The sequence below is a fragment of the Brucella thiophenivorans genome (genome assembly GCF_002252445.1).
Classification (GTDB): domain Bacteria; phylum Pseudomonadota; class Alphaproteobacteria; order Rhizobiales; family Rhizobiaceae; genus Brucella; species Brucella thiophenivorans.
This window is the reverse complement of the sequence record NZ_NNRJ01000008.1, coordinates 1-42,171: the sequence shown is the minus strand read 5'-3', so window position 1 is coordinate 42,171 and position 42,171 is coordinate 1. Positions and strand designations below refer to the sequence as shown.

Below are 42,171 nucleotides of genomic sequence, written 5' to 3'. Positions count from 1 at the left end.
CAAAGACTTCGAGAAAACCATCGCTTCTTCCGAAGCCTGGATTTACATCGCAAATATCCGCTTCCTTACGCGGCGTATCGCAAGAGCCTGATATCGTTACATTCATTATGATTCAGGCTCTCAGGTTTTGATAGCTCATTCGATATGATTGAAAAGGCGAAGGCACGTTTGCCACAGGTCGAATTTTTAGTAGCGGATGCAATGCTATATGAGCCGGATGCGGAAACGGATGTTCTGTTTTCCAATGCAGTTTTTCAGTGGTTTGCTGATCCCGTTGCAGAAATGAGGCGTCTCGTATCGCTTCTAAAGCCCGGTGCATTTCTGGCAGTTCAGATGCCTGACAATATTGCGGAGCCATCGCATGTCGCCATGCGCGAGGTGGCCCAAACAGAAGCGTTTAGTGCAAAAATAGGCAGAACGGGAAGAGCAGCGCTGCCGCCTGTTTCTGATTTCTATAATGCTTTTGCGGGTGAGGCGTCGCGTATCGATATTTGGCACACAATTTACAATCATCCGCTCAACGGCGTTGATGCAATTGTTGAATGGGTCAAATCGACTGGTCTGCGTCCGTTTCTTGATCCGCTGGATGAGGCGGAACGAAGCCAATATCTGAGCGCCTATAAGTCGGCAATAGGCCGGCATTATCTTGAAACCAAAGACGGTCGTGTTCTTCTTCGTTTTCCACGCCTTTTCATTGTTTTGCAGAAGTAATCTGAGAGCTTTCTACATATCGACCTTTTCGTCTTCGTCGGCGGTCACAAGCCTTGTTGCGCGCCACTCCGTCAGTTTGGAATTGATTGCATTCATCACAAAGAAACGCGCTGAATCCTTATCGTAACCGTCATCGCGTAGCGCGTCATAGTCTGTGTGCGCATGGCGAACATGGGCCACTGTCGCAAGCCAAACGGCGATGGATGGTGGAAGTGTTTTCATATGCGGCGCAAGAGCCGCCGCACGGATTGGCTCTGAATCTGAATAGGGGACTGCGGGAAGCAAAAGCGTGAGCGATTTTGCAATTGCCTTTTGTCGTACAGTGCTTGCACCCATGGCGGTCATCCTTTTCCGCTGTCAGCAAGATTCGATTTAATCATATCGCGATTATGTTCTGCTTCAAATGGCTTCTCCGTCAGGCTTCTGTTTTGCTGTGTGTGGATTTGTGAAAATCGCTTGCACAACCGCCGTATTTCACATAAACATATCTTTATATCTTTAGAAGCGTATGGAGGTTGCGGATTGCGCTTGCAGCTCGAACAAATGGTGGATGTGCTAAAAGCAGTGGCTGAACCAAGCCGCCTGCGCATCCTTGCGCTTCTTTCCAGAGGCGATCTAACCGTTTCGGACCTCACCACAATTCTGGGCCAATCTCAGCCGCGTGTGTCGCGCCATCTGAAGTTGCTCGGTGAAGCTGATCTGATTGATCGCTATCAGGAAGGTGCATGGGCCTATTTCCGGCTGTCGGATAATGCGCTTTGCGGTGAAGTTGCGCGCAATCTGCTATTGCGGCTTGATAATGCGGATACGTTGCTTGAGCGCGATATGGAGCGGCTGTCGCAGGTCAAATCCAGTCGTCAGGAGAAGGCAGCGGCTTATTTCAGTGCCAATGCTGTTAGCTGGGATGAAATCCGCAAGCTGCATGTTCCCGAAAATGCTGTGGAAATAGCGCTTAAGAATATCGTTGGTGATAAGCCGTTTCAGGCCATGCTTGATGTGGGCACTGGTACGGGCCGCCTGCTGGAGCTGTTCTCGAAGCTTTATGTGCGTGGGCTCGGCATTGATATAAATCGCGACATGCTTTCTGTGGCGCGAGCCAATCTTGATCTCGCATCGGTTGGCAATGCGCAGGTGCGTCAGGGTGATGTTTATGCGCTGCCGGTTGAGCGCGAAAACTTTGATCTGGTGACAATCCATCAGGTGCTGCATTTTCTGGATGATCCGCTGGCTGCGATCCGTGAGGCAGCGCGCGCGTTGCGTCCGGGCGGCCGTTTGCTGATTGTCGATTTTGCTCCGCACCGGCTTGAGTTTCTGCGCGAGGAACACGCGCATTTGCGGCTTGGTTTCAGCGATGAGCAGATGCTTGGCTGGATGAAAGAAGCGGGGCTCGAACCTGCGACAACGACTGAACTGGGGCCGAAGGCTGCAAATGGCGATGATGGACTGACGGTGAAGCTGTGGCTTGCCCGTGACCCACGTCTGCTGATTGCTGACCCTGCACCACAGAATGCAAGCATGACGGAGACAGTCTAATGGGCTTTTACGGTCTTTCACGCCGATCTGACATCGGCCAGACCACACGGGTATCGTTCGAATTCTTCCCTCCAAAGTCGGAAGAAATGGAACAGCGCCTGTGGGAAACGGTCACGCGGTTGGCGCCGCTCAAGCCTGAATTTGTTTCCGTAACATATGGTGCGGGTGGCTCGACGCGCGAGCGCACGATCCGCACAGTTGCGCGCATTCTCAAAGAAACCGACATTCAGCCTGCGGCACATCTCACCTGTGTTGATGCAACGCGGGAAGAAGTCGATCACGTCGCGCAGGAATTTGCAGCACTCGGCGTCAATCGCTTTGTGGCCCTTCGCGGTGATCCGGCAAGCGGGATCGGCGAGAAATATGTGCCGACACAAGGTGGCTATCAGAATGGTGCTGATCTTGTGGGTGGTCTTCGCAAGCTTTCCGATTTCGATATTTCGGTTTCCGCTTACCCGGAAAAGCATCCCGAAAGTCCGGATTTTGCAACAGACATCGATATGCTCAAGCGTAAGGTCGATAATGGTGCAACGCGTGCCATTACGCAATTCTTCTTTGAGAACGATCTTTATGAGCGTTATGTCGAGCGCGTGCGTCGTGCGGGCATTTATATCCCGATCGTTCCGGGCATTCTGCCGGTGCATAATTTCAAGCAGGTTAGCAATTTCTGTGCGCGTTCTGCGACACATATTCCGGCCTGGCTTGCAGAGCGTTTTGATGGGCTGGAAAACGATGCACAGACACATCAGCTTGTTGCAGCGGCGATCGCTGCCGAGCAGGTGATGGATTTGATCGAGCGTGGCGTGCAGGATTTCCATTTTTATACGATGAACCGTGCCGATTTGCCTTATGCCATCTGCCATATGATCGGCATCCGATCTAAAACCGAGGCTTCACTGCAAGTCGCCTGAAACATAAAAAGCCCGGTTTGAAACCGGGCTTCTTTTTTGAAAACGGTATCAGTCTATCCTCAAAAAACCGATACCGTCTAATGGCTCAGGCCATTCCCAATCAGGGAATAACGCCTGCTATCAACGCTGCAACAAATGCGAATGCTGCACAGATCATGAGGACATTCAGAGATCGCGTAAGTCCCATTGGTCTGTCTCCTGTTATGCGCCCGATAAGATCGGACACGCGCTGGTAGAGAAATGGAATCTAAGCTTAAAACGTCTCAAACAAAAGAAGATTTCGTACTGCAATAAGCGGTGATTGAGAAAAAAACCTTCTGTTTACCACCTAAGTCATTGAAATTTTTAACTGTAAAAATTTGTTCACATTTCATGAAAATGCCACGAAAGCGCCAATTTCCGTGACTGTATCGCCGCGTTTTAGCGGATGAAGGCGAGAAAAGCCGACAGAGTCAGTACCGAAAGAACTGTCGAACAGAGGATCACATTGGACGTTATAGCTGCCTCGCGACGGTAATGTTCGGCAAGCATGAAGGGGCCAGTGCCAGCGGGCAGGGCTGCAAGCAATGTTGCGCTTTGTGCAAGATGGGTTGGCAGATTGAACACATAGACCGCAAGCAGCCATGCTGTAAGCGGCATCACGATCAGCTTGACCGATACAAGGAAAGAGATTGCATTGATGCTGTCACGCTCGATTTTGCGTGGTTGTGCCAGAAAAAGTCCAAGTGCCACAAGCGCGCAGGGTGACGCCGCACCGCCAAGCATTTTCAGAAAAGCTTCAGCAGGCGGGGGGATGCTTATGCCCGCGAATGACACGAGCGTTCCCAGTGCGGGTGCAACGAGCAGCGGATTGCGAATGAGTGAGCGTGCGACTTTCCAGGCAAGATGCAGCGGCTTTTTTTCCGTCTGCATGCCGATCTCGATCAAAATGATCGCGAATGCAAAGGTGACGCAGACGGTGATGATGATGGAAATTGTCGTTGCAGCCAGCACGCCTGATCCGAAAGCGATCAGCGAAAGCGGGATGCCCATATAGCCGGTATTGGGATAGGCGGCATTCAGACCATCAAGCGCATTGTCGGCTAAAGGCAGTTTGCCGCGCAGCCGCATAAGGAAGGGCAGGGCAAAGGCCACGGCGCTGCTCAATAGAAAGACGCTGATAAAGCCCGGCTGCCACAAATCGCTTCCATGGGTGTTGGCCATGATGTCGAAAAGCAGCGCTGGCAAGGCCAGATAGACCACAAAACGATTGAGTTCTGCGATTGCATGCGGTCCCAATATCTTCAGCCTGAAAGCACCCCAACCGGAAAAGATGAGGGCGAAAACGGGTATAACGATAATCAGGGTGGAGATCATGGCGCTTAAATGGTTTTTAAAAGTTGAAAGGCGCGGACTGGTCCGCGCCTTCGATTAATTCTGAATTAAAGCCTTTCGAGCAGTTCAGGCGTTGGCCATGAATCCGCAGGCATTCCGAGGCGCAATTGTTCGGTACGAACGGCATCGCGGGTCAGCACGCCGAATACGCCGTCAATCTTGCCCATGTCATATCCACGCGCCTGCAGCTTAGTCTGCAGTTCCTTCATTTGCTCCTGCGTCAGACCCTGATCGGGATTGCCCGGATTGAAGGCAGGCGCGCCAGCGAGGCGGGTGGCGAAATAGGCGGCGGTCGTGGCATAAACGATCGACTTGTTCCATTCGACGAAAATGTCGAAGTTGGAATAAGACAGGAACGCGGGGCCTTTGCGACCGAGTGGCAGCAACAGCGATGCATCACCATCATCGGGACCGAGTGGACCATTGAGGCCCATAACACCTTGCTCAGCCCACCATGAATGGGGCTTGCGGTTGGTGCGGATGGACTCTTCCCAAGGCAGATCCTTGGTGATGCGCACTTCTTCAAGCCATGGCTCGCCGCGCTTCCAGCCGAGTTCGGAAATCATGCGCCCAGCAGTCATCATTGCATCAGGAACGCTGGTTTTCATATCGACTATGCCGTCGCCGTCGCCATCGACGCCGCGCTCCAGATAATCCTTTGGCAGAAGCTGCATCATGCCAATTTCACCAGCCCATGCGCCTGTTGTGGCGGCATCGACGACGCCGGTGTCGAAAAGCTTGAGCAGCGCAATCAGTTGTGGACGAAACAGGTCCGGGCGACGGCAATCATAGGACAGCGTGACAAGCGCATTGAGCGTATCGAAATCGCCCTGAATGGCACCATAATCTGTTTCGAGGCCCCAGAAGGCTGCTAGTACCGGGCCGGGCACACCATAAGTGTCCTCAACTTTTTTGAAAACATCGGCATATTTGATCAGATTGTTCTGACCATTTTTCAGGCGCGCTTCCGAGATGAGGCGCTTGGAAAATTCGGTGAAGGTGAGGTTGAAAACGGTCTGCTTGCGGTCGCGATCAAGAACCTTTTGCTCAAGCGTTGCCTTGTGCAGTTCTGCAAGACCCTTTTCACCAACGCCTGCTTCGCGAGCTTCCTTGGTCAGATTTTCCATCCACTGACCGTAATCGGTTTCGCATTCGGGCCTTGGAAGATTGACGGTACTTTCGGCGCTCGCTGCCGGTGCGGGAGAGCCGGAAGCCTGTGCGCCAGTGAAAGCGGTCGATGCCAGCAAGGCTGTCGCCATGACTGAAACTATAAATTTCATCGGAAAACTCACAATTAAAGGGAAAAAACTTCCCAATTTGTTTTTCAAGCTATTGCCTCATCACGCATCGGAAATGAAGCAAAACTTGGTGTGAGCCTTCAATTGATGAAGAGTTAACGGACCTTGTTGCTTTCCAGCCACTTTTTCCAGGCGGCTTGACTGCCTGCAAACACATTGATGTCTGCATCGCCTTTAATGCCGGGGATGGTTCCTGTTCCGGTATATTGCCAGAATGTCCATGGATGAGGCCCGTATTTCTCTGTTGGATGACCAGCCGTCGAGCGCAACCAGAACGGATAGCCGTGCAGCTGATTGAGATTATTCTCATCGAAGAAGTCGACGGTGGTATAAATGATCGGGCGTTTGCCATAATGCTTTTCGACAGCATCAAGGAAAATCTTCATTTCCTTGCGCACGATTGCTTCATTCGGCCTCAGCTTGCATGAAGGAGAATGCGCATTCCATTCCATATCAAGCACTGGCGGCAAGGCGTTTGGATCACGCGGTACATTCTGGATATACCAGCGGGCCTGCTCGATCGCCGGACGGCAGAAATAATAGAAGTGATAAGCGCTGCGCGGAATGCCCGCCCGTTTTGCGCCGTTCCAGTGTTCGGTAAAGCGCTCGTCAAAACGGTCGCCGCCTTCGGTGGCTTTGATGAAGGCAAATGAAATGCCGCTGGCGCGAACTGCATTCCAGTCAACATCGACCTGATATTTGGAAACATCAGTGCCATGAACTGGATAATGCCACGGGGTGCGGCCCGTCCATTCAAACGGCTTGCGATCGCCGAAACGCGGAGCATTGACGGTACCCGATGGTCGCGCCATCTGCTGCAACTTGGTGTTGGACTTTTTTACATCTGAAAAGTCGTAATCCACTGTCGTACAGGCAGACAGAAGAAAAGCTCCAAGAGCAAGAAAGCAGCGGCTGGCGAGAGCGTTCATACAATAGTCCCGGTGTCGCGAATCAGTCTTAACAAGGGTTACGCGATCCCGTTGTCTGCGTCACCAGTTGAGACGGCAAAACTTTGCTCAAAATTTTTATGGAGTTGCGCGGATAATGGAGATCCATGCAAAGCCGTGATGCAGAACTTTGCATTTCAAACTTGCGCTTTGTTCTTTTGCAAGCCGGTCTGAAACCGTGAAAAGGTCTTCACGTGGCGTGACGTGGAACCAGTTTAGCCATGTGAAGAGCGCTTTCTTAAACCATCGCGGCAGGCGCTTCTGATCACCGAAATCGACAATATGCAGTTCGCCGCCGGGCTTTAAATGCCGGATGCTTTCCGTGATGACTGATTGCCACTGCGGGATCATCGAAACCGCATAGGAAATGAAGATGCGATCAAAACTATTTACGTTGAAAAGTGTAGCGGGATCAAAATGCGTTGCATCTGCCAGTTCAAGTCTGGTGCGGTCCGCAATATTGGCTCGTTTGGCGGCATTGCGAGCCGTATCAAGCATTTCTGCCGATATATCGATGCCGAAAAGCTGCGCATCCTTATAGGTCTCGGCTGTCTTGACCAGATTGCGACCTGTGCCGCAGCCGATCTCAAGAACGCTGCCGCCTTTGGGTACATTCAGGCCCGCAATCATTGGATCGCGGCCGAGAAGATAATATTTGCGCGTGGCATCGTAAAAATGTCGCTGACGCCGATAGACCCGGTCCATCAGGCTGGCATGATCGATACCCGGAACGGTTCTTGGATTAGCGCCCATTCATGCGTCTTTCAGAATATAGAGGTGGAAGCCACCATAGATGGAGGAGCGGTCGCGATCATGTAGTTCGCGGGACTTTTCTTCCTGATAGTCCCAGTGATCAAGGATGGTCTGATCAACGCGGCCCGGTAGCAAGCTTGGCTCTGCCGCCGTGCGGAAGATAACGCGCGCGCCGGGGGCTGCCGTGCGGGTGATTTCGCTCCAGAGCGCATTGAGCTGGGTATCGTTCATCCAATCCTGCGCGTCGAGCAGAATATAACGGTCCACGGATGAGGCCGGTTTCTGGCTTAGAAATTCCGTATAATTTGCATTGCGAACACTCATGCGATCAACGCGGGCGCGCACAGTGTCGAAATTCGTCCGCGACAGATAAGGCGGCAAGGGACCGGTGTCTTCATCATTGCTATAGCCGCGTCCAAAAGCCTGCCACGCGAAATAGTTTTCCGTGAGCGGAAAGGCGCAGGCGAGCTTTTCAAGGCGTGCGCGCAGCACAAAGGCCATGTCGCCGTTTCCCGCTGTTGCAAGCGCATCATATTGTTGCGGTGGAATGCCAAGGCCAAACAGCGAGGATTTGCGCGCCGTGGCCCAGCGCACCATGCGCTTTTCAAACAAAGGGGCGAGGGCCGTGTCGAAATAGCTGCGCTGTTCTTCTATGGAGCGTGCTTTAAGAATGTCGCGCGGATCAATACCGTAAAGGCGGGCGACGCGGTGGCCCATGCCGATAAAGACACCGAGCAAGCCGTGGCGATAGAGATCGCGTGAGAAGATGGAAATGCGCTGCCGACCGCTCCATTGGCGCTTTTCCCAATAGGTGCGGCTTTCGTTGTCCAGATGCGGGCGGATCAAACGCTGATAGGCTGCGAGATTGGCTTTGTCGTCGGCCTTGCCATAAAAGCGGTAGAAGCTCGCATAATCGGGCAGGTGCTTCAAGGCACCAAGTTTCAGTCGGTTGAACGCAACATGGGCGCTGTTCAGATCGACGGCCTCTACGCTGGCGGGATCAGCGATCAGATAAGAAAGCGCATTGCAGCCACCCGATGCAATTGTGACGATGCGATGGCCCGGCTGAATGTTCAGAGCGATCATATCCACTTCCGGGTCTTCCCAGATCTGCGGATAGACCAATCCTTTGAACAGCCACGCGAATAATCTTTCGGACACGCCATCGCGCGAAAGCGGATGGTTTTGCGTGACTGCGCGCTTGAGGATCGTGCCATTGCCATTCTGGTTGGTCATTCCCAATTCCCCGTATTTTTTAAAGCGCATTTTGAAAGGCAAGAAGTGGCTTTCGAAAAAATGTGCCGTTCATGAAAGACGAATCCGCTCTCGCTGCCGAAGTTAAGCACTCTCGGGTGACAGACGCGTGACGCGGGAAATATGGTTACTACTTTGTTATTATTTCGGTTTGTTACCAGCCGTAAGACTAATTGAGAGAACCTTTCCGCAAGCTTGCCGTTTTGTCCTGTGATGTTGGCATCGTCAGAAGCATCGCCGGGGACTTAAGAGCGGTGTGACGATTGTCTTGCGAAGGTGATTGGCCGTTCGAACGGTCAGACACGAGAAACCAGAGAGCGTTGGCTATATCCCCGCAACGCTGACTTATTAGGGAAGGATAGCCATCATGAAGAAGTTTTTAATTGCTTCGGTTGCTGCCGTATCGTTTTTGGGTCTTGCAGCGTGCAGTGACAATTCAAAAGATACGACAAGCACGCCATCCGCGCCTGCAAACACAGATACAACAACGACCACGCCTGCAACACCGGCGCCAGCGCCGGCACCAACAACGCCACCCGCAAACTAATACGCGGTGTGCGTGACGATAACCCGCCGATACGGCTGGATAACGAATGGCGGTCCGATTGTCGGATCGCCATTCGTCCCGTAAGGAGAAAAGTTGATGAATAATCCCGCAGTGATCGTCAATAAAGACAGTATAACTGCGTTTTCCATGTTCAAACGCAGGCTTTCTTCGGTTATGTCTTTCGTTATGAGCCGTAATTTTCTCTTTTTGATTTCCGCTATTGTTCTTGTTGCCCTTGCCGCTTGCGGTAGAGGGGATGAAGAACAGGCCGCAGCACCCGCAGAGCCTGCGCAGACAACTGCTGCCCCTGCGCAAGAGCAGACAGGTCCTGATCTTATAAAGGCGTTGCAGGATAATTCGGGAGTTATGACGCCGGAAGAGCAGAAGGCCGCAATAGAACGCGCACGCGTCAATGCGGAAGCTGCCGCAAAATCAGTTGGCCAGAAAGCCGAGCAGGTTCAGGCTGCGGGTGCGGCGGCGGTTGATGCCGCACAACGGTCGTTTGATGCGCGTCAGGCCGCGCAATAATTATCATTAAAGATCACATATTCTTGTAAAATATTGTTTTTTCGACTTTTGCAGCGGGTTGTTGTTTCCAGTCTTTACGGAATTATATAGAAACGATTCATGTCGATCTGGGTCCGCATCGGTGAATTTGTCACCTCCCTAACGTTTAACGCTATTTCGAGCGTTATTGAAGCTGTGCGAACGGTTTTCGAGGGTGATGCAGACACGCGCAGACGCGTTGCTTTCTCCATCGCAATGATCGCGCTTTCCGCCAAGATGGCAAAAGCCGATGGCGTGGTGACGCAGGACGAGTTTCGCGCCTTCAAGAGCATTTTTTCCGTGCCTGAAGAAGAATATGCCCATGTTGTTAAGCTGTATAATCTCGCGCAGCAGGATGTCGCGGGCTACGAAAGCTATGCGCGTCAGCTTGCCGGACTATGCCGTGAAGGTGACGAGAACTGCCACCTGTTGGAGGATATTCTCGACGGGTTGTTTCATATCGCAACCTCAGATGGCTACGTGCATGAGAAAGAAATGGCTTTCTTGTCGAGCGTGGCCGAAATTTTCGGCTATGACAAAGAGGGCTTTGATCGCATCGCACTCAGGCATGTTAATCGCGGCGAGGGCGATCCCTTTGCCATTCTTGGATTGGTGCGTGGCGTTTCATTTGAGGATGCGCGTAAGCGTTATCGTGCGCTTGTGAAAGAACATCACCCGGATAGGCTTGTTGCCGAAGGTCTTCCACTCGAATTCATCAATATTGCCAATGCGCGCCTTGCTGCGATTAATTCGGCTTGGGCCAGCGTAGAGAAACAACTGGAGGCAGCATGAGCGGTGCAGACGTCACACAGGAAGAAGTCTTAGCCGATCTCGCGCTGGTAAAGCCTGATTATCCGGGCGCATTGCTGGATATATCTCCAAATTTTGGTCCGAGACGCGATGGCAAGACACCGACCTATCTCATTTTGCATTACACGGGGCTAGCCACCGCACAAGAAGCCTTGGACGTGTTGAAATCCCCGGAACGCGAAGTATCGGCGCATTATCTGGTGCACGAGGATGGTCGTGTTGTGCAGATGGTGTCTGAAAAGGCCCGTGCATGGCATGCGGGCAACAGCTTCTGGAAGGGTGAAACCGACATCAATTCGGCCTCGATTGGCATTGAGATTGTCAATCCGGGTAATCTGGAAAACTATCCGCCTTTTGCAGAGCAACAGATCGAATCGGTGATTGATTTGTGCCGCAGTATTTGTGGGCGTTATGAAATCCAGCCTGAAAATGTACTGGCTCATTCGGACATTGCGCCTGAGCGTAAGACCGACCCCGGGCATAGTTTCCCATGGAGAAAACTCCACGAAGCAGGCATCGGCCATTATATTGAGCCAGCGTCTATCCGTGGCGGACGCTTTCTTGCGCGCGGTGAACAGGGGCAGCCGGTCGAGGCTTTACAGTCTATGCTTGCGCTTTATGGTTATAAAATTGAGATTAATGGTGTGTTCGATGAGACGACCGAGACGGTGATTAAGGCGTTTCAGCGGCATTTTCGGACACAAAATGTGGACGGTGTTGCCGACGTATCCACTATAGATACCCTCTACCGGCTTATTTTTTCACTGCAAAATGTTACCGCATAAGGCATGCTCGCTCCTCGGAAGTAGGGAGCGAAATATTTTCATATTTCTGTAATAGATTCATCATGCTAGCGAATTTGCAGCTTTAGGTGGTGGTGATTTTCCATCAATACGCGTATCACGGATTGTGACAGTGTTTATTACAACCTGTAAGACTATTTTACTTCCTCAACCAATCTTCGGCTGCATTTCCCCACCAAATGAACTGCCATTCCCAGCGACGACGGGCAGACAAAAGCCTGTTGAGCTGGATCATAAATCAAATGGCATTGCGATCTTCAGGGTCGGCGATACCGTATAAAAAAGATCCAAGACGGTAGGTTATGAAAGTAAATTTTGTTGTTGTATGCGCCCTCATTGGCGCCATGAGTTCTTTTGGCCTTAATTCTGCGATGAGTGCTCCGGTTAATGAGCCAACCAATCTTGCAGCCCTTCTCAAGGCACGAGCAATGAATAAGGCTGCAGAAGCCAACCAGTCTGAAAAGGCTTCACGTTCCGCTGACGCCACAAAGGCTGAACCAAAACAGAAAGCTCAGAAGGCTTCTGTGATTACCAAGCGTGCTCAACCGACTGCAAAGAGTGCTAAGCGCTCAAAGGCGCGTAATGAGGCTCCAAAGTCAGCACAGAGGAGCGGCAAGCCGTATTCCCAGATCATAAACTCCTATGCAGCGACTTATGGCGTACCCTCGGCGCTTGCACATGCGGTGGTTCGTCATGAAAGCAACTTCCAGCCAGATGTACGTGGTGCGGCTGGCGAAATCGGTCTGATGCAGATCAAGCTTTCGACCGCTCGTGGCCTTGGTTATTCCGGTTCGGCCAAAGGGCTTTATGAGCCTTCAACCAACATCCAGTACGGTATGAAATATCTCGCACAGGCACAGAAGCTTGGTGGCGGCAGCACCTGCGGCACGATCCTCAAATATAATGCCGGTCACGGCGCCAAGCGCATGAATCCAACGTCTGCAAAATATTGTAGCTCGGTGAAGTCCTATATGGCTGGGCTTTAGAGCGCGTTTCGATCTGATTGGATCAGATCGGCGCTCGAAGCATCTGTTTTAACGCGCATCCCGAAAACTGTTTCACACTTTTCTGGATGCGCTCTAAAGTTTTGTGTTGTCGGTCGCGTAGAGTTTTAGACCGATGATGTGAACGAAAAGCCGGTAGCGGTTTCGCTGCCGGCTTTTGCGTTGTGAATAATCTTTTCGAAACACGGTTCCCAGTTTCTTCGATCATGTTATATACGCGCCGTCAGTCGGTCGGGCAGCCGCACTTGTCATATGCTGAAAGGCGGCAGGTGAGGAAAGTCCGGGCTCCATGAAAACACGATGCCGGGTAACGCCCGGCGGGGGCGACCCCAGGGATAGTGCCACAGAAAGTAGACCGCCCCGTCTTCCGTACCGTTTAAGCTGAACGGCAGGGATGACGGGGTAAGGGTGAAAGGGTGGGGTAAGAGCCCACCGCGCCGGTGGCAACACAGGCGGCACGGTAAACCCCATTGGGAGCAAGACCGAATAGGGACGGCGCACCGGTTTGCAAGGATCGGTAATCAGTTTTCGGATCAGCCGTCCGGGTGGGTTGCAAGAGGCGGGTGGCAACATCCGTCCCAGATGAATGGCTGCCACGTTGGACGCAAGTCCGGCCATACAAAACCCGGCTTATAGACCGACTGACATTTTATCTATTTGTTACAACGGGACACCCATGAAGAAATCGTAGATGAGCTTCATGTTCAGCACGACGATAATGCATGCTGTGATTGCTGCAAGAAGTGTCACCCAGCGTGGTGCAACCAGCGCCCCCATCTTTTTCTTTTCTGCGGTAAACATCACCAGCGGTATGATGGCGAAGGGAAGCTGTAAGCTCAGAACGACCTGTGACAGGATGAGCAGTTCGGTTGTGCCTTGTGATCCATACATGATGGTGACGATTGCAGCGGGAACGATTGCGACAAAGCGTGTGATGGCACGGCGCAGCCAGGGCTTGAGCTTAATATCGATGAACCCTTCCATCACGATCTGACCAGCCATGGTCGCAGTGATGGTGGAATTCAATCCGCAGCACAGAAGTGCAATGGCAAAAAGTGTTGGTGCTAATGCAGAACCCAACAGGGGATTGAGCAAAGCATGCGCTTTGTCGAGATCTTCAACGCCAGTATTGCCGGTTGCATGAAAACTTGCAGCGGCGAGGATGAGGATCGACGCATTGACTAGCAATGCAAAGGTCAGGGCAATGGTTGAATCAAGCGTTGCAAACCGGATGGCTTCACGCTTTTCGGGCAGTGTGTGACCGTAGTCGCGGGTCTGGATGATGCCGGAATGCAGATAAAGATTATGTGGCATGACAGTCGCACCGATAATGCCGAGCGCTATATAAAGCATATCCGGGTTGCGAATAATTTCTGTCGTCGGCGCAAAGCCCCGGATTACTTCGCCCCATTTGGGTTCCGCCATTAAAATCTGAATCAGGAAGCAAAGAGCGATGACACCCAAAAGCGTGATAATCAGTGCTTCCACGCGACGAAAACCCTTGTTCTGCAAATAAAGAACCAGAAGCACGTCGGCAGCGGTGATAATGACGCCGATTTCCAGCGGAATACCGAAAAGAAGATTAAGACCAATCGCTGTACCGATGACTTCCGCAAGGTCGGTCGCGCATATGGCGAGTTCTGCCAGCAACCATAAAGGCCAAGCAAGAAAGCGCGGATAAGCATCGCGGCAGGCCTGCGCCAGATCGCGCCCGGTTGCAACGGCAAGTCGCGTGCAGAGCGCCTGCAACAGCACAGCCATGAGATTTGAGATCAGCACGACCAACAACAATGTGTAGCCGAAGCGTGAGCCACCGGCCAGCGATGTCGCCCAGTTGCCGGGGTCCATGTACCCCACTGCAACCAGATAGCCGGGGCCGAAAAAAGCCATTGCGCGGCGGAATTTAGAACCTGATCTGTTAATGCGTATCGAGCGGTGAACATCGGACATCGAAGCTTCGCCGCGGTCACGACGCCAACCTTCAAATGTAACGTCCGCGTGTACGGGAGGAGTATCTCCTCGATCGGCCACTTTAAATGCCATCGAATATGCCTTCAAATGCAATTGCAAACTATTTGCAAATAATATGACTGTGTTCATTTCTCGTCAACGAGAACAGATTGATGTCTTTTCATAAATTTGTGATTGGTCGGAAAAACCATTAACGCGCTCGATTCATTGCCAGCAGGAGATGAAAAGAAGCGGGAAAATTTTGTGTAACGTCTGGTTTTATGAACCGTCAGCGCCGCGCCTGTTGGGAAGTAGGTTGAGGGCGGCGCGTGCGACGCCTTCAGTGACAAAAGCCGCCACGTACCGTCGGGAAATGGTGAAAATAGCCCAGCTCTGCGTCGCAAAACCTCAATGGAGAACGAATCCAGGTTCGGTTTGGCTCCTCAACCTGTGCAGTTTTCATCCGTACAAGCTCCAAAACTAATCCCCCACAGACCTTAAAGGATAACGGTTCATTAAGCTTAATATCCGATAACTGTTTGAACGAATCCGTTGATTTGGCGCTTGTCGTGAATTGGCCGGAATTCATGCAGAAAATATAGGATAGCGGGATTTTTCCCGGGAAAGGATCGGGATGATGGCTAGCCTCGGCAGAGACCAATCTCAAGCCGAAGGGGCTCAGGTCCGTCACGTTCCGGTGCTTATTTCCGAAGTGATCGACGCCCTTAAGCTGGAAAGTGGCAAAGTGATCGTGGATGGCACTTTTGGTGCAGGCGGTTACACGCGATGCATTCTTGAGCAGGGTGCAGATGTGATTGCAATTGACCGTGATCCGACCGCGATTGAGGCCGGACAGGCGCTTGTGAAGCAGTTCGATGGCAGGCTCAATCTGGTCGAAAGTCGGTTTTCAAAGCTTGATGAGGCAGTCGCTCAGGTGTTGGGGGAAGACCGCAAAGTCGACGGCGTTGTGCTCGATATTGGCGTATCGTCGATGCAGATTGATGAAGCAGAGCGTGGCTTTTCTTTCCAGAAAGATGGGCCGCTCGACATGCGCATGTCGAACAAAGGTCCAACCGCTGCCGATGTTGTGAACCGTCTGAAGATGGGCGATCTTGCACGTATTTTTAATTTCTTAGGCGAAGAGCGTCATGCGGGGCGTATTGCGCGCATGATCGAAAAGCGTCGCGAAGCGCAGCCTTTTGCGCGCACGCTTGATCTGGCAAATGCCATTGAAGCGCTGGTTGGTCGTAATCCAAAGGTGCCTATTCATCCAGCAACGCGGGTGTTTCAGGCGCTGCGTATCTATGTAAATGACGAATTGGGTGAGTTGGCGCGGGCATTGCTTGCGGCTGAGCGGGTTGTGAAACCCGGTGGTCGTCTGGTCGTGGTCACCTTCCATTCTCTCGAAGACCGTATGGTCAAGCGCTTCTTTGCTGATCGCGTCGGGGGCAGCGCGGGATCGCGGCATTTGCCGGAAACGCATGTGCGCCATCCAAGCTTTACACCTGCGGTCAAGGGAGCTGTTGGTCCGAGCGCCGAGGAAGAACAACGTAATCCGCGTGCACGCTCTGCAAAATTGCGGGCCGGTATCCGGACTGAAAATCCGCCTCTTGAAGATGATCTTTCGCTTTTCGGGCTGCCAAAGCTGCCTGAAACGCATGAACTGACCCGGAGTTGAACGAGTGCTGCGTACTTTTGAACTCATCATGATAGCGGCGATGCTGGTGGCAGCAACGATCACCTATACCATCAAATATGATGCGGAGAGGCAGATCGCTGTCATTGCAAAACTACAGCGTCAGATCGATTCCGAAAGGGATACGATCACGCTGTTGCGCGCAGACTGGGCTTTGATGCGGCAACCGGGGCGCTTGCAGAGCCTGGTTGGCGTTTACTCGGATGAACTAAAACTTGCCCCGATTGAGGCGGAACAGCTTGCCATGGGTGTGGAAGATATTCCTGAACGTCAGTTGGACGATATACAGAAGCTTATTTCCGGTAGCGATGAACTTGTCGCCAGCGGTGTTCTGGAACCAGATGCAACGACAACTGGAAGCATTAAGAAGAATGGAGCGAGGCACTGATCATGCGGCTGAAGCTCGGATTTTCCAAAAAGAACAAAAAGAATATCGATGACGGCAGTTCGCCGGCTGGCAACGAAAAGCTCGCTGGCAATATGGCATTTGTCGGCTTGCGTAAAAAGCACGGCAACCGTGCACGCAATCGTCTTTGGATGGCTATTGTTTGCTTTGTCGGCATCTATGGCGTGATCGGCGGAAAGCTGGTTTATTTCGGTGTGATCGGTGGCGAAGATGAAGATTCCAACGGTCCCTCGGTGCATCAGCTCGCGTCGCGCCCCGATATTCTCGATCGCAATGGCGAAATTCTTGCAACCGACATCAAAACTGCTTCGCTTTTCGCTGAACCGCGCAAAATTGTTGACCCCGATGAAACAATCGAACTTCTTTCGACCGTCATTCCCGATCTTGACTGGGAAGCAACCTATCGCCGCTTGAAAAGTGGTGCAGGCTTCGTGTGGGTGAAGCGTGGCCTAACCCCGCGCCAACAAAGCCAGATCATGGCGCTTGGCGTGCCGGGTATTGGGTTCCGTACGGAAAAGCGCCGCTTTTATCCAGGTGGTCCAACCGCGTCTCATATTCTCGGTCTCGTCAATGTCGACAATCAGGGCATTGCGGGTATGGAAAAATATATCGACAGTCAGGGTCTGAGCGATCTGCGTGCTGCCGGTATGGCAACGGCGCAGTCGCTTGAGCCGGTTAAGCTCTCCATCGATATTCGCGTTCAGCACATTATGCGCGACGTGCTGGTTAAGGCTGTCGAACGTTATCGCGCAATTGCAGCGGGTGCTGTTGTACTGAATGTGAAGACAGGCGAAGTCATAGCGATGGCTTCTGTGCCGGATTTTGATCCGAACAATCCTGTTCATGCGCTGGATAAGGATCGCCTCAACCGAATGTCGGCCGGCACCTATGAAATGGGCTCAACGATCAAGAGCTTCACGACGGCAATGGCGCTTGATTCCGGAAAGTTCACGCTTCAGTCGAAGATCGACGCATCGCGTCCGTTGGTAATCGGACGTCAGACCATTCGCGACTTTCATGGTAAGGGCCGCGTTCTGACGCTGCCGGAAGTGTTTATTTTCTCGTCCAATATCGGCTCTGGTCATGAGGCCAATGTGGTCGGGATCGAAGGCCATCGCGCATTCTTGAAGAAGATGGGCTTGCTGGATCGTATGCAGACAGAACTGCCTGAAGTGGCGCGTCCTGTCGAGCCGCGTGTTTGGAGAAAAGTTCACTCCATGACCATTTCGTTCGGTCATGGCATGATGACCACACCGCTTCAGACTGCTGTGGGTGCTGCAGCACTTATGAATGGTGGCAAGCTGATCGAACCAACTTTCCTGACACGTACGCAGGCTGAGGCCAATCAGGTTGCCCAGCAGGTCATTCATCCGCAAGTATCAGCCGACATGCGTTATCTTTATCGTCTGAACGCAACCGCGCCCGGCGGTTCAGGCAAGCGTGCAACCGTTCAGGGTTATCGCGTCGGTGGTAAGACAGGGACGGCGGAAAAGGTTGTGCATGGTCGCTATTCCAAAGATGTGCGCTTTAATGCCTTTCTTGCATCCTTTCCGATGGATGATCCGACCTATGTCGTTTTGACCATCATCGATGAACCGAAGCCTGAAGAAGGCAAGTTAACTGCAACAGCCGGTCTGAATGCTGCGCCGATGGTTTCAGAAATTATTCGTCGCTCGGCCACTTTTTTGGGAGTTAAGCCCGATTTTAAACAGGAATTTGCGCCAGCTGAGTCTGAAATCGCTTCTCTTGATTCTGTAAACGACTGAATTGTGCCGTTTTGCTGCGGAAAGCAGGAACTGTACCACTGAACCTGGATTTTGATGACCATGAAGTTGAAGGACATTACACTCTTTAAAGAACTGGCCACCGATGCTGCGGGCGAAGTGGATATTTCAGGTGTGACTTCGGACTCGCGCAAAGTTGAGCGCGGCTTCCTGTTTGCGGCCCTTAAAGGCGTGAAGGCCGACGGTTCCGCCTATGCGATTGATGCAGTCAAGCGCGGCGCAGTTGCCATTATTGCTGGTAAAAATACAGCGCTGGATAATCTGGGCGTGCCAGTCCTGCATGTTGATGATCCGCGCAATGCACTGGCGGTAGCAGCCGCACAGTTTTACGGCAAACAGCCGGAAGTTATGGTTGCGGTTACGGGTACGAGTGGGAAAACTTCCGTTGCTTCGTTTACGCGCCAGATTTGGGCCTATGCTGGCTTTCCTGCCGCAAATATTGGAACCACGGGTGTCTTTTCGCCGACGCGCAGTGATTACAACTCGCTGACGACGCCTGATCCGGTCGAGTTGCATCGCGTTCTGGCCGAGCTTGCTGATGAAGGTGTAACCCATGCTGCGATGGAGGCCTCCTCGCATGGCCTTGATCAACGTCGCCTCGATGGTGTGAAGCTCGCAGCTGCCGCTTTTACCAATCTTGGTCGCGATCATATGGATTATCACTCGACGATTGAGGAATATCTGAACGCCAAAATGCGCCTGTTCGATACGCTTTTGCCGAATGGCGCGCCAGCGATTATTTTTGCGGATGATCAGTTCTCGCCACAGGCAATCGAAGCAGCAAAAGCTGCCGGATGCGATGTGAAAACGGTGGGTCGCAAGGGTGATTTCATCACGATCAAGCGTGTTGAGCATGAACGCTTCCGTCAGCATGTCGAAGTTCGGATCGGTGATGAAATCTTTGAAGTCGAGCTGCCGTTGGCGGGCGACTTTCAGGTCGCCAATGCACTGGTATCAGCAGCTTTGGCGATGGTGACGGGTGTTCCGGCTGCGGCTGCTATGCGTGCGCTGGAGCGTCTTAAGGGTGCACCGGGCCGCCTTGATCTCGTGGGTGCAACCGAAGGCGGTGCGCCTGCCTACGTGGACTATGCGCACAAGCCGGAAGCGCTTGAAAATGTTCTGACTTCTGTTCGCCCATTTACCACAGGCCGCGTTATCGTGGTGTTTGGCTGTGGCGGTGATCGTGACAAGGGCAAGCGCCCGATCATGGGTGAAATCGCGGCACGTCTTGCCGATGTCGCCATTGTCACTGATGACAATCCGCGTTCGGAAGTGCCTGCGCAGATCCGTTCGGAAATTATGGTAGCGGCTCAAGGTGCTGTGGAAATTGGTGATCGTCGCGAGGCAATTTTCACTGCTGTTTCGATGATGATGCCGGGCGACACGCTTGTCGTTGCGGGCAAGGGGCATGAAGAGGGCCAGATCGTCGGCGACATCACGCTGCCGTTCTCGGACCATTCGGAGGTGGCGGCGGCACTGGCTGCCCGCCTTGAAGAGAATAAGTATTGAGGAGCATGAGGGATGAGTGACTGGCTTTGGACATCTGCCGATATGGTGGAGGCCATGGAAGGCCGGCCCTTCGGTACATTGCCTGCGGGGATCACCGGAATTTCCATTGATAGCCGTACGCTCAAAGACGGTGAAGCCTTCTTTGCGATCAAAGGCGATCTGTTTGACGGCCATGATTTTGCAACTGCTGCTATGGCTGCGGGTGCCGGTCTTCTGGTCGTCAATGAATCCCGGCTCCCCGCACTTGGTAATCTTAAAATTCCAATGATCGTGGTCGAGGATGTGCTGGATGCAATGACCAAACTCGGTCTTGCTTCGCGTGAACGCTCGAAGGCTCAGATCATTGCCGTAACAGGTTCTGTTGGAAAGACGACGACCAAGGAAGCGCTGCGCCATGTTTTGGCCGATTGCGGCAAGGTTCATGCCTCGGTTGCTTCATTTAACAATCATTGGGGTGTGCCACTGACGCTCGCGCGTATGCCCGCTGACACAGATTATGGTGTGTTCGAAATCGGCATGAACCATCATGGCGAAATTCGCCCACTGGTAAAGATGGTGCGTCCACATGTTGCGATGATCACGCTGATTGCACCGGCGCACCTTGGTCATTTTGCCAATCTCGAAGAGATTGCAGTGGCAAAAGCCGAGATATTTGAAGGCATTGTGCCCGGCGGCTATGCATTGCTCAATCGCGATGACAAGCGTTTCAAACAGTTGGAAGAACTGGCTGAAAAGGCCGGCGTCGAGCATGTCGTGACCTTCGGAGAAAATGCACAATCCGATTATCGCTTGCGCGAAGTGAAGATGCATCCGACCTGCTCGTGCATGACGGTGAAGATCGGCAGCGAAGAAGCTTTCGTGAAAGTTGGCATGCCGGGCCGTCATATCGTGCAGAACATGCTGGCGGTTCTGGGTGCTGCCCATCTGGTTGGTGCAGACATGGCCAAAGTTTCAATCGCCATGGCAACACTGACCGCTGAAGGTGGACGCGGCGCGCGTCATGTGCTGGAACACCCGGATGGCGGTTCTTTCACGTTGATCGATGAAAGCTACAACGCTAACCCAACATCAATGCGCGCTTCGCTTTCGTTGTTGCAAGCAACCCCGCCCGAAGCGCCGCGCGGTCGCCGCATTGCCATTCTTGGCGACATGCTGGAGCTTGGTCGTCAGTCCGGCAAGCTTCATGCCGATCTTGCACGTCCTATCGTGGATGCAGAAGTGAACGTGCTTTACATCGGTGGACGCGAAATGTCGGTGCTCAAAAACGCCTTGCCGGTTGAAATTCACGTCGAATACAGGCAGAGCACCGAAGAATTGTTGCCGCTGGTGACGAAGGCTGTGCGTCCCGGTGACGTTGTCATGGTGAAGTCATCCAAAGGAATTGGCTTTTCCAAGATCGTCAAGGCGCTTACCAATCAGTTTCCGCCAGTGGTGCCCGCCGAATAGCCGTTTTTGAGGGATTTTTCTCCGCATGTTGATGCTTCTTTCAGTCTTCGCCGATCATGTGACAGCGTTCAACGTGTTCCGCTACATCACGTTCCGCACCGGCGGAGCGATGATCACCTCGGCGTTGATCGTTTTTCTGTTTGGCCCTGCGATCATTAATTCGCTGCGTGCACGACAGGGAAAAGGTCAGCCAATCCGTGCTGATGGCCCTCAGACCCACTTCAAAAAAGCCGGTACGCCCACTATGGGCGGTCTGATGATCATGACCGGCATTCTGGTATCGTGTTTCTTTTGGGCCAATCTTTCCAGCGTCTATGTCTGGGTTGTCTTGATGGTTACCGTCGGTTTTGGCGCTATCGGCTTTTATGACGATTATCTCAAGGTGACGAAACAGTCCGACAAGGGCTTTTCGGGCAAGTCGCGTCTGGCAATCGAGTTTCTGATTGCAGCCGTTGCTGCCTTTATCATCATGCGCGCAGGACAGGAGCCGTTCTCGTCCTCGCTGACATTCCCATTTGTGAAACAGTTTGTTCTGAATCTTGGCTGGTTCTTCATTCCGTTGGCAGCATTCGTGATGGTTGGTGCCGGCAATGCCGTAAACCTGACTGATGGTCTTGATGGTTTGGCGATCGTGCCGGTTATGGTTGCGGCAGCATCCTTTGGCTTCATCGCATACCTTTCGGGTAATGCGATTTTTGCGGATTATCTGCAAATCCACTTTGTTCCGGGTACGGGTGAGCTTGCGGTGGTGCTGGGTGCTGTGATTGGCGCTGGGCTTGGCTTTTTGTGGTTCAATGCGCCGCCTGCTGCAATCTTTATGGGTGACACGGGTTCGCTGGCGCTCGGCGGGATGCTTGGCACTGTGGCTGTTGCGACGAAGCACGAAATCGTGCTTGCGATCATTGGCGGATTGTTCGTGGTCGAAGCGCTGTCGGTCATCATTCAGGTTGGTTCATTCAAGCTTACCGGCAAGCGTGTGTTTTTGATGGCACCTATTCATCACCATTTTGAAAAGAAGGGCTGGACGGAAAGTCAGGTCGTGATCCGGTTCTGGATCGTGGCTATTATCCTCGCCATGATTGGCCTTTCCACATTGAAGCTGAGATAAGGCACGAGAATGATCCCGATCACCGCCCTTAAAGACAAGACTGTTGCCCTCTTCGGATTGGGCGGGTCGGGAATCGCCACTGCCAAAGCCATTGTAGCGGGTGGAGCGAAGATCATTGCCTGGGACGATAATCCTGACAGTGTGGCACGTGCGCAGAGTGCAGGCATCGCGACGGGTGATTTGAGGCAGGCTGACTGGTCACTATTCGCTGCCTTTGTGCTTTCGCCCGGCGTACCGCTGACCCATCCCAAGCCGCACTGGACGGTTGACCTGGCTCACGCTGCTGGTGTCGAGATTATTGGCGACGTCGAACTGTTCGTGCGTGAGCGTAATCATATTGCGCCGGATTGCCCGTTTATTGCCATCACGGGCACCAATGGCAAATCAACGACGACAGCACTGATTGCGCATATTATCAAAGCTTCAGGTCGCGATATGCAGCTTGGTGGCAATATTGGAACGGCTATCCTGACGCTGGAGCCACCAGCGACAAATCGCTATTACGTGGTTGAATGTTCGTCTTACCAGATTGATCTTGCATCTTCGCTTAATCCGACTGCCGGTATCCTGCTGAACCTGACGCCGGACCATCTTGATCGCCACGGTTCGATGGAAAATTATGCGACGATCAAAGAACGACTGGTTACAAAGAGTCATGTCGCTATTGTCGGAAATGACGACCAACATTGCGCGGCAATCGCCGACAAGCTTGAGGCAAATGGCGTAAAGACCATTCGTATCTCCAAGGACAAGCACCTTGAAAACGGTGCTTTTGCCGATGGCCCAAAGCTCTATTCTGCCAATGCAGGCAAGATCGAAGAACTGGCTTCGCTACAAGGTATCGGATCGCTGCGCGGTGCGCATAATGCGCAAAACGCATTGGCCGCAATCTCTGCCTGTCTTGCGGTTGGACTTTCAATTGATGAAATCCGAGCAGGATTGAAAAGTTTTCCCGGTCTTGCGCATCGCATGGAGCAAGTGGGGCATCGGGGCAAGGTTCTCTTCGTCAATGATTCCAAGGCGACGAATGCCGAAGCAACTGCACCTGCATTGTCGTCTTTTGCGAAAAATATTTACTGGATTGCCGGTGGGGTACCAAAGGCTGGCGGCATTGCTGCCCTGTCAGAGTTTTTTCCACGCATCGCCAAAGCCTATCTGATTGGCGAAGCTGCCGCACAATTTGCGGCTACACTTGGTGATGCAGTGCCATTTGAAATTTCCGATACGCTGGTTGTGGCGGTTGAGCATGCTGCCCGCGATGCAGGCAATGATGCAGCAAGCGAGCCGGTTGTGCTGCTTTCGCCTGCCTGTGCAAGCTTTGACCAGTTTCAGAATTTTGAAAAACGTGGCGATGCATTCCGCACCGCCGTTCTCACGCTCCCGGGTATTGAACCAATCGGAGGGAAAAGCTGATGGTAAGTCGCGTTGACCGTGGTGCTGTCGCCAATTGGTGGTGGACAATTGACCGTTACTTTCTGGCCGCATGTCTGGCCCTGATGGGCCTTGGTGTGCTGCTGTCCTTTGCAGCAAGTCCTGCGGTTGCACAGCGCATCGGCCTCGACAGCTTTCATTTTGTTGAGCGTCAGACGTTTTTCATGATCCCTGCTGTGGCGGTGATGATCGGTGTTTCGTTTCTGTCACCGCGCCAGGTCAGGCGTTTTGCGCTGATACTGCTCTGCATTTCGCTGTTTCTAATGGCGGCCGCACTTTTCGTTGGCATTGAAATTAAGGGTGCGCGTCGCTGGGTCAGTCTTGCTGGCATTTCCATTCAGCCGTCTGAATTTATGAAGCCTGCTTTCGTGGTGATTTGCGCATGGCTTTTTTCCGAACGTGAGCGCGGTGGCCATATGCCGGGCTATTTTCTGGCCATGATGTTGTTTTGTGTGAGTGCAGGATTGTTGATGCTGCAACCTGACTTTGGTCAGACAATGCTCACCACAGGTACCTGGGGCGCAATGTTCTTCCTTGCTGGCCTGCCGATGTTCTGGATCCTCTGCCTGGGTGGTATCGCAGTTGTTGGTGCGTTTGGCGCGTACATGACGCTGGACCACGTTGCAGGTCGTGTTGACAGGTTTATGACCGGCGAGGGTGATACGTTTCAGGTAGACATGGGCCGCGAAGCCATTCTGCGCGGCGGCTGGTTTGGCCAGGGTCCGGGTGAAGGCATCGTCAAGCGCAGCATTCCTGATAGTCATACAGATTTTATTTTCTCGGTTGCGGCCGAGGAATACGGCATCATCCTGTGCATGATCATTATGGCGCTGTTTGCATTTATCGTAATCCGCGGCCTGTCGATTGCGCTTCGTGAGCGCGATGCTTTCACGCGCCTTGCTGTGTCGGGCATCGTGATCCTGTTCGGCTTCCAGTCGATCATCAACATGGCGGTTAATCTGCATCTGATGCCTGCAAAGGGTATGACGCTGCCGTTTATTTCTTATGGCGGTTCGTCGCTGGTGGCGATTGCGATTACCATGGGCATTTTGCTGGCGCTGACACGCCGTCGTCCGGAAGCGCGCATGACGCACACGGTCAGTATGGGCGAGCGTATTCCGGTTTTGTGAGGGCAATATGGGCAAAGGCGTAATTGTACTGGCTGCCGGAGGAACCGGTGGCCACTTGTTTCCTGCTGAAGCGCTGGCGCATGAGCTGAAGTCTCGTGGCTGGGATGTGCATCTTGCAACCGATGCGCGTGCGCAACGCTTCGCCGGGGCCTTTGATCAGGACCATGTGCACGTGATCCGGTCAGCCACCATTGCCGGTCGCAATCCGATTGCGCTTGCGCGCACGCTTTGGTCGCTGTGGCAGGGTAATCTGGATAGCCGTAAATTGTTTCGCCGTTTGAAGCCTAAGCTTGTTGCCGGCTTTGGTGGTTATCCGACTTTGCCGCCGCTTTATGCGGCCAGCAATATGGGCGTTCCAACCCTTGTGCATGAGCAGAATGCCGTCATGGGGCGTGCCAATAAGGGCTTGGCCGCACGTGTGAAGGCGATCGCTGGCGGCTTTCTGCCAGCGGCAGGCGGCGCTCACGCTGATAAGATTATCGCGACCGGTAATCCGGTTCGTGCGCCGGTGCTTGCCGCAGCCAAGACATCTTATAAGCCAGCCAAAGAAGGTCAGCGTTTTCGATTACTGGTTTTTGGCGGTAGTCAGGGTGCGCAGTTTTTTTCAAATGCGATCCCAGAAGCAATTGCGCTTTTGCCAGAGGGCGAGCGTGCAAGGCTGTTGATTACGCAGCAAGCCCGCAAAGAGGATGAGGCCGCCGTTCGTGCCGCCTATCAGAAGCTGCGTGTTCCGGCTGATGTTGCGCCGTTCTTCAACGATATGCCCGCGCGTATTGCGGATGCGCATTTTGTGATTTCGCGTTCCGGCGCTTCTACGGTTTCGGAAATCGCAGCGATTGGTCGCCCGGCCATGCTGGTGCCGTTCCCGTATGCGCTTGACCATGATCAGGCGGCGAATGCGCTCGCGCTCGAAAGTGCCGGTGGTTGCGAAGTTGTGCGTCAGTCACAGCTTACGCCGCAGCGGCTTTCGGAGATCATCAGTTCTGCCATAAACGAGCCTGAAAGGCTTGAACAACAGGCAAAAGCTGCAAAAAGCGTTGGTAAGCCAGATGCCGCGCAGTTGCTTGCTGATCTTGCAGAGGCTATTGCAGCAGGACAATCAGTTCAGCAATTCAAAGAAGGAACTCGGCCATGAAAATGCCGCTCAACATCGGGCTTGTCCATTTTATCGGGATCGGCGGCATCGGCATGAGCGGCATTGCGGAAGTGCTGCATAATCTTGGCTACAAGGTGCAGGGTTCGGACCAGTCGGACAGCGCCAATGTACAGCGCCTGCGCGAGAAGGGCATTGAAGTTTTTGTCGGTCACAAGGCTGAAAATCTTGGCGATTCGGAAGTGATTGTCGTTTCGACCGCGATCCGCAAAAACAATCCTGAACTCGTGAGCGCTCGCGAAAAGCTTCTGCCAATCGTCCGCCGCGCTGAAATGCTAGCGGAATTGATGCGCTTCCGTCGTGCTGTCGCTATTGGCGGCACGCATGGCAAGACCACCACCACATCAATGGTGGCAGCATTGCTTGATGCCGGTCATCTTGACCCGACCGTCATCAATGGCGGCATCATCAATGCATATGGCACCAATGCTCGGATGGGTGATGGCGACTGGATGGTCGTTGAAGCGGATGAAAGCGATGGCACATTCCTGAAACTGCCAGCTGATATTGCGGTTGTTACCAATATCGATCCTGAACATCTCGATCATTATGGCAATTTCGACAATGTGCGCGCTGCTTTTGCGCAGTTCGTTGAGAATGTGCCGTTCTACGGTTTTGGCGTGATGTGTCTCGATCACCCGGAAGTACAGGCTCTGGTCAGCCGCATCGAAGACCGCCGCATTGTGACTTATGGTCAGAACCCTCAGGCCGATGTGCGTTTCCTCAATCACCGCATGGAAGGCGCTGTCAGCCTGTTTGACGTGCTGATTCGTTCGCGTAAGGGAGATACAACCGAGATTAAAGATCTGCGTCTGCCGATGCCGGGTCTGCACAATGTTTCCAATGCCACGGCTGCGATAGCGGTTGCGCATGAATTGGGAATTTCTGCCGACGATATTCGTCGGGGACTTGGTGCATTTGGTGGTGTGAAGCGTCGTTTCACCCATACGGGTACTTGGAACGGCGTCGAGATTTTCGACGATTACGGTCATCATCCGGTTGAAATTCGTGCGGTGCTGAAAGCGGCGCGCGAAGCAACCAAAGGTCGTGTTGTCGGTATTGTCCAGCCGCATCGCTATACGCGCCTTCACAGCCTGTTTGATGAATTTGCTGCATGCTTCAACGACGCCGATACGGTTATCGTGACACCGGTTTATACCGCTGGAGAAGACCCGATTGAGGGTGTGGATTCGGAAACACTCGTGTCGCGTATCAAGACGGCTGGTCATCGTGATGCACGTTTTGCAAGTGGGCCTGAAACCTTGGCCCCATTGGTTGCATCCATTGCAGAGCCCGGTGATTTCGTGGTTTGTCTGGGTGCAGGCAACATCACGCAATGGGCTTATGCCTTGCCGAAAGAACTGACTGAGCAGGGTGCGAAGTAATGGAAAGCGGTGAGGCGCTTCTCAAGAAGCTTGATGGCAAGCTGTCGGGCTTGCGTGGCAGGCTGACGCCTGATGCCGGTATGGACAAGATCACATGGTTTCGCGCCGGTGGTCCTGCACAGGTTCTTTTTCAGCCTGCGGATGAGGAAGACCTGTCGGCATTTCTGAAAGCTGTGCCGGAAGAAATTCCGCTTCTGGTTGTAGGTATCGGCTCCAATCTTCTGGTGCGGGACGGCGGTATTCCAGGCTTTGTGGTGCGCTTGTCGGCCAAGGGCTTTGGTGAAGTTGAGCATGTCTCTCAAACGCAGCTGCGGGCAGGGACAGCAACGCCCGACAAGCGTGTGGCATCGGCAGCGCTTGATGCAGGTCTTGCGGGCTTTCATTTCTACCATGGCATTCCCGGCGGTATTGGCGGCGCTCTTCGGATGAATGCTGGTGCTAATGGTGTTGAAACCTGCGAGCGTGTGGTGGAAGTGCGCGCACTTGATCGCAAGGGCGAACTGCATATCCTTTCCAATGCCGATATGGGTTATGCCTATCGTCATTCGTCGGCCTCGGCTGATCTGATTTTCACCTCGGTTCTGTTTGAAGGTGTTCCGGGCGAGCGTGAAGAAATCAAAAAAGCCATGGACGACGTCCAGAATCACCGTGAGACGGTGCAGCCTGTGCGTGAGAAAACCGGTGGTTCGACCTTCAAGAATCCTGAAGGCACATCTGCCTGGAAAGAAATTGACAAAGCAGGCTGTCGCGGTTTGCGTGTCGGTGGCGCACAGATGTCTGAGATGCACTGCAATTTTATGATCAATACGGGTGACGCCACTGGGTATGATCTTGAAACGCTTGGCGAGACAGTTCGCGCTAAAGTTTATGAGAATTCCGGCATTCGCCTTCATTGGGAGATTAAAAGGCTTGGCTTGTTCCAAGAAGGCAAGCAAGTAAAAGAATTCTTATAAAAATTAACATTTTAAGAAGCCCGGATTTCCCACTGAAATCTCGGGCTTTTTTCTGCTTATTGAGTCGTTCGTAAGTTGCTCCCCTTTTGATAGGGGCTTGCCACGGAATCAACTCTCTGATTCTTTATGGTTAACCGTACAGTGATTTGATTCGTCAGGGTTTTCCTGACTTGGGTGTCTGCTGCGTAGTGTAGCCGGGCTATCCTGATTCTATTTTTGATTCGAGCGCAGGGGATGCGCAGAGGGGATGACTAACGTGGCTGGACAGAAGGCTCAAAAGCACGTCGCCGTTTTGATGGGCGGTTTCTCTTCTGAGCGCCCGGTCAGTCTGTCGTCTGGTGCTGCCTGTGCTAAAGCTCTTGAGGAATGCGGTTATCGCGTTACCCGTGTCGATGTTGATCGCAATGTTGCAAGCGTTCTCGCGGAATTGAAGCCTGATGTAGCGTTTAACGCACTGCATGGTCCGTTTGGTGAAGATGGCACAATTCAGGGTATCCTTGAGTATCTCCAGATTCCTTACACGCATTCTGGTGTGCTGGCTTCGGCACTTGCTATGGACAAGGACCGCGCCAAGACTGTTGCGTCTGCTGCGGGTGTAGCAGTTGCTCCTTCGCGCCTCATGAACCGTTTTGATATTGGTTCAGAGCATCCGATGCAGCCGCCTTATGTCGTGAAGCCTGTTCGTGAAGGTTCGAGCTTCGGTGTGGTCATCGTCAAGGAAGATCAGACTCACGCGCCGCAGATCATCGGCTCGAGCGAGTGGAATTATGGTGCCGAAGTTCTGGTCGAAAAATACATCCATGGTCGTGAATTGACCTGTTCGGTGATGGGTGATCGCGCGATGGACGTCTGCGAGATCATCCCGGTGGGTCATCAGTTCTATGATTTTGATTCAAAATACGTGCCTGGCGCATCAACTCACGTATGTCCGGCAAAAATTTTACCAAATATTTACCAAAAAATACAAACAATGGCCCTTACGGCGCATCGGGCAATCGGGTGTCGGGGCGTAAGCAGATCAGACTTCCGTTTCGATGATCGTTTTTCTGAAGAAGGCGAAGTTATCTGGCTGGAAGTGAATACCCAGCCGGGCATGACTCCTACCTCGCTCGTACCTGACATCGCGAAGACGGCAGGTATCTCTTTTGGTGAATTGTTGAGTTGGATGGTGGAGGACGCGTCTTGTTTGCGTTAAACGGCAGATCACATGAATACAGGCGTTCGGGCGCGATGCGGGATGCATCGGGTGCAGCCTTTGTTCTGCCGCGCATCTTGCGCAAGCCTTTCCGCTTTGCTGTTCGTATGTTTCAGGGCAATATCAATGTTCCGCGTTATGCCGGTACGATTGGTATGCTTGGCTTTCTTGGTGCAACCGGCATTTACGGCATGGTGCTCGGCGGTCATTCCGAAAATATGGTCAAGGCGACTGCCTCGACATTTGGTTTTGCAATTGAGGACGTAAAGGTCGTTGGCAACAACGAAACGTCAGATATTGATATTCTTGGTCAGCTTGAGCTGGACGGTGAGACGTCACTCGTAGGCCTGAGTGCTGAAGGTGCGCGTCAGGCTATCGCCAAGTTGCCGTGGGTTGAAAGTGCTGAAGTGCGTAAGGTCTATCCGGGTACGCTTCTGGTTGCGCTTGAAGAGCGCAAAGCCTTTGCTGTTTGGCAAAATGGTCAGGAGCTTTCGCTGATTGATTCGGCAGGAGATACCATCGTTCCATTCCGTCCGGGTCGTTACAACGCTCTCCCGCTTGTTGTGGGTGAGGGTGCGGAAAAGCGGGTAAAAGGCTTTGTAGATGAAGTAGCGGCATATCCGGAGCTCGCTGGCAAGGTGCGCGCTTATATCCGCGTTGCCGACCGTCGCTGGGATATTCTTCTTGAAAATGGCGTTCGCATCATGCTGCCGGAAGATGAGCCGATGAAGGCTCTCGCTCAGGTCGAGCGTCTTGATCGCGAAAAGAACCTTCTGTCACGCGATATTTCAGGTGTCGATCTTCGTCTCAATGATCGCATTACGGTTCAACTGACGCCAAGTGGCATGGAGCAACGCCAGAAGTTTTTGGCGGAGCGTAAAAAAGAATTATCCCGCACGGGGAAGCGCGTATGAGTATGCTTGGCGGAAAAAGTTCACCACAGGGCGGAACTGCAGGGCGCAAAGTGCGCCTTCTCACGGTTCTGGATGTTGGCTCAAGCAAAGTTTCCTGCGTGATTGCGCGGCTGCGCCCGCATGAAAGCGGCGTATTGCTGCCGGGGCGCACGCATCGTATGGAAGTGCTCGGTATCGGCCACCAGCGCTCGCGCGGTGTGAAGTCTGGCGTTATTATTGACCTCGATGCCGCGGAACAGTCGATTCGTCTTGCAGTGGATGCAGCGGAGCGCATGGCGGGTCTGACCGTCGATAGCTTGATCGTTAATATTTCTGCCGGTCGCCTTAAGAGCGAAACCTTCACCGCAAGCGTCAATCTTGGCGGTCATGAAGTTGAGCAGACCGATATTCGCCGCGTGTTGTCTGCCGGTGCCAAGCAGGCTCTTGCCGCCGAACGTCACCTCGTGCATTCGCTGCCTGTCGGCTACACGCTTGATGGCGAACGCGGCATTCGCGATCCGCTTGGTATGCTCGGCGATAGCCTTGGCGTCGATATGCATGTGCTGACGGCTGACGCAGCCCCACTTCGCAATCTTGAGCTTTGCGTCAATCGTTGTCATCTTTCGGTCGAAGCAATTGTTGCGACACCTTATGCAAGCGGGCTTGCAGCTCTCGTTGGTGACGAAGCTGAAATGGGTGCTGCCTGCATCGATATGGGCGGCGGCACAACCACGATTTCCGTCTTCTCCGAAGGCAAGTTTATTCACGCTGATGCAGTTGCAATCGGCGGCAATCACGTCACGATGGACGTGGCACGCGGCTTCTCCACGCGTATGGAAGACGCCGAACGCCTCAAGGTCATGTATGGCTCGGCGCTGCCAAGCGCTGCCGATGACCGCGATCTCATCTCGGTTCCGCCAATTGGCGATGATGAGCGTGATGTACCCAATCAATATCCGCGTTCGGTTTTGACGCGGATCATCCGTGCACGTGTGGAAGAAACGCTGGAACTGGTTCGCGACAGGCTGAACCAGTCGGGCCTCGGGCATATTGTGGGCAAGCGCGTGGTTCTGACCGGTGGCGCGAGCCAGTTGCCGGGCATGCCAGAAGCTGCAAGGCGGATTCTTGCAAGAAATGTACGCATCGGGCGTCCGCTAGGAATAGCGGGATTGCCTGAAGCGGCCAAGGGTGCGGCTTTCTCCGCGACCGTCGGTCTTCTGATTTACCCACAGGTGGCAGGTATTGAAGAACGGTCTGTGAAAGCAGCTTCCTCCGGTCTTATGACCGGTACGGGGGGGCGAATTCAGCGTGTCGGCCGATGGCTGAGAGAGAGTTTTTGAGTAAACATTGAGTAGAGATTTGATTGCGTGATGTGGGCGTAACCATCAGCGTAATAACCAATTAGCACCGCGGCGGCGAAGCGGTGAGAGGCTTAAGAGGAACGAGAACCATGACCATTAATCTGCAAAAGCCGGACATCACCGAGCTGAAGCCTCGCATCACCGTATTTGGTGTGGGCGGCGGCGGCGGCAACGCGGTCAACAACATGATCAATGCCGGTTTGCGCGGTGTGGATTTTGTTGTGGCAAACACCGATGCGCAGGCTTTGACGATGTCGAAGTCGGAGCGCATGATCCAGCTTGGTGCTGCTGTCACCGAGGGTCTGGGCGCAGGTTCGCAGCCTGAAGTTGGCCGTGCGGCCGCTGAAGAGTGCATTGACGAAATCGTCGATCATCTCAATGGCACGCATATGTGCTTCGTCACTGCCGGCATGGGCGGCGGTACTGGTACGGGTGCTGCTCCTGTTGTGGCACGCGCTGCACGCGAACGCGGTATCCTCACCGTTGGCGTCGTTACCAAGCCGTTCCATTTCGAAGGTGCTCGCCGCATGAAGACGGCTGAGCTTGGCATCGAAGAACTGCAGAAGAATGTCGATACGCTTATCGTCATTCCAAACCAGAACCTCTTCCGCATCGCCAATGATAAGACAACCTTCGCTGATGCATTCGCAATGGCTGATCAGGTGCTCTATTCGGGCGTTGCCTGCATCACCGATCTGATGGTCAAGGAAGGCCTCATTAACCTCGACTTTGCTGACGTCCGTTCGGTTATGCGCGAAATGGGCAAGGCGATGATGGGCACGGGCGAAGCTTCGGGCGAAGGCCGTGCGATGGCTGCTGCTGAAGCTGCGATTGCCAACCCGCTGCTTGACGAGACCTCAATGCGCGGTGCGAAGGGTCTCCTGATCTCGATCACCGGTGGTCGTGACATGACCTTGTTTGAAGTGGACGAAGCTGCAACGCGTATCCGTGAAGAAGTTGATCCAGAAGCCAACATTATCCTCGGTGCTACCTTCGACGAAGGCCTCGAAGGTGTTATCCGTGTATCCGTTGTCGCGACCGGCATCGACAAGCAGATCGGAGACGCGGCCCCGGCGCCGCTGGAATTTCGTCAGCCAGTAAAGCCAGCCGCACAGGCTAAGCCTATGGCTCCGCACGGCATTTTGCGCCCTCCAGTTGTCGAACAGCCACGTCAGGCTGAACCAGCTCCACAGGTTGCTCAGTCGATTGAAAGTGAAATGCCTGCTGCAACAGTTGCTCCTGCTGCATCATCTGCACCAGACTTCCGTCCTCAGAGCCGCATTTTCCAAGCACCTGCTGCCGATAGCTTTGAACGCGCACCCGTTGCTCGCCCAGTCGCTCCTCAGCCGCAGATGATCAACAATCAGGCGACCGCACATGCTATGCAGCCGCAGGCTTACCAGCAGCCACAGCAGATGCATGCAGAACCCGCTCGTGAGCCACGTCCTGCACCACGTATGCCAGCCGTTTCTGATTTCCCGCCGGTAGCACAGGCTGAAATCAACGCACGCCGCGTTGCTCCTCAGCCACCAGTTCAGGAAGAACGCGGACCAATGGGCCTGCTTTCCCGCCTGACCCGTGGTCTGTCGCGCCGTGAAGAAGAGCAGCCAGCTGCTCGTCTGGAACCAGCACAGCAGCGTGAGCCAGCGATGCGACAGCCAGATCAGCGCCGTCCGCTTTCACAGGATAGCTCCATCTACGCACCGCGTCGTGGCCAGCTTGACGATCAGGGCCGTCCGCAGCCGCGTGCAGCTTCGGAAGAAGATCAGCTCGAAATCCCGGCCTTCCTGCGCCGTCAGTCGAACTAATCCTCTGATCCTACTTTGAAATCGAAAAAGCCGTGGGTTTATCCCCACGGCTTTTTTGCATTCTCCCACGTGGTTATATTTCGTAAGAAAGCGTGATTTTGTTTGGTCACCATGCATCACTATTTTCAGCGAGTTAGCAGGATAAGGTTCGCATAAAAGCGTGGACCGGTTTTTTTTGTTAATCGCTATTTTCGCCATTTATTTTCGATTATTGGAAATCGGATAAAAGCTGGTGAATTTGCTATGCGCGTTTTTGCAAACTGACTTATTGATATGGAATGGACCTGTTTTGAGCGCTTATCAGAAAACAATTGGTCGCGCGGTTACTCTGTCTGGCGTCGGTGTCCATGGCGGAGCCGCGGCGTCGGTGACGTTTCAACCGGCTGATACAGATGCGGGAATAATCTTCCAGCGCTCAGATCTTGGAATGGCTGCACGTGCTATGCGTGCTCACGTCTCCGAAATCGGCGCAACCGATCTTTGCACGGCACTCGGACCGCAGGAAGCGCGTATCAACACTGTTGAACATTTGATGGCAGCGATTGCGGCGCTTGGCTTGGATAATCTGATTGTAGAAGTCGATGGACCCGAAGTGCCAATTCTGGATGGAACGTCTGCACGTTTTATTGATGCTTTCGATGAAGCGGGAATCGTTGAGCAGGAAACAAAGCGTCGTTTTATTCGCATTCTAAAGACCGTACACTTAGAAGGGGGGGGCTCTTGGGGTGAGTTTCAGCCTTATTCCGGGACGCGCTTTGAAGTCGAGATTGATTTTGAATGCCCGCTGATTGGTCGACAGAAATTTGCTTCTGATATGTCAGAAGAAACTTTCCGCAAAGAACTATCAACCGCGCGCACCTTCGGCTTCATGAAAGATGTAGAGCGCTTATGGGCTGCAGGACTGGCGCTGGGGTCATCGCTTGATAACTCGCTTGTCATTGGTGACGACAATTCCGTTATCAATCCAGGTGGATTGCGCTTTCAGGACGAATTTGTGCGCCACAAGACACTGGATGCGGTTGGTGATTTGGCGCTTGCAGGTTTGCCTTTTATCGGTTGCTTCCGCTCCTATCGTGGTGGGCACCGGTTGAATGCTGAAACCGTGAAGGCCCTTCTGGCTGACAAATCGAATTATGATATTGTCGAAGCGAGCGGTGTGCGCCGCAATGCAGACAGCTCCGATTTTATTGCTGTTCGGCCAAATATTTCAGCGCCTTGGGCGCTTTAAGCCTTATAAGCCACGCTTGAGCATTTATGGCCATAATTGGGCCGTGTTCGCCGGGTCTTCTTCGCTTTGAGTCGGCATATGCGTTGCAAACTGGCAGCCAATCCTCCGCATTTGACGAGGACAAAGCCATTAGTTTTCACGGATATTGCTTTACGTGGTGATAAATCTTTGTTTAACGCATGTCTCTAACCCAAAACTGGTGCCCGCTTTTGGAAGACGTGCTCTAATGATACCAATTTCTGACGATTGATCAGCTAGATGATTGCCGATTTCGCCAGCATGTGGTTTATGAACTGCCAAAACAGCCTCGGCTATGTTTACCTAAGTGCTGACGCTGATGTATTGGAAAGAATGGAGAAAGCCGTGAACACATGTGTTTATGGAACTCCAGACAGAAAAGACGTTGCCAGATGGCCGGAGACCGCATGACGAGTTCGAATTTCCCGGTGAAGACGAAGACCGCGCTGATTGTTGGCGCCCTTGCCGTTTTTGTTCCGCTTGCGGGATGTGCCAGCAAAAATGACGATATTGATCTGACCAAGTACGTTGAGACGATTGATCCGGCGGACAAGACTTACAATGAAGGTCTTGCAAATCTTGATGCAGGTCGCCTCGGCGAAGCTGCCAAGAAGTTTGCTGCGGTTGATCGCCAGCATCCTTACACCGAATGGGCGCGTAAATCGCTCGTCATGGCTGCCTTCACAAATTACCGTCAGGGTAATTATGAAGAAGCTGTCAGCATGGCAAAACGTTACAATACACTTTATCCGACTTCGCCTGAATCGGCTTATGCTTATTACATTATCGGTCTGAGCTATTTCCGTCAGATTCCTGACGTAACCCGCGATCAGGCTGCAAGTCGTCGTGCGATTGCTGCGATGCAGGAAGTGGTTGATCGCTTCCCGAATTCTGAATACACCGACGATGCCAAGACAAAAATCCGCGTTGCTCGCGATCAGCTTGCGGGCAAGGAAATGCAGATTGGCCGCTATTATCTTGAGCGCAAGGAATATCTGGCCGCGATCAAGCGTTTCCGGGGTGTGGTGGAAGAATATTCCAACACCCGTCAGGTTGAAGAAGCACTGGCTCGCCTGGTCGAAGCCTATTATGCGCTGGGTCTGACATCAGAAGCGCAGATGGCAGCATCGGTGCTTGGAAAGAACTTCCCGGATAGCCGTTGGTATAAGGATAGCTACAAGCTCTTGCAGAGCGGTGGTCTTGAGCCGCGTGAAAATGGCGGTTCGTGGCTGGCCAAGGCTTCGGCAATGATCACGGGTGGCGGCGCTTAAGCCGATACCCGCATGCTGTCGCACCTGTCGATCCGCGATATTGTCCTGATTGAACGGCTCGACATCGAGTTCAGAACCGGCTTGTCCGTGCTTACGGGCGAGACCGGCGCTGGTAAATCCATCCTGCTTGATTCGTTGTCGCTGGCGCTTGGTGCGCGCGGCGACGCTTCTCTGGTTCGCCATGGCGCGGATCAGGGGCAGGTGACTGCGGTTTTCGATGTTCCGGGCGGACATCCTGCCCGCAAATTCCTAAGCGAAAACGGTTTTGACGATGACGGCGATGTCATCCTGCGCCGCCTTCAGATGGGCGACGGACGCACACGTGTTTTCATCAATGATCAGGCGGCAAGTGTTGCGCTGCTGCGCGAGCTGGGTAAGCGGCTTGTGGAAATCCACGGTCAGCATGATGACCGTGCGCTGATCGATACCAATCTTCATCGCACATTGCTGGATGCCTTTGGTGGTTTGGATGGTGAAGCTCAAACCGTTCGCGAGCGCTATAAAGCGTGGCGCGATGCCGAGAACGCCTTGTCCAAGCATCGCGCACGTGTTGAGCAGGCCGAGCGCGAAGGCGATTATCTGCGCTCATCGGTCGAAGAACTCACCACGCTCGATCCTCAGTCGGGCGAGGAGGAAGAACTCGCAGAACGTCGCGCGATCATGATGAAGTCGGAAAAGATTGCCGGTGACGTCAACGAAGCGGGCGAGCTTTTGTCGGGCAATGGATCGCCGGTGCCCACCCTTGCAAGTCTTGTGCGTCGTCTTGAGCGTAAAATTCCGGAAGCGCCGCATTTGCTGGAGCCAGTTTGCAAAGCAATCGACGAAGCATTGAATCACTTGGCGCTCGCGCAGGATGGTATCGACAATGCGATGCGCGAAATTGATTTTGATCCACGTGTTTTAGAACAGACCGAGGAGCGGCTGTTTGCTCTGCGGGCTGCTGCGCGTAAATATTCGGTTGCTGTTGAGGGCTTGCCCGCCTTGCGCGACAAGATGGATGCGGACCTTGCTGATCTTGATGCGGGTGCAGAAAAGCTCATCCAGTTGCAAGCACAGGCAACAGAAACACGCGCCTCTTATGATAAGGCTGCCAAGGTTCTGTCTGAACGCCGTACCGATACAGCTGAGCATCTCAAAGCCGCTGTCATGGCAGAGCTTCCGGCTTTGAAGCTGGAGCGCGCCGAATTCATTGTGGAAATGACCACGGATACCAATGCGCGTGCTGCTGAAGGCATTGATACGGTTGAATATTGGGTTCGCACCAATCCTGGCACCCGTGCTGGCCCGATGATGAAAGTTGCTTCGGGCGGTGAATTATCGCGTTTCCTACTGGCGCTCAAAGTTGCGCTTGCAGATCGCGGATCGGCTCCGACGCTTGTGTTCGATGAAATCGATACGGGCGTGGGTGGAGCGGTTGCTGATGCGATTGGACAGCGTTTGGCACGGTTGTCATCGCGTGTGCAGGTTCTTTCTGTGACCCATGCGCCGCAGGTGGCCGCGCGTGCATCCACGCATTTCCTGATTGCGAAATCCGCGACCAATGAAGATCGCATGTCCACGTCGATCCGTTCGATTGGTGTCGATGAGCGGCAGGAAGAAATCGCGCGTATGCTTGCAGGTGCCAGCATCACCGATGAAGCGCGCAAGGCGGCTGAGCGGTTGCTTGCCGAGAATAGTGCGCTGGCAATTTAAACTGTTGTCAGCAGTCTGTGCGCGATTTGCTGTTTTCGTAGGCGCGGCCTCATTTCTTGGTTATGTTGGGCAAAATTGAATCAGCAGGTTTTGCCACGCATATGTCCGATATTTCCGTTGAAAAACTGACCGACCTTGAAGCCGCTGTAGAACTGGAGCGGCTGGCGCGTGAAATTGCTCATCATGATGAGTTGTATCATGCCAATGACCGGCCGGAGATTTCGGATGCAGACTATGATGCGCTGAAGCGGCGTAATGATGCCATTGAAGAGCGGTTTCCGCATCTGGTGCGGGCTGACAGCCCATCCTTGCGGGTGGGTTCGGCACCTGTTTCCAAGTTTGCTCAAGTTATCCATGCGCGTCCGATGCTTTCGCTTGGCAACGCGTTTTCGGATGAAGACGTGCAGGATTTCGTCGGCAGCGTATATCGATTTCTCGGGCAACTCCCGGATAATTCCATTGCTTTCACCGCAGAGCCGAAGATCGACGGGCTTTCCATGTCGATCCGTTATGAAAATGGCGTGTTAGTGAGTGCAGCGACACGCGGAGACGGTACGACCGGCGAAAATGTAACCGCCAATATCCGAACCATCAGTGAGATTCCAAATAAGCTTCCAGCAGGTGTTCCAGCGGTCGTCGAAGTACGCGGCGAGGTCTATATGGCCAAGAGCGACTTCTTGGCGCTCAACGAGCAGATGGTGGCAGAAGGCAAGCAAACATATGTCAACCCGCGCAACACCGCAGCAGGCTCGCTGAGACAGCTTGATGCGAAAGTTACGGCCAGCCGCAAGCTCAGGTTCTTTGCCTATGCTTGGGGTGAGATGTCTGAAATGCCAGCCGACACACAGCATGGCATGGTCGAGGTGTTCCGCGAATGGGGCTTCCCGGTCAATCCGCTGACAAAGCGGTTGCAGAGCGCAGATGAGCTGATTGCGCATTATCGGGCGATTGGGCTTGAGCGCTCCAAGCTCGACTACGATATCGACGGCGTTGTCTATAAAGTGGATCGGCTGGATCTGCAAACACGGCTTGGATTCCGCTCGCGCAGCCCGCGCTGGGCTATCGCACACAAGTTCCCAGCAGAGCAGGCGACGACCATTCTGCGTGGTATCGATATTCAGGTTGGACGTACCGGCGCTCTGACGCCGGTGGCGCGGCTAGAGCCGATTACTGTGGGTGGTGTCGTTGTCACCAATGCGACGCTGCATAATGAAGATTATATCAAGGGCATCGGTCTTAGGGGTGAACGCATCCGCGCGGATGATAATGACATTCGTATCGGCGATACAGTGATCGTGCAGCGTGCTGGCGATGTTATTCCGCAGATCGTCGATGTTGTGCTGGAAAAGCGTCCCGCTGATGCTGTGCCGTTCAATTTTCCGCATGAATGTCCGGTTTGTGGCAGCCATGCCGTGCGCGAAGAAGGCGAGGCAGTCTATCGCTGCACCGGCGGTCTGACCTGTGCTGCACAGGCGGTTGAGCGGATTCGTCATTTCGTATCGCGCAACGCATTCTATATTGAGGGCTTAGGCGAAAAGCAGGTCGAGTTCTTCTTCCATGCCGAAGATGACAGCCTGAAAATCAAATCACCTGCAGATATTTTCACACTACAAAAACGACAGGAGGCTTCGCTCTTCAAAAAGCTCGAAAATATTGATGGCTTTGGCGCGACTTCCGTCAAAAAGCTCTATGACGCGATCAATGACCGGCGCCAGATTGCTTTGCATCGCTTCGTGTTTGGTCTCGGTATTCGTCATGTCGGTGAAGTGAATGCCAAGCGCTTTGCGAAAGCTTATCTGACCTATGAAAAGTTTGCTGAAGCGGCCACGACAGCTGTTCCGCCAAAAGAAGGCGACCGTAGCGACAAGGGCAACGAAGCCTGGCAGGATCTGATTGCGGTTGAAGGCATTGGCGCGATTGTTGCCGAAGCCGTCGTCGATTTTTATGCCGAGCCGCATAATCAGGAAGTGCTCAATGCGCTTCTTGCGGAAGTAAAACCGCTTGATGAAGTGGCACGCGTTGCAACCGGCTCTCCAGTTGAGGGTAAGACCGTTGTGTTTACCGGCAGCCTTGAGCGCATGTCGCGTGATGAAGCGAAAGCTATGGCCGAACGACATGGTGCCAAGACGGCGGGTTCTGTTTCTAAAAAGACTGATCTTGTTGTTGCAGGACCGGGGGCTGGATCAAAGCTTGCGAAGGCATCAGAGCTTGGCATCGAAGTGATTGACGAAGATGCTTGGCTGGCATTGGTTGGAGAAGGCTAATGGCCCCATTCAAAGGTTTTGGCGACAAGGCAATCCCCTTTCTCAAGGCGCTCGATTTTCATCAAAACCGCGAGTGGTTCGTTGAAAACAAAGACCTGTTTGAAGAGCATCTGAAAGAACCGCTTGGTGATCTGGTTGAAGAGCTGACGGCGCGCTTTGAAAAAGCCGGATTGCCTTTCAAAGGTGATCGCGTGAAGTCTCAGTTCCGTATCAAGCGGGACACGCGTTTCTCTCATGACAAGGCGCCCTATAATCGGCATTTGTCAGCGCTTCTGTCCAATTCCGGTGCGAAGTGGGACGAGAGCGGCTGTTTTTATGTTTGTATCGGTTTGCCGGGCATTCGCGATTGCTATGCTGGTGTGGCATGGTGGGGGCCGAAAAAAGAGCTGCTTCAGGCTATCCGTGAAGCAGTTGTCGAAAAGCCGGACGAATATCGTGCGGTTTTGGCTAAGCTCAAGAAAAGCGGTTTGCAGATTAGCGACAACGAGCGTTTAAAGCGCACGCCGCGCGGCTTTGAAACCGTTACCGATGTTGATCTTCTTGAGGGCATTCGCAACCGACATTTCGCTGTTCGGATGGAAATTGACCCGGATAGCATCACGCGGCCTGATCTTGCTGACCGGCTTATCAAGTTTTCTGAACAGTCACGACCGATGATTGACTGGATCAAGAAGATTGAGGGCGCGGTTCCGCAAGCATCAGAATAATTTATTTCAGCATCACTGGTTTTTATCAGTGGTGCTGAAATGCTGCGCGTACATTCTAATAGTATGATTTTTATCGAAAATTGATTTCAACTTGGCCGAAAATTCTCTAAGCACTCCGTGAGTGAGGAGTGATATTCGTGGATCAGGGTTTTCGACCAGCACTGGCGTCAGCAGGGAGCGACTTCTGGGGCGGCGTCAAACGTGGCTTGCCCATCGTTGCAGCTGGCGCGCCGTTCGGTTTGTTGTTTGGTGCGGTAGCAATCGATAACGGTTTTACCATCGCTGAAGCCATCTTCATGAGCGGAATTATCTATGCCGGTGCAAGCCAGATGGTCGGGCTTGATCTATTTGGCCAGAACATTGCGCCATGGATGATCGTGCTGTCGATTTTCGCGGTCAATTTCCGGCATGTGCTTTATTCGGCGACGGTCGGCCGGCGCATTCGCCATTTTACCTTCATGCAAAAGGCGCTCGCCTTCTTTCTGCTTGTCGATCCGCAATATGCCGAGGTCGAAATCCGCAGTGAAGCAGGCAAGAAAATCAGCTTCGCCTGGTATATGGGGCTGGGATTGACTATCTATATTTGCTGGTTGCTAGAAACGCTCGTTGGTGCGCTGTTCGGCAATTTGATTACCGATCCTTATGCGCTGGGTATCGATTTCTTGCTGCCAATCTATTTTCTCGGCATGGTGATGAGCTTTCGTCATAGGCAGCATTGGTGGCCTGTGGTGGTCGTGAGTGCGATTTGTGCGGTTGTGGCCTATAAATTTGTAGGCTCCCCGTGGCATGTAACGCTGGGCGCTGCTGGTGGTGTTATTCTTGCTGCAATTCTCGCAAAACCGCAGGCAAGGGAGGTATAGACCATGTCCACGACAATCTGGATCATTCTTGCAGGTGGGATCTTTACCTATATCACCCGATTTGGTGGACACCTGATCTTATCGCGATTTGATCGTGTGCATTATCGCGTCGAAGCAGCACTCAATGCCGTTCCTGCCGCTGTTCTGACTGCGATTGTGGCAGCACCCGCATCTGATCACGGCTGGCGAGAGCTGCTTGTACTCGTCTTTTGTGTGCTGCTTTCGCTGCGCGTCAGCATGATGACGATGTTTTTTGCAGGCGCAGTGCTGTTGATCGCACTACGCTATTTTTTCCCGGCTTAGGATGTTTGATCCCAGGTTTTGATGGTGCAATACTTTCTCAGACTTGGAGGGATGCATTATGGGACAAGTTCTACACGGCAGCGCCACGACGATTGAGGCAATCCGTCGAGCAATACAAAATAGTAAAGA

General features: G+C 53.1%; 35 protein-coding genes, 1 other RNA gene and 2 pseudogenes. 31 read left to right on the top strand and 7 right to left on the bottom strand.

The window, feature by feature from the left end; genetic code table 11:
* Window positions 1-114 precede the first annotated feature (114 nt).
* A pseudogene (locus CEV31_RS01605) lies at window positions 115-711 on the top strand (methyltransferase domain-containing protein); the annotation flags it as partial.
* Window positions 712-723: 12 nt separating this feature from the next.
* Here CEV31_RS01605 and CEV31_RS01600 read toward each other — a convergent pair.
* On the bottom strand, window positions 724-1,047 hold the full coding sequence (locus CEV31_RS01600; protein WP_094505165.1) for a DUF2293 domain-containing protein: 324 nt from the start codon (window positions 1,045-1,047) through the stop codon (window positions 724-726).
* Window positions 1,048-1,254: 207 nt separating this feature from the next.
* On the opposite strand from CEV31_RS01600, the gene CEV31_RS01595 reads away from it, so the two are divergent.
* Both CEV31_RS01595 and metF read left to right on the top strand, forming a co-directional pair.
* Window positions 1,255-2,244, top strand: a complete 990-nt coding sequence (locus CEV31_RS01595) for an ArsR/SmtB family transcription factor (RefSeq protein ID WP_094505164.1) — start codon at window positions 1,255-1,257, stop codon at window positions 2,242-2,244.
* Window positions 2,244-3,155 carry a methylenetetrahydrofolate reductase [NAD(P)H] gene (gene metF, locus CEV31_RS01590; RefSeq protein WP_094505157.1) on the top strand — a complete coding sequence of 304 codons (912 nt, stop codon included), beginning with the start codon at window positions 2,244-2,246 and terminating at the stop codon, window positions 3,153-3,155. Before CEV31_RS01595 ends, metF begins: the two co-directional genes overlap by 1 nt.
* A gap of 420 nt (window positions 3,156-3,575) precedes the next feature.
* On the opposite strand, the gene CEV31_RS01585 is transcribed toward metF, so the two are convergent.
* From CEV31_RS01585 to CEV31_RS01565, 5 genes are all read right to left on the bottom strand, one after another.
* The gene (locus CEV31_RS01585; protein WP_094505156.1) at window positions 3,576-4,511 is read right to left on the bottom strand and encodes an AEC family transporter; all 936 of its coding nucleotides are present in this window, start codon (window positions 4,509-4,511) and stop codon (window positions 3,576-3,578) included.
* Window positions 4,512-4,576: 65 nt separating this feature from the next.
* Window positions 4,577-5,809: a lytic murein transglycosylase gene (locus CEV31_RS01580; protein WP_094505155.1), complete on the bottom strand. Its 1,233-nt coding sequence runs from the start codon at window positions 5,807-5,809 to the stop codon at window positions 4,577-4,579.
* Window positions 5,810-5,922: 113 nt separating this feature from the next.
* The gene (locus tag CEV31_RS01575; RefSeq protein ID WP_094505154.1) at window positions 5,923-6,756 is read right to left on the bottom strand and encodes a glycoside hydrolase family 25 protein; all 834 of its coding nucleotides are present in this window, start codon (window positions 6,754-6,756) and stop codon (window positions 5,923-5,925) included.
* A 96-nt stretch (window positions 6,757-6,852) separates the two neighbouring features.
* Window positions 6,853-7,527, bottom strand: coding sequence for a class I SAM-dependent methyltransferase (locus CEV31_RS01570; protein WP_094505153.1), 675 nt, complete (start codon window positions 7,525-7,527; stop codon window positions 6,853-6,855).
* On the bottom strand, window positions 7,528-8,763 hold the full coding sequence (locus CEV31_RS01565) for a DUF3419 family protein (RefSeq protein WP_094505152.1): 1,236 nt from the start codon (window positions 8,761-8,763) through the stop codon (window positions 7,528-7,530). It lies immediately after the preceding gene.
* 385 nt (window positions 8,764-9,148) lie between these two features.
* Here CEV31_RS01565 and CEV31_RS01560 point away from each other — a divergent pair, with 385 nt between their 5' ends.
* The 6 genes and pseudogenes from CEV31_RS01560 to rnpB all read left to right on the top strand — a co-directional run bounded on the left by CEV31_RS01560 (window position 9,149) and on the right by rnpB (window position 13,140).
* Window positions 9,149-9,328 (top strand): hypothetical protein, encoded by a 180-nt coding sequence (locus tag CEV31_RS01560; protein WP_094505151.1) that lies wholly within the window; start codon window positions 9,149-9,151, stop codon window positions 9,326-9,328.
* A 136-nt stretch (window positions 9,329-9,464) separates the two neighbouring features.
* Window positions 9,465-9,856: pseudogene (locus tag CEV31_RS01555) on the top strand (hypothetical protein).
* A gap of 99 nt (window positions 9,857-9,955) precedes the next feature.
* Window positions 9,956-10,666, top strand: coding sequence for a J domain-containing protein (locus CEV31_RS01550; protein WP_094505150.1), 711 nt, complete (start codon window positions 9,956-9,958; stop codon window positions 10,664-10,666).
* Window positions 10,663-11,469 carry an N-acetylmuramoyl-L-alanine amidase gene (locus CEV31_RS01545; protein WP_094505149.1) on the top strand — a complete coding sequence of 269 codons (807 nt, stop codon included), beginning with the start codon at window positions 10,663-10,665 and terminating at the stop codon, window positions 11,467-11,469. Before CEV31_RS01550 ends, CEV31_RS01545 begins: the two co-directional genes overlap by 4 nt.
* A gap of 320 nt (window positions 11,470-11,789) precedes the next feature.
* A complete protein-coding gene (locus tag CEV31_RS01540; protein WP_094505148.1) occupies window positions 11,790-12,473 on the top strand; it encodes a lytic transglycosylase domain-containing protein in 684 nt (227 codons plus the stop codon).
* Between the two features lie 241 nt (window positions 12,474-12,714).
* An RNA gene (gene rnpB / locus CEV31_RS01535) (RNase P RNA component class A) lies at window positions 12,715-13,140 on the top strand.
* An 11-nt stretch (window positions 13,141-13,151) separates the two neighbouring features.
* On the opposite strand, the gene CEV31_RS01530 is transcribed toward rnpB, so the two are convergent.
* Window positions 13,152-14,534: an Nramp family divalent metal transporter gene (locus CEV31_RS01530; RefSeq protein ID WP_094505147.1), complete on the bottom strand. Its 1,383-nt coding sequence runs from the start codon at window positions 14,532-14,534 to the stop codon at window positions 13,152-13,154.
* Window positions 14,535-15,075: 541 nt separating this feature from the next.
* Here CEV31_RS01530 and rsmH point away from each other — a divergent pair.
* The 22 genes from rsmH to CEV31_RS01420 all read left to right on the top strand — a co-directional run bounded on the left by rsmH (window position 15,076) and on the right by CEV31_RS01420 (window position 42,042).
* The gene (gene rsmH, locus CEV31_RS01525) at window positions 15,076-16,119 is read left to right on the top strand and encodes a 16S rRNA (cytosine(1402)-N(4))-methyltransferase RsmH (protein WP_210190864.1); all 1,044 of its coding nucleotides are present in this window, start codon (window positions 15,076-15,078) and stop codon (window positions 16,117-16,119) included.
* A gap of 4 nt (window positions 16,120-16,123) precedes the next feature.
* A complete protein-coding gene (gene ftsL / locus CEV31_RS01520; RefSeq protein WP_094505146.1) occupies window positions 16,124-16,525 on the top strand; it encodes a cell division protein FtsL in 402 nt (133 codons plus the stop codon).
* A gap of 2 nt (window positions 16,526-16,527) precedes the next feature.
* Complete coding sequence (locus CEV31_RS01515) at window positions 16,528-18,309, top strand: peptidoglycan D,D-transpeptidase FtsI family protein (protein ID WP_094505145.1); 1,782 nt, start codon at window positions 16,528-16,530, stop codon at window positions 18,307-18,309.
* A 54-nt stretch (window positions 18,310-18,363) separates the two neighbouring features.
* On the top strand, window positions 18,364-19,836 hold the full coding sequence (locus CEV31_RS01510; protein ID WP_094505144.1) for a UDP-N-acetylmuramoyl-L-alanyl-D-glutamate--2,6-diaminopimelate ligase: 1,473 nt from the start codon (window positions 18,364-18,366) through the stop codon (window positions 19,834-19,836).
* Between the two features lie 12 nt (window positions 19,837-19,848).
* The gene (locus CEV31_RS01505) at window positions 19,849-21,282 is read left to right on the top strand and encodes a UDP-N-acetylmuramoylalanyl-D-glutamyl-2,6-diaminopimelate--D-alanyl-D-alanine ligase (RefSeq protein ID WP_094505143.1); all 1,434 of its coding nucleotides are present in this window, start codon (window positions 19,849-19,851) and stop codon (window positions 21,280-21,282) included.
* Window positions 21,283-21,307: 25 nt separating this feature from the next.
* Window positions 21,308-22,390, top strand: coding sequence for a phospho-N-acetylmuramoyl-pentapeptide-transferase (gene mraY, locus CEV31_RS01500; protein WP_094505142.1), 1,083 nt, complete (start codon window positions 21,308-21,310; stop codon window positions 22,388-22,390).
* Window positions 22,391-22,399: 9 nt separating this feature from the next.
* Window positions 22,400-23,803 (top strand): UDP-N-acetylmuramoyl-L-alanine--D-glutamate ligase, encoded by a 1,404-nt coding sequence (gene murD, locus CEV31_RS01495; RefSeq protein ID WP_094505141.1) that lies wholly within the window; start codon window positions 22,400-22,402, stop codon window positions 23,801-23,803.
* Window positions 23,803-24,951, top strand: coding sequence for a putative lipid II flippase FtsW (ftsW, locus tag CEV31_RS01490; protein ID WP_094505140.1), 1,149 nt, complete (start codon window positions 23,803-23,805; stop codon window positions 24,949-24,951). The genes murD and ftsW overlap by 1 nt, the downstream gene beginning before the upstream one ends.
* Before the next feature lie 7 nt (window positions 24,952-24,958).
* On the top strand, window positions 24,959-26,086 hold the full coding sequence (gene murG / locus CEV31_RS01485; RefSeq protein WP_094505139.1) for an undecaprenyldiphospho-muramoylpentapeptide beta-N-acetylglucosaminyltransferase: 1,128 nt from the start codon (window positions 24,959-24,961) through the stop codon (window positions 26,084-26,086).
* On the top strand, window positions 26,083-27,489 hold the full coding sequence (murC, locus tag CEV31_RS01480; RefSeq protein ID WP_094505138.1) for a UDP-N-acetylmuramate--L-alanine ligase: 1,407 nt from the start codon (window positions 26,083-26,085) through the stop codon (window positions 27,487-27,489). Before murG ends, murC begins: the two co-directional genes overlap by 4 nt.
* Window positions 27,489-28,442, top strand: coding sequence for a UDP-N-acetylmuramate dehydrogenase (murB, locus tag CEV31_RS01475; protein WP_094505137.1), 954 nt, complete (start codon window positions 27,489-27,491; stop codon window positions 28,440-28,442). The genes murC and murB overlap by 1 nt, the downstream gene beginning before the upstream one ends.
* A gap of 247 nt (window positions 28,443-28,689) precedes the next feature.
* Window positions 28,690-29,637 carry a D-alanine--D-alanine ligase gene (locus CEV31_RS01470; protein ID WP_094505136.1) on the top strand — a complete coding sequence of 316 codons (948 nt, stop codon included), beginning with the start codon at window positions 28,690-28,692 and terminating at the stop codon, window positions 29,635-29,637.
* Window positions 29,625-30,551, top strand: a complete 927-nt coding sequence (locus CEV31_RS01465; protein ID WP_094505135.1) for a cell division protein FtsQ/DivIB — start codon at window positions 29,625-29,627, stop codon at window positions 30,549-30,551. Before CEV31_RS01470 ends, CEV31_RS01465 begins: the two co-directional genes overlap by 13 nt.
* Entirely contained in the window at window positions 30,548-31,870 is a 1,323-nt protein-coding gene (gene ftsA / locus CEV31_RS01460; RefSeq protein WP_094505134.1) for a cell division protein FtsA, read from the top strand. Before CEV31_RS01465 ends, ftsA begins: the two co-directional genes overlap by 4 nt.
* Window positions 31,871-31,980: 110 nt before the next feature.
* Entirely contained in the window at window positions 31,981-33,699 is a 1,719-nt protein-coding gene (gene ftsZ / locus CEV31_RS01455) for a cell division protein FtsZ (RefSeq protein WP_094505133.1), read from the top strand.
* Window positions 33,700-33,988: 289 nt separating this feature from the next.
* Window positions 33,989-34,927: a UDP-3-O-acyl-N-acetylglucosamine deacetylase gene (gene lpxC, locus CEV31_RS01450; RefSeq protein WP_094505161.1), complete on the top strand. Its 939-nt coding sequence runs from the start codon at window positions 33,989-33,991 to the stop codon at window positions 34,925-34,927.
* Between the two features lie 425 nt (window positions 34,928-35,352).
* Complete coding sequence (locus CEV31_RS01445; protein WP_094505160.1) at window positions 35,353-36,216, top strand: outer membrane protein assembly factor BamD; 864 nt, start codon at window positions 35,353-35,355, stop codon at window positions 36,214-36,216.
* Window positions 36,217-36,228: 12 nt separating this feature from the next.
* Window positions 36,229-37,908 (top strand): DNA repair protein RecN, encoded by a 1,680-nt coding sequence (gene recN, locus CEV31_RS01440; RefSeq protein ID WP_094505132.1) that lies wholly within the window; start codon window positions 36,229-36,231, stop codon window positions 37,906-37,908.
* A gap of 101 nt (window positions 37,909-38,009) precedes the next feature.
* On the top strand, window positions 38,010-40,172 hold the full coding sequence (gene ligA / locus CEV31_RS01435; protein WP_094505159.1) for an NAD-dependent DNA ligase LigA: 2,163 nt from the start codon (window positions 38,010-38,012) through the stop codon (window positions 40,170-40,172).
* Window positions 40,172-40,879 (top strand): DUF2461 domain-containing protein, encoded by a 708-nt coding sequence (locus CEV31_RS01430; protein WP_094505131.1) that lies wholly within the window; start codon window positions 40,172-40,174, stop codon window positions 40,877-40,879. Before ligA ends, CEV31_RS01430 begins: the two co-directional genes overlap by 1 nt.
* 137 nt (window positions 40,880-41,016) lie before the next feature.
* On the top strand, window positions 41,017-41,739 hold the full coding sequence (locus CEV31_RS01425) for an AzlC family ABC transporter permease (protein ID WP_094505130.1): 723 nt from the start codon (window positions 41,017-41,019) through the stop codon (window positions 41,737-41,739).
* Between the two features lie 3 nt (window positions 41,740-41,742).
* Window positions 41,743-42,042: an AzlD family protein gene (locus CEV31_RS01420; protein WP_094505129.1), complete on the top strand. Its 300-nt coding sequence runs from the start codon at window positions 41,743-41,745 to the stop codon at window positions 42,040-42,042.
* Window positions 42,043-42,171 lie beyond the last annotated feature (129 nt).

Excerpts from the sequence above, each read along its gene's own strand:
- ftsA (WP_094505134.1), top strand. The coding sequence starts at position 30,548 with ATGAGTATGCTTGGCGGAAAAAGTTCACCACAGGGCGGAACTGCAGGG.
- CEV31_RS01430 (WP_094505131.1), top strand. The coding sequence starts at position 40,172 with ATGGCCCCATTCAAAGGTTTTGGCGACAAGGCAATCCCCTTTCTCAAG.
- ftsW (WP_094505140.1), top strand. The coding sequence starts at position 23,803 with ATGGTAAGTCGCGTTGACCGTGGTGCTGTCGCCAATTGGTGGTGGACA.
- CEV31_RS01545 (WP_094505149.1), top strand. The coding sequence starts at position 10,663 with ATGAGCGGTGCAGACGTCACACAGGAAGAAGTCTTAGCCGATCTCGCG.
- mraY (WP_094505142.1), top strand. The coding sequence starts at position 21,308 with ATGTTGATGCTTCTTTCAGTCTTCGCCGATCATGTGACAGCGTTCAAC.
- recN (WP_094505132.1), top strand. The coding sequence starts at position 36,229 with ATGCTGTCGCACCTGTCGATCCGCGATATTGTCCTGATTGAACGGCTC.
- CEV31_RS01600 (WP_094505165.1), bottom strand. The coding sequence starts at position 1,047 with ATGGGTGCAAGCACTGTACGACAAAAGGCAATTGCAAAATCGCTCACG.
- CEV31_RS01420 (WP_094505129.1), top strand. The coding sequence starts at position 41,743 with ATGTCCACGACAATCTGGATCATTCTTGCAGGTGGGATCTTTACCTAT.
- murC (WP_094505138.1), top strand. The coding sequence starts at position 26,083 with ATGAAAATGCCGCTCAACATCGGGCTTGTCCATTTTATCGGGATCGGC.
- ftsZ (WP_094505133.1), top strand. The coding sequence starts at position 31,981 with ATGACCATTAATCTGCAAAAGCCGGACATCACCGAGCTGAAGCCTCGC.
- CEV31_RS01595 (WP_094505164.1), top strand. The coding sequence starts at position 1,255 with ATGGTGGATGTGCTAAAAGCAGTGGCTGAACCAAGCCGCCTGCGCATC.
- CEV31_RS01575 (WP_094505154.1), bottom strand. The coding sequence starts at position 6,756 with ATGAACGCTCTCGCCAGCCGCTGCTTTCTTGCTCTTGGAGCTTTTCTT.
- CEV31_RS01550 (WP_094505150.1), top strand. The coding sequence starts at position 9,956 with ATGTCGATCTGGGTCCGCATCGGTGAATTTGTCACCTCCCTAACGTTT.
- CEV31_RS01505 (WP_094505143.1), top strand. The coding sequence starts at position 19,849 with ATGAGTGACTGGCTTTGGACATCTGCCGATATGGTGGAGGCCATGGAA.
- CEV31_RS01570 (WP_094505153.1), bottom strand. The coding sequence starts at position 7,527 with ATGGGCGCTAATCCAAGAACCGTTCCGGGTATCGATCATGCCAGCCTG.
- CEV31_RS01515 (WP_094505145.1), top strand. The coding sequence starts at position 16,528 with ATGCGGCTGAAGCTCGGATTTTCCAAAAAGAACAAAAAGAATATCGAT.
- metF (WP_094505157.1), top strand. The coding sequence starts at position 2,244 with ATGGGCTTTTACGGTCTTTCACGCCGATCTGACATCGGCCAGACCACA.
- CEV31_RS01470 (WP_094505136.1), top strand. The coding sequence starts at position 28,690 with ATGACTAACGTGGCTGGACAGAAGGCTCAAAAGCACGTCGCCGTTTTG.
- CEV31_RS01540 (WP_094505148.1), top strand. The coding sequence starts at position 11,790 with ATGAAAGTAAATTTTGTTGTTGTATGCGCCCTCATTGGCGCCATGAGT.
- CEV31_RS01560 (WP_094505151.1), top strand. The coding sequence starts at position 9,149 with ATGAAGAAGTTTTTAATTGCTTCGGTTGCTGCCGTATCGTTTTTGGGT.
- CEV31_RS01580 (WP_094505155.1), bottom strand. The coding sequence starts at position 5,809 with ATGAAATTTATAGTTTCAGTCATGGCGACAGCCTTGCTGGCATCGACC.
- CEV31_RS01510 (WP_094505144.1), top strand. The coding sequence starts at position 18,364 with ATGACCATGAAGTTGAAGGACATTACACTCTTTAAAGAACTGGCCACC.
- CEV31_RS01445 (WP_094505160.1), top strand. The coding sequence starts at position 35,353 with ATGACGAGTTCGAATTTCCCGGTGAAGACGAAGACCGCGCTGATTGTT.
- murD (WP_094505141.1), top strand. The coding sequence starts at position 22,400 with ATGATCCCGATCACCGCCCTTAAAGACAAGACTGTTGCCCTCTTCGGA.
- CEV31_RS01585 (WP_094505156.1), bottom strand. The coding sequence starts at position 4,511 with ATGATCTCCACCCTGATTATCGTTATACCCGTTTTCGCCCTCATCTTT.
- murB (WP_094505137.1), top strand. The coding sequence starts at position 27,489 with ATGGAAAGCGGTGAGGCGCTTCTCAAGAAGCTTGATGGCAAGCTGTCG.
- CEV31_RS01565 (WP_094505152.1), bottom strand. The coding sequence starts at position 8,763 with ATGACCAACCAGAATGGCAATGGCACGATCCTCAAGCGCGCAGTCACG.
- ligA (WP_094505159.1), top strand. The coding sequence starts at position 38,010 with ATGTCCGATATTTCCGTTGAAAAACTGACCGACCTTGAAGCCGCTGTA.
- murG (WP_094505139.1), top strand. The coding sequence starts at position 24,959 with ATGGGCAAAGGCGTAATTGTACTGGCTGCCGGAGGAACCGGTGGCCAC.
- CEV31_RS01530 (WP_094505147.1), bottom strand. The coding sequence starts at position 14,534 with ATGGCATTTAAAGTGGCCGATCGAGGAGATACTCCTCCCGTACACGCG.
- rsmH (WP_210190864.1), top strand. The coding sequence starts at position 15,076 with ATGATGGCTAGCCTCGGCAGAGACCAATCTCAAGCCGAAGGGGCTCAG.